This window comes from Streptomyces sp. CLV115, from assembly GCF_038448545.1.
Classification (GTDB): Bacteria; Actinomycetota; Actinomycetes; order Streptomycetales; family Streptomycetaceae; genus Streptomyces; species Streptomyces sanglieri.
Genome location: NZ_JBCEWQ010000061.1, coordinates 1 through 47,095, shown reverse-complemented (window position 1 = coordinate 47,095; position 47,095 = coordinate 1). Strand labels below are relative to the sequence as shown.

Here is a 47,095-nt window from a genome sequence, read left to right as displayed (position 1 = left end):
GTCACGAAGGGCAGGGCGGGCGGGTACCGCCGGGCCGTCGGCACGGTCGGAATGCAGACCGACGCCGTCAATGCTGCCGCGACCGCCACCGGGAGGAACGGCACGAGCCGCGCCGGCCAAGTGCGGCGCCGCCCGCGCCACATCGCGAGGACCGCCCCGACTCCGAGGGTCGTCAGCCATGCCGCGAGCCCCGAGCCCGCCCCGTCCGTGAGGGCGATCAGTGCGAGAAAGACGACGATCAGCGTCGCGACGGCGGCCAGGGTCAGCAGTAGGCGTCCGATGAAGCGGACGAGGCGTATGGCGGACGTGGGCACGGCGGACCTCCAGCAGTTTCAGAACGCTGTTTCAAAACGACGTTATCAAAGAAGGTAGGCTGCTGGTCATGGGTAGGCCGAGAACGAACGACGAGGCCGTCAAAGAGCGGCTTGTTGAGTGCGCGACCGAGATGCTCGCCACCCGTCCGCGGGAGTCGCTCACGGTCCGCGCCGTGGCCACTGCTGCCGAGGCGTCGACCACGGCGGTGTATTCCTTGTTCGGCGGTAAGGACGGGCTGATCGGTGCGGCGCGCGACAGAGCCGTCACCGGCCTGTTCCAGGACCTGTCGGCGACGCAGACCTCCGCGGACCCTCTCGCCGACCTCTACGCGCTGGCCGTCGCCTACCGCCGTTGGGGGCGCGGACACAGCCACCTGTACACGGTGCTGTTCGGTGGTGTGCAGTCCTTCGACCCGTCAGGGGAGGTCGGTGCCAGTGACCCGATCCTTCCGCTCCTCGCAGCGATCAATCGCGCGTTGGCGGCGTCCGTCCTGGTCGGCGAAGCAACGTCGATCGCCCTGTCGATCTGGGCCACCCTGCACGGACTGGTGACTCTCGAACTGGCTGGGGCCCTCGACGACGCCACCGCCGAAACCGCATTCCGGTCGGCGATTCACGCCACGTTGCGCGGGTGGACGACCCCGGCGGTGTTCCGCAGCCTTCGCCGAGCCGAACTCGCTCATTGACAGGATCAGGGCCGGTTGTCCGGGCCCTCCCGGTCCCTGCCGGGGCGAGGGTGCGTGGTCGGTGAAGACTGGCATGCCAGGTCCACCAGTTGCGGCCGGTCATCGGTCGGAGATCGATCGAGGCTGTTGAGCTCGGCCGTCACAGCGCCGAAGCCGACCTGGCGGGGGCCCGTTTGGAGAACGAGCCAGGCGCAGGGCCGGCCGGTCGCGGCCGACGGTGGCGCGCGGACCCGCCCACGCGGTGAGCCGGGCGCCGATCGCGGAGAGGACGGTGTCGCCGACCGCGTGTCCCAGGGTGTCGTTCACCGCCTTGAAGTGGTTTCTCCGGCCCAACGAGATCACTGTCAGTGGCGCGAAACTCAGCGGCCTGTCGACGTCGCCCCGACTACGCTGCTGGCATGTCTGACCGGGGAAGCTATCGCCGCACATCCGCTCGTGTTCTGTTGATCGATGAGCTGGACCGCCTGCTCTTGCTGAAGTTCCATGTCGACCCAGAGGCTCCCGAGAGCGGTCACGGATGGTGCACGCCCGGCGGTGGCGTCGAGGACGGGGAGACCCTGGCAGAGGCGGCAGCCCGCGAGCTTCGCGAAGAGACGGGCCTGTCCGTGGAGCCGGCCGCCCTGGGATCAGCAGTCGCGGAGACCTCCGGATACGCAGATGTCGGATGGGCCGAAGGCATCTTCCAGGACGTCTTCTTTCAGCTTCGCGTCACGAGCCACCAGGTTGATGCAACTGGCCAGGAGGCGCATGAGCGCAAGTACCATGCCGGGTATCGCTGGTGGCCCATCGTCGACCTGGCAGCCACTGATGAGACGGTCTATCCCTTCGGCCTGGCCAAGCTGGTGACCGAGCTGGTGGCTGGGCATGTCCCCGCTGATCCGATTCAGCTGCCCTGGCATCACTGAGAGCCGTCCGAAGCGCATACCCCTCGGTCGGGGCGGAGTGTCGGTGGAGACGGGCATGCCGAGGTCGATCAGTTGGGTTGGCCGTCGGCCGGGGGCCCGGCTGGGGCTGTTGAGATCGGCCGGGGCGGCGTCGAGGCCGACCAGCAGGTGCAGGTGCAGGTGCAGGCGTAGGGCTCGGGGCCGGTGTCGTCTCGGGTGGCGGTGACGGTGGCCCGGGTGCCGTTGTGGCGTCCGTGACAGGCACCGATCCAGAGCGGGTCGAACGGCGAGTCGAACAGCGAGTCGGGCAGCGGGTCGGGCAGCGGGTCGGGCGGCGGGGCGGACATGGGGTGCCGGTAAGAACGCTGTCACCAGCCGCAAACGGCGAGGGTCACGTCCGGCGGCGTGCGGCGGGATGAGGCGAGGCAGGAGCCTGGCGGTGCCGGACTGCCGGTGAATCCACTCGGTCGCCCCGCCCTTGGCGGTGATCCTGCCCCTTTTGTCCTGCGGGGGCAGGTCTTCCACGTTGAGGCACAGCACCTCATCGGCCCGCGCTGTCGACTCGTAGAGCATCCTCCACTGCGTCTTCTACCACTATGCGCTGCTCGGCACGTCGACCACAGAGGGCAACTTGTCACTTGGTTCGCCGCTCGTTACCGCATCCCAGGGGGGCCGGGGAAGAGCAGGTCAGGGGAACGCGACGTTGGCACCACGCATCTTTACAACTGCACCAAGAGGTGTGAGCCATGCAGTCTTGGACAGAGAAGTGAGCACCACCATGAGCGCGTCCCCTGTCATCGCCTCAGTGCCCGATACGAGCGGAAGAGCCTGGGCCTACGCAACGGCGTCGGCATTCGCCGGAGGACTCCTTCTCGGCGTCCTGACCAATCTGCTCCAGGGCTGGCTTCCGGGTGCGTGGAATCAGATCGCCAACTCCGGTGGGGTCTGGTCCGTCGCCGCGTTCGTCGCAGGCGCGCTGCTGGCCCGGAAGGTCGGCTTGCCCGCGGCCGCCGTTGCGGGCCTGTTCGCCGAGTCCGGACTCGTCGTCGGCTACTACGGCTATGCGGAGGTCGCGCGCGACGGCATGGGCTCTCTGTTCGCTCCCCTCGTCTGGCTCGGCATGGCGTTCATCGCCGGCCCCCTCTTCGGGGTGGCGGGCTTTTGGTGGCGAGGCAGCAGCCCGCGCCGTCGCGTCATCGGCCTTGCCGCCCTGGCGGGCGTTTTCGGCACGGAAGCCATTCACTACGCCTGGGTTCTGCACTACGCCCCCCAGGCATGGACCTGCCTCGCCGTTCTGGTTCTCGTGCCCCTGCTCATGGGCCGCACCCACAGAGAACGCGGGCTGACCCTCCTGACCGCCATTCCCTTTTCAATACTGGCCTACCTCGTCTTCTACGAACTGGTCCTGACGACACTCCTCGGCTGAGAGTGCATGGGCGACGAGGAGTGGCAGCAGCGCGGGCGCCCGAAGCCGTAGGGGTACGGGACACAGTCGTCGACCGGCATCTCGGGGCTTCACCCCGCGCGGCTGTACGGCCCCGGTGTCACCCACACAGGTGACACCCCTGCAAGATCACCACCATTTGCGGCTGGTGACAGAGTTCTTACCGGCACTCCGACGCCCACGCCGGCGGACCCGGGGATCGGCGACGACTTCGAGGAGGGAACCAGGCGGGCCCGAGAACAGGAGGGGCAGAGCCGCACCGTCGGCGGTGCGCCCCAGTACTCGAACGCCTACAGCGCCCAGGGTCACTCGCGGCCGGGAAGCTGTCCGGCTCTACGCCCGGTCCACGCCCAGCTCGGCAAGCGCTGCCGGCTGCTCCCGTGACGAACCGGTCCCCGGCCCCCCAGACCCACCAATGGGGACCGGGGGCAGCCCCCGCCAACCGGTACAACGCCCCCGACCGACCCACGCCTTCCCGCCGCGCCCCGATCCTGGAGCCCCGCTCCTCAGGCCCCGTCCGGGAGGCAACCCGCCGAGTGTTTTTGCCGACCGTTCAATTCTGGACACGCACGACTATTTGCTCACCCTGGCTGCAAGCACGGCGTCGTGGCAGGCGGGCAGTGCCGTCGACTGCCCAGTTCCGAAGCCGGGTGTAGACGCCCTTCCATGAGCCGTACTCAGCCGGTAGGTGCACCCACTGCGATCCTGTCTGAAATTTCCACGCGATCGCGTCGATCACCTGCCGGTGATCGTGCCACCGCCCACCCCGCTTCGGTGTCCGGTCCGGCAACAACGGCTCTGTCCGCGCCCATTGCGCGTCAGTCAACGGCACAGCCGGGCTACCGATCGTATGACCAGAACGGCACGGCCGCGGGGATCAGCCCATCCCTGAAGGCCGGTCAAGGTCGAGGGCCGGGGCTGGTCCCAGTTCGAACTCACAGATCTCCATTCCGGCGAACGAAGCATGGTCCCGGTCGAACTGAAGCCACACGCGGGGCGCATCGTCGTCGAGATGGATCCAGGCGCTGTCGGCACAGCCAGTCGGAGCCGTTCGAAGGTAAGTGCAGGCCGGACTGCACCCGCACCACCCGTGGAACCGCAGGCCCACTACGACCTGGGCCAGGGCGAACTCTCCCTCAGACACCAGTGCCGCATCGAGGAACGACACCAGCGCGGGATAGACATCCGCAAGCAGCAGCGGTTCAGCCTCGCTCACATGCTCAGACCAGCTGTCCCCAGCGCGGCCCCAGTGTCGTCAGCTCTAGATCCATAAGAAAGGGCCCGGGGCGTGTCTCCTTGAGAGGCTATGGGCGCCATTCCTGGCGATAGGCGGGGTGCTCGGCGTATGACTGGGCAAGGACTCGAATCGCGTATCCCAGGCCGGCCGAGCGGGAGTCCGAGGGATCCATGGCCTTGTAGTCGTGCGCCAGTTGCTCGGTCAGGTCGAGCATTGGGAGATGACTGTCGAGTAGAGCCTCGCCGCCCAGGGTGTCGACCACGTACGCATAGGCGTGGTTGTCGTCCATGATGCGTGCGATGAGGAACTTCACGAGATCGTCCATGTGGCCATCTTCGCGGGCATACTTCGGCGGTCAATCGGCTGTCCAGATGAGGATGGCGGCGAGGTGGAGTGCGGCCCGGTAGGCGATGGCGAGCCTGTCCGTTCGCATGGCCAGGCCGCGCCGCCTCGGGAGCGTCCGAGGGCCTGGTCGTCAGGTTCGGCCCGGTCTGGCGCCCGTTTTTTCTGGCTCCGGCGGCGTGCTGGTGGGCTCGGCAGACGGTCGAGTCCACCGAGACGGTCCAGCCGATGTCGGCATCAGCGTCGGCCGCCCCCAGAACTGCGGCGAGGATGCCTTCCCAGGTGCCGTCCAAAGCCCACCTGATCAGGCGTTTGTGAGCGGTCCGGAACGAGCCGAGCCCGTCCGGCAGGTCCCGCCACGGCGAGCAGGTGCGGTACTTCCACGCGATGGCTTCCAAGGTTCGGCGTTGATCGGCCCACCGCCGACCGCGGACCGGATAGGCCGGCATCAGCGGCTCGATCCGGTTCCACATCGCATCAGTGATCACTAATCGGACGGACACACCCGATCAACTGACCAACCGATCAAGGAGACACGCTCCAGCCCCCTACCCTGCGAGCGTGTCCAGGACGTCCACTACCGGGGTGGGATCCAGAGGGCCGACGTGTGACGCCCCGGGGAAATCGTGCACACGAAAGCGGTTGCCGGGTGTGGACGCGTCGGCTTCCGCGATCATTCTGTCCTGGAGCGCGGTGGCGATCGTACGGTCCCTGCCGAAACGCAGGTAAGTGCGGGGTATGCGTCCCCAGTTGCCGGCCCGGCCGACCGCTCGGCCCGCATAGGCGGCGACGGGCTCGTCGGTCTGCATGCCGGCCAGTATCCGGCGGAAGTCGGCGTCGGGGTAGTCCGCGCAGATCATCTCCTTCAGGAGGGCCAACTCACTGCTGACATTCGTACGGAAGTTCAGCCGCAATACCCCGAGCCGGTCCGGGTCACCCACCGTCAGCTCCACCGGGCTGACGGCGTTCGCGTTCTCGGGTGCCGCCGTGCAGGCGTCCGCCGTGGGCAGGACGCGGCTGGGACAGAAGGCCGCCATGTAGCAGATGTGGTGAAGCAGGTGCGGGACGGCTTCGCCGACACGGCTGACCGACACGCCACCCAGGCTGTGCCCGACCAGCACCACCGGGCCGTTCCGTGCGGCCTGCCGCACGATGTCCGTGACGCGCGCCTCGTAGTCGTCCAGCCCGAGGCCCTTCAGCGGGGAGGGCTCGACCGCCATCGCTGTGAGGTCCTGCCGCTGGTACGACTCCGCCACGAAAGCCTCCGCGCCGTGCCGCGGCTGGTCCACCATGACGACGCGGTGGCCGCGCAGCACCAGTTCCCGCGCAATCGGCATCCAGAACGCGCCGGCGCTGTGGGTACCGTGCACCAGCACGTAAGTTCCGATCCCGCGACGCGGGGCCGCCGCGGCCGGCGAGATTCCGAGCCCGGTGGCCAGCGCCATGCCCCCCGCTGCGAGTCCCAGCCCACGCAGCGCCGTCCGCCGGGTGGCGCCTTTTCGTTCTTCGTTCGTGTCATCCATCATGAACACAACGCTATGAACGGCCCGTTCGGCCCACCAGCGGTCCAGCACCCCCACCGGGGTGGGCCCAGAGCCACCCTGTCGTGCGGCTCGCAGGGTCCGACCCGCGCGCCGTGAGCGACCGGACTGCCCGAACCGCCCGGACTGCCCGAACCGCCCCCGCGCGTTCCCGCCGCAGCCGCAGACATCTGCGAAGACGCCGGATCAAGCACACGATCCCGGAGCCGAGGGACCAGCAGTGCCTGGGCGGAGCGGTCGGGGGCGATCGCGTTGTCCGCGAGGGTACCCAGGAAGTCGTACAGTCCCACCAGGTCGGCGGCCGCGTCGGTGCCGAGCAGGGGAGCGAGCGAGTCGCCGAAGGCCGCCGGGGTGAGCGCCTCGTCGGCGGCCAGGACACCCCCCGCTAGTGCGATGCGCCAGAAATTGTGCGGTCCTCGCTCCCGCCGCGCCGGGCAGGCCCGCAGGTCGAGGTACTCGTGGGGCTGGTCGGCGTCCGGGGCCGGCTGCCACCGCCCATGCCGGTCACCCTGCTCCTGCGTCCCGCCTGCGGGCGTTGTCGACCCACGAGCCGATGTGGCGCGCTTCGTTCGCGGGAGTGCCGTTCCCGCCGGGCAGTCGGTGAACGCAACCGACCCGGTGACAGGCCGACGTCATGGGCAGTGGCGTGTCCGAAGCCGGTCGGGGTCAGATGTTGAGGGCGTGTCCGGTCGTTGCGTCGACGTGGTCCGGGATCTCGTCGTGGCGATCGCCCACGGTCGGTGTCCCGGTGGGCTCGAACATGAGAATTGCGGCGCCGGACGGAGCGTGCGGCTTGTGCTCTGTGCCTCGGGGGACGGTGAAGACCGCCCCCTGCGGAAGCAGGACCGTGCGCTCCCCGTCGGGCTCGCGCAGGGAGATGTGCAGTTCGCCGTCGAGTACGAGGAAGAACTCGTCGGTGTCGTCGTGGACGTGCCAGACGTGTTCGCCCTCGACCTTGGCGATGCGGACGTCATAGTCATTGACGCGCGTGACGATGCGGGGGCTCCACAGGACATCGAAGGAGGCCAGAGCCTTGCTGAGGGGGATGGGTTCGCTGTTCATGGACTCATCCTGGACCGTTTCGCACGGTCGCCGTGAGTGCTAGAAATTGCATATGGCGAAAGAATCCTCGCACGCCGCTCATGCGGCGGGCGTACACCGGGTCGTCGTGATCGTGGACGAGAACTCGAACCCCTTCGAGCTCGGCTGCGCGACCGAGGTCTTCGGTCTGCGCAGACCGGAGATCGGCCGTGATCTCTACGACTTCAGGCTCTGTTCCCCCGAGCCCCGCACCCTGATGCGAGACGGATTCTTCACGCTCACGGGAGTCGCCGGCCTGGAAGCGGCCGACGCGGCGGACACCTTGATCGTCCCCAACCGCCCGGACATCGAAGTGCCCCGGCGTCCCGCGGTGCTCGATGCCATCCGCCGGGCACACTTCCGCGGTGCGCGCCTGGTCGGCTTCTGCAGCGGCGCCTTCACACTGGCCGAGGCCGGAGTCCTCGACGGGCGCCGGGCCACCGCGCACTGGCAGTGGGCGGATTCCTTCCGGGCCCGCTTCCCCTCTGTCCAGCTCGAAACAGACGTGCTGTTCGTGGATGACGGTGACATCCTCACCGCTGCAGGGAGTGCAGCGGCTCTCGATCTCGGGTTGCATGTGGTTCGCCGCGACTACGGCGCGGAGGTCGCCAACTCTGTGAGCCGGCGGCTGGTCTTCGCGGCGCACCGGGACGGTGGGCAGCGGCAGTTCGTGGAGCGTCCCATGCCCGACCTGCCGGACGAGTCTCTGGCGCCAGTCCTGGCCTGGGCTCAGGAACGGTTGGACTCACCGCTCACGGTGCCGGACCTTGCCGCGCGTGCGGCGGTCAGTCCGGCGACTCTGCATCGCCGCTTTCAGGCGCAACTGGGCACGACGCCGCTGGCGTGGCTGACGGGGGAACGGCTTGCTCTGGCGTGCCGGCTGATCGAGCGAGGTGAGTCCCGGTTCGAGATGGTCGCGCGGCGCAGCGGGCTTGGCACCGCTGCCAATCTGCGCATGCTGATGCGCCGCGAGACCGGCATCACACCATCGACGTACAAGCGCCGGTTCGGGCCGGAAGCGAACTGACGGCGGGCGAACTGGCAGCGGGCGAACTGACAGTGGGCGAACTGACGGCGGGCATCCCTTGCGGCGAACCATCTGTGCTTCATCGTCTGCTGTCACCGGGGGCGAAAGACCGGTCGACTCCGGCATCGCATCGGGGGAGGGCTTGAAGCAGCGGCGGACGTTCCTTCAGGTGCAAGGCACGCTTCACCCGCCGTCCGCCCGAAGGACGCACCTGGGGCCGACGGGGCCGCATGACGGACGGCGGACAGCATTCTGTACGCCTGTCGGTGGACGGGGCGGATCGCCACGCGGCCCTGCTCCCGCACCCGGCTGTGCCACCGCCTGCGCTGCCGCCCCGCGGGCAGAGGCAAACGACGCAGCACGGGCGAGCGCGCATTCATCACCCTGATCGGGGGAGTGCGCACCAGTTGGTCAGGGCGCCGATCGTGCTGGTGTGGGGAGGGCCGGACACTCACGTTTCCCACGCCATGTGGGAAGGGCCGAACACCCTTGTTTCCCACGCCGTGTGGGAAGGGCCGAACACCCTTGTTTCCCACGCCATGCGTGAGCTGATCAGCCGGCGCGAGTAGCCGACGGTGTTCCTGCCGCCCGCCTACTCGTCCGCCTGACCGCCGCAGGGACCGTGCTCGTCACGCCACCGCTTGGTGGCGATGCCCGCCATGACCACCGACACGACGTCTTCGGCAAGTTCTGGCGTGATGGGCAGGTGCCCGAAGAGCACGCGGTAGTACGTGGTCGACGCCAGCATGTCCAGCAGAAGATCGATGTCCGCATCGGGCCGGATGTCACCCCGGTCGATGCCGCGACGTAGTGCTTCGGCAGTGGTGGCGCGGCGCGGATGGAAGAAGGTGTCCTTGAACTCCTTTTCCAGTCGGGGGTCGTCGGCGAGGTCCGCGACGAGCCCCGGCAGTGCTCTTCGGCCCACGGTGCTGGTGAACGCCTCGCTGAGGGTGCCGATACCGGCGATGAGGTCGCAGTGCGTGCAGCCGGTGTCGGGGGTCGGCGTAGTGCCGATGGTCCGGGCCAGAGCCGACACGACCAGGTGCTGACGGGAGCGCCAACGGCGACGCAGCGCGGGTTTGCTCGTACCGGCGCGGGCGGCCACCGCCTCCAGCGTGAGGCTGCCGTAGCCGACCTCGTTGAGGATCTCCATCACCGCTTCGGGCACGGCCTCGTCGATTCGGGTGTCCCGCGGCCTGCCGGAGGTTTTGCGGGCACCGGCTCTGCCTCCGTCGCTGCTGGTGTTGACCATGCGGCAAGTATAGGTAGCATTCAATTATGTTCCGTTGTGGAACGGAATGAAATCTCTCCTGGAGTCCACGCCATGTCCCACACTTCCGCCGACGCGACGGACAGCGACCCCGCGCACGCCCCTGACGAAGCCCCACCCTCCGCCCCCGCAGAGAACGGAGCCGGTAAGGAGAGCGTCTTCTCGGGCACGTACCGCGCGCTCACCCTCGGCGTCCTGCTGTCGGTCGGCATGGTCGCGTTCGAGTCCCTCGGGGTGGCGACCGTGCTGCCCGGCATCGCGGAGGACCTCGACGGCCTGGGCGCTTACGGGTGGGGCCTGTCGGCACTGATGCTCGCCAACATCATCGGCACCGTGCTCGCCGGGCGCGCCGCCGACCGCCGGGGCCCCTGGCGCCCGATGGCCCTGGGCATGCTCGTCTTCGCGGCGGGCTGCGTGGTGGCCGGCGCCGCACCCTCCTGGCCGCTCTTCCTTGTCGGCCGCTTCGGACAGGGCCTGGGCGTAGGAGCCATCATGTCCATGGCCTACACCATGATCGGACTTGCCTACCCCGAGCGCCTGCGGGCCCGGATGTACGCCCTGGTGTCCTCGGCCTGGACGATCCCTTCCCTCGTCGGCCCCGCTGTCACAGGCATCCTGGCCGACCTCATCACGTGGCGCTCGGTCTTCCTGCTCATGCTGCCGATTGCCGCGGTGGCCGCGCTGCTCACCCTGCCCGGCCTGCGCCGCCTGCACCGCGCGGAAGCAGCCGCCACCGCCCCGGCCCCGGCCGCTCTGTGGTGGAGGCGTCCGCTGCCCAGCGCGATTCTGCTCACCGTGGGCACCGACGTACTGCTCCAGGCGCTGCTGCTGAAGAACCTCGCCCTGCTGATCGTGCTGGCCGTGGCCGGTGTCGCCATTGCTGTGCCCGCCCTGCGCCGGGTGACCCCGGAAGGCACCCTCAGCGCCCGGGCCGGCCTCGGTGCGGGTGTCGTCGTCCGTGGCCTGCTGTGCGGTGTCTATTTCGGCAGCGAAGCCTTCCTGCCCCTCGGGCTGCAGCAGCTGCGGGGCATGGGCACCACGCTGGCCGGTCTGGGCCTGTCCGCCGGAGCTCTCACCTGGGTTGTCGGCTCAGGCATGCAGGCCAAGCGGGACAACGGGAGTCACGGCACGCGCGCGGCTTCCACCGTGCTGGGCTTCGCCATCCTGCTGGCGGGCGTCGCGCTGATTGCGCTGACGATCCTGACCAGCGCAATCCCCTCCTGGACCGCCCTGGTCGGATGGGCCATCGGCGGCCTCGGCATGGGTATCGGCTTCAACGCCTCCACCACCGACACCCTGGAGCAGGCCCCGCCGGAGCAGCAGGGTGAAGCCAGCGGCGCGCTGCAGCTCGCCCAGACCCTGGCGACCGGCGTGATCGCCGGGCTCGGCGGCGCGGCCATCGCATTCGCCCAGAACCACGGCGGCTCCACCCGCACCGCACTGCTGGGCGTCTTCGTCCTCACCGGCCTGCTCTCCATCGCGGGCATGCTGATCGCCCGCCGGCTGCGCCCCAGGGCGGCACGGCAGGGCTGACCCCCGCAGCGCCGCGTCGGACCACGTCACCGCAGGCCCGACGGGGCGCTGCCGTACATGCGCCAGAGCCCTGGGCCCTGTCGTCGAACTCCCGCTGGAAAAGGGACGACCATGGACGAAGTACGTATGCTCGGCCTGTTCGCCGGCGCGACCACCGACCCCTTCGGGGAACTTCTGCTGCGCGCACTCGCCGGGCCAGGGCCCAGTGGCGTACGCATCGACCTGTGCCAGGTGCCCGAGGATCTGCCCGCGCACGCCGACCCCGGCACCTCTTCCCTCCCGCCGCAGGTGCGGAAGCTGCGGGCGCTGGTGGCGGACGCGCACGCGCTGCTGATCGTGCTGCCCGAAGCCGACGGGCCACTGCCATGGCCTTGGTCCACGGCCCTGAACTGGCTCGGCCGGCCGCCCACGGGCTCTCCGCTGCCGGCCCTGCCGACCGCCGTACTGACCACGGAGGCCGCCGTCACACCACTGCCCTCTCCGTTCACCTCCGCCGAGGAACTGCTCACCGGCGCGCGCTGCAACCTCGTCGGCCCGCGCACCATCGTTCCCTGCGCAGCCAGGACACTGCACCCGCAGCCCGACGGGCGCGTACTGGTCACCGACCCCGGAGTCATGCTGCGGCTGCTGACGCACATCCACCGAACCGCAGCGGCAGCCCGCTCCGCCGCCAGGGACTCCGGGCCACAGCAGTGAACACAACTGTGTCCCGCCACTGTCCGACAGTGGCCGGACGACTCGGGCGGGAACTCCCGTCCGAGTGAAGGAGGCAGTTCAGTCAGTCGGTGTCAGGATCGCGGCCGAGACGGCCGGAGTGTCCGTACGCACGGCCTTGTGTTGGCTCGCGAGGGCCCGTCAGGGCCAGACGGAACCGGCCTGCCGACGTGGAGGGTTCCTGCTGGACGACACGCTGTGGGCCCGGCTCGAAGAGCTGGACGGGAACGTCTCGCGCTGCTCAAGGCGTTCCAGGCCCCGGGTGTGCCGGTCATCGACGATGTCCAGCACATCGCCGCCCCGGAGCTGGCCTACCTGCCGTAACTGGGCCCGCCTCACCGCCCACACCCTCACCCTTACTGCCCTGAACCGCACCGGCCGCCCCCACGTCGACCAAGGAGTCCTCCGCTGGGCCTTCAGCCGTCTCGGATTCGGAAGGCCTTTTGAGTGGTTTCCGTTTTGCGGGCGAGCTCGGGCCGTCCCGGTGCCGGGGCAGCTTGTACGTGCCGCCGTGGATCCGGCACTGCGCGAGTCAGGGGAGGCGGCGGCCGGCCCGAGGCTGTCGCCGGGTTGGTCCGGGAACTCTCTGTGCTCGATTCTCGCGACCGGCTCAGACCCACGCTTGGCAGGACAGGCACAGGAGTTGGCGATCTCCCGGACGGGGCCGGTTTTCTGTCGGGGAAGCAGTGCCCGGCTCCCTATGCGGGTGGGCAGCCGCAGCTTTGGCGCAGGACCAGCGAGGCGTGTGCCGAGGGCTGGGGGGAGGAGCCGTTGAGGAGGAGGGCGACGGCCTGTTGGGCCATGGTGTGCAGGGGTTGTTCGGTGGCGGTGAGGGCAGGGGCGGTGTAGGCGCTGTCAGGGGTGCCGTCGAGGCTGATGACGGCCAGCCGGTCGGGGACGGGCAGCCCAGAGGCTCGGGCTCCGGCGAGGACTCCGATGGCCTGTTCGTCGGTGGCGGTGATGAGCGCGGCGGGCATGGCGTCCTCGCTGATCAGACGCCTGGTCAGGGCGGCTGCCGCGGCGCGGGCGTACTCGCAGCGCAGCAGGGGGGCGTCGGCGTGGGCGGAGGCCGTTTCCCAGACGGCGCGGCGTCGGCCGACGGGGCCTGCGTCGTGGGGTCCGGCAAGGAAGGCGATGCGGGTGTGCCCGTGGCTGCGCAGGTGGGCAACGGCCTTCTGGACGGCGGCTTCGTTGTCGGCGGGCACGGCCGGGACCTGCCCGTCTTCGGGCTGGTTGTGGACATACACGGCCGGAACGCCGGCTCGCTCGGCATGGGTGGCGACGTCGGCGCCGCCGTCGGCGGAGACGATGATGAGCCCGTCGACCTGGGCGGCGAGGAACTTGTCGGCGAGGTGCTTCTGCCGGTCGGGGGAGTAGCCGGCGTTTCCGATCAGGGTGAGTTTTCCGTGCTTGTCCAGCGTCTGCTCGATGTGGTGGGCCAGCGCCCCGAAGTAGGGGTTGGAGGCATCGGCCAGGATCAGGCCGACCACGCCGGTGGTGCGGGAGCGCAGGGCCCGGGCGATGCGGTTGGGACGGTAGTCCAGCTCGGCCGCGGCGGCCAGTACCCGCTCGCGGGTCTCGGCCGCGACCGGTCGGGGTCCGTTGTTCATTACGTAGCTGACCACCGCTGTCGAGGTCCCGGCCGCGCGGGCCACGTCCCTCAGTGTCGGCGCCTTGCCTTCTCGGTTCGTCATAGCCCTTGCATCCTCTCATCTAAACGATTAGACATGAAATATGAACAGACGCTCTGCAGGCCGCGTGATGGCCGTCGGCTCGGTCAACCTCGACCGGATCCTGCGCTGTCCCGCCCTTCCCACCCCGGGCGAGACGGTGCTGGTGACCTCCTTCACGGAGGGATTCGGCGGGAAGGGCGCCAATCAGGCCGTGGCCGCCGCCACGATGGGAGCCGCCACCCACTTGGTGGCCAAGGTCGGCGGCGACGCCAACGGGCTCAAGGCGCTCGCCAACCTGCGCGGCGCCTCGGTCGGCGTCGACACAGTGATCACCGAGACGTCCGCGCCGACTGGCCAGGCGCTGGTCATGGTGGACCCGGACGGCGAGAACAGCATCGCCGTGATCAGCGGCGCCAACGCACTGCTGTCGGCCCAGGACGTCACCGACGCCCTGACGGTGCTCCAACCGCAGGCCGCGGACGTGATCCTCACCAGTGGTGAGGTCCCCCTGCCCTGTCTCCAGGCTGTCGCCGGCAGTCTGCCGCCGGGTACGCGGTGGGTGCACAACGCGGCCCCGGCCGGGATTCTGCCCGCATGGCCCGAGGAGCACCGGCCGCTGCTGGTGGTCAACGAGGTCGAAGCCCGGCAGCTCACCGGAGCCGCTGACGCCCGCGCCGCCGCCCGAACCCTGGCAGAGGAGGCCTCCGGCGCAGTGGTCACTCTGGGCGGTGACGGGGTGCTGGTTGCCGAGGAGGGGCGCTGTGAACACCTTCCTGCCCCCACCGTGACAGTCGTCGACACCACCGGCGCCGGGGACGTCTTCTGCGGCACGCTCGCCGCCGAACTCGCCCACGGCAGCCCCCTCACCCGCGCGGCAGCCGCCGCCGCAACCGCGGGCGCCTTCGCCGTCACCGCGCTCGGCGCCCGGGGCGCCCTGCCCCGCCCGCGTGACCTCGTCCGCATGCAGGCCCGCTGACCGGGCACGGACCCGCACTCTCCTACCCGCCCCACCCGCACGACTCAAACGAACGGAGCACACCCGTGCCTGCCCTTCCCTTGATCATTGACACCGACACCGGATCCGACGACGCGGTCGCTCTTCTGCTCGCCGCCGCCAGCGGACTGGGCGACATCCGGGCGGTGACCACGGTGGCGGGCAACGTGCCCGTGGAGACCGGGACCCGCAACGCGCTGATCTCCCTTGAGACCGCGGGCCGCACCGACATTCCCGTCCACCCCGGCTGCGCCCGTCCGATGACGCGGACCCTTTCCAGCGCCCAGCACGTGCACGGCGAGGACGGCATGGGCGACATCGGACTGCCCGACCCGGCCGCCGTCTGCGAGAGCACTCATGCGGTCGATGCCCTGCTGTCCTACCCTCGCGAGCACCCCGGAGAGCTGACGCTGGTCACGCTCGCCCCGCTCACCAACATCGCCGCCGCCCTGGTGCGTGACCCCGAACTGTTCACCCGCTACCGGCATGTGTACTGCATGGCCGGCGCCGCCGATCTGCGCGGCAACATCTCGCCCAGCGCCGAGTTCAATGTCTGGGCCGATCCCGAGGCCGCCCGGATCGTCACGCAGGCCGCCACCCCGGAGAAGGTCACGTGGATCGGCTGGGACGTCTCACGCAAGGACGCCGTCATGACCGAAGCCGACCAACGGTGCCTGGAACAGGCCGGCACTCCCATGGCGACGTTCGCGCACCGCATCAACCGCACCGTGGCCGACTGGGCCCGCGACGTCACCGGGCTGGCCGGCTACGACCTGCCCGACCCCGTCGCCATGGCCGTGGCGCTCAAGCCCGACCTGATCACCCAACAGGAACAGGCCCACGTCGAGATCTCCGTCACCGACGACACACGCGGACAGATGATCATCGACCGGCGCGTGTCCGCTCCCGCCCCCAACCTCACCCTGGTCCGCCGGGTCGACGAGAGCGGCTTCAAGAAGCTCCTCTTCGACACCGTCACCACACCCGTGCCCGACGGCCTGCCGCTTGCCGACGCAGTTCCTTCCACCCTCTGACCCCCTGGACCGACTTCATGAGCACCCCCACAGCGCGGATCCCGCGCTACGAACTGCACTGCCACCTCGACGGCTCCGTCCGCCCGGACACCGTCGGCGACCTCGCCCGGGAACAGGGCATCGCCCTCGACCGGCCGGTCGAGGATCTGGTTGTGGCCCCGGTCCACTGCGGCAGCCTGACCACCTTCCTGACCTACATCGACCTCCCCCTGCAGGTTTTGCAGACTCCCGACGCCCTCACCCGGACCGCCCGGGAACTGGTCGAGGACTGGAAGGCCGACGGCGTCGTCTACGGCGAGGTTCGCTTCGCCCCGCAACTGCACGGCCGCCACGGCATGACCCCCGACGAAGCCGTCCGAGCGGTGGCCGAAGGACTGGCCCAGGGCCGGGCCACCACCGGCGTGGGCACCGAAATGCTGCTGTGCTGCCTGCGTCACCAGAGCCCGGACGAAAGCCTCGCCGTCGCCGAGACCGCCCTGCGACACCGGAACGTCGTCGCCGGCCTCGACCTCGCCGGCGACGAAACCCTGTACACCGCCCAGCCCCACCGGGCCGCCTTCGACCTCGCCCACAGCGCCGGCCTGCCCTGCACCGTCCACGCCGGAGAAGCCGCGGGCCCGAAGAGCATGTGGGAAGCGATTGACGTCCTCGGCGCCCGCCGCATCGGCCACGGCGTCCGCTGCACATCCGACACAGCACTCCTGAACCGGCTCCGCACCGACAGAATCGCCCTGGAGATGTGCCCCACCAGCAACGTGCAGACAGGTGCCGTCCCCAGCCTCACCAACCACCCCGCCATCCCACTGCTCGCCGATGGACTGCCGGTCACCATCAGCACCGACACCCGAACCACCTCCGCCACCACCCTGCAACGGGAGTTCGAGTCGCTGCGCCAGGCAACCGGATGGACCAGCCGGCACGAAGCCCTCGCCCAGGAAAACGCCGCACAGGCGTCCTTCGGCCCCCGAAACGAGCAGTAGGGGCAGGCACAAACGGCTACGCGACGCGCCCTCTTCCGTCACCTGGGGCCCGTCAGGGGCTCTGTCGCAGTACACACCGGATCTACTGGGCCTTTTCCAACCTCGCTTTGATGCGTGGTGAAGGACGAGGACGGCTTTCACAAGGCCGGTGATGCAGTTCGTGCTGCAGCGGAGCTTCCGCAGGAGCCGTCGGCCCTTCAAGTGGCCATGGCTTGCTCGCCGACGGCACGGATGCGGGCGGCCTTGATGTCGTGCACGGCGCCGGGCAGCGCAGGTGAGGCCTACAGCAGGCGGCCGAACGGGGCGGTGAGGACTTGGACGTTCATGCCATGTCACTTGTGCTTGCCGGAGTGAAAGGGGCGGTCGGCGGCGATTCGGTCGATGGGCGGCAGGGTGCCGTCCAGGATGACGAATGCCTTGGCCGCCCCGCGCCCGACGGCCTGCTGGAGGGTGGGAGCCAGGGCGGCCAGGAGATTCACGGCCTCTTGGACGCAGCGGAAGACCGTGGCTGGGCCGATGCCGAAGGAGGAGGCGAGGCAGGCGTAGATGTCGCCGCAGCGCAGGTGGGCCGGAACGAGCAGGGCCTGACGATGAGAGGGCAGGCGCCGCCGGCGGGTGCCGACCTGACGGCGCCGCCCGGCCCGCTGCCGGGTCAGGGAACGCAGGTGCGAGCTGGACAGGTCGATCGCGGACGGGCAGACAAGCACGACGCAGCTCCTGGTCAAACAGATGATCTTGGTCGTGAGCTCGTCCACCAGGAGCTTCGCCACGTCACGCGACCGGGCGTCGCTCAACTCGCCGCTCCCAGCGCCGAGGGAAGGGGCTCCGTCCCCCGCTGCTGCCGGGCTCCAAGGGCCGGGGCGGTCAATCCTGCCCCGGCCGCCACAACCAACGGAGTGCATCCGGCAGTAGGACGCCTCCGTGGTTGGGGCTGTGCCCGCCGTCGCCCAGGACAAGGCGGAAGTCGTAGCCCGCTTCAGCGAGAGCAGCTGCTACGCGCAGGTTTTCAGCGAGCCAGTTCCGTCCGGGCTCATTCCAGTGCAGGTCGCGGTGGCCGGCTTGCATGAAGATACGCAGCGGCTGGCGGGGAACGCGGGAGATGAGGGCCGGGTACGGATTGCCGTTCGGCATCTGGGCGAAGCTGGACAGGTATCCGATGACGCGGCGGAACTTGTCCGGACGCAGCCATGCCGCGGTGAAGGCGCAGTTGCCGCCGCTGCTCCCGCCGCAGATGCCCCACCGTTCGGGCGCTTGGGCGATGGCGTAGCGCTCGGTGACCTGCGGGATGATCTCGCGGAGAAGGAAGGTGGCGTAGCGGTCGTTGAAGGCGTCGTACTCATTGTTACGGTTCTTGGGGTTCTCCGCGTCCGGGAAGACGCCGGGGTCGACGAACACGCTGATGGTGACGGGGATGTCGCCATGGTGAACGAGGTTGTCCAGGACAGTCGCGCCGCGGACCTGCCCTTCGGGATCCAGGTACCACCATCCGTCCTGGAACACCATCAAGGATGCCGGTTCCGCAGCGTCGTACCGCGCAGGCACATGGACCCAGAACTTCCGGAAGGTTCCCGGGTAGACAGCGCTGCCGCTCCAGTCGAACGCGACCGTCTCACCTGCAGGTACGCCCGGCTGTACAACGGAGTCGGGTCCGTGGACGTAGCGCACGTCCGACTGGTCGATCGGAAGCGGCTGGTACGGCATCTCGAAGACCATGAAGAGCACCGTAAGGCGATCATCACGGGGAATCGCAATGGATTTTCGCCGACGCGCTCCACCTCTGCACCTCAGTGTGAGGTTGGAAGAGGCTCACCGCGACAGGGCCGCTGCGATGAACATCGCGACCTGCGGTGGGAGCTTCCGGCCGCCGGGGCGATGTGTACGCATTTACTGAGGCAGAGCCGGAGGGGCCGGACAGGTATGGCGATTGAACCAGTGACCGAACTCGCGAGCGGGAGCGCGCTTCGGTTGCCGCACGCCCGGGTGGTGGCTTCGTTCGCTTCAAGCGACAGCGATTGTCGATGACTTGCGACGGTATTCGGCGATCGACAGCTGAGGAGATGCCGACGACTTCTGACGGCACCGCCGACGGCTGCGGCTGTCCGAACTCTGGAGAGCCCGGGAGGGACATGGGACACTCGATCATGCCTGTGACCAACCCGTGGCTGGCCGGCCCGTCCCCGAAGAAGCGGCTCGAACCCGAGCGCTTGGAAGAGCGCATACTCAACCTGCTGTCGTCGCAGAACATGTGCGTGATCGCGACGGCCGGACCGGAGGGGCCGCTCGCGACTCCTGTCCGGTACTACCATCTCGACTTCGCGCTGATGTTCTCCGCAGCAGCAGGTTCGCCGAAGATGAGAAACCTCGCCGCGGACCCCCGGGTGTCAGCGGGAGTCTTCGCTCCGCTGGTCGGTCAGGCAAGCAGCCGAGGCGCTCAGCTCTTCGGACAGGCTCGCGTGCTATCCGAAGAAGACCCCGATTTCGAGCACTATTGGCCGGCTTTCCGCTGGCAGTCCGACCATGTGGAGCGGTCGCGTTCCCTCGACGAACCCCCGCTGGGGCCGCTCGTCGTGATCGAGGCCGAGCGGATCGTTTATACCGAACACTGGCTGCGGCGCGAGGGGTTCGCGCCGCGTCAGTTCTGGACCAGATCGGGCAGGTAGCCGCGCACCCCTGGCCGGCCACCGGGGCGGTCAGCCGGTCAGGAAGGGGGCGGCGGCCTCTTCGCCGGACCGCGCCCAGGCAAGGGCCGCGTATCCAGATCCGCGCGCAGGATCTCGTCGATCACCGGCTTGTACGGGTCGAGTGTGGTGGACCGGGGCGGCAGCTTCCTGCGAGGCTGTGGCCAGGACGAGTTCAGCACCGTCCGCCATGTGACGCCGTGCTTGCGCCCAAGCTCCCGCATCGACATGCCGCCGCGATGGCCACGACGGATCGCCGCGTACGGCTCGACCTTCGACATCTGGGGAATGACCAGCACCTTTCGCCAGGAGCATCCCGATGCTGTCCCGGCAAGAGCCCTCGTGCCTCCCGTACTCATCCACATCACCCGACCCCCGCAACCCAGCCGGCCCGCACCACCCGGACACGCCGACGACTCCGCCGCCCCACTCCTGAAGCCGCGGCGGGACCGGGAGCCGCAGATCTCGCCGGTGCCCGCCCTTGGCGGTGCGGCCCGCCGTTCGTAAGCTGATCCACGGGTGATCGCGGCAGTCCGGGACCTCGGACGACGCCGCGCGCCACGGAACTGGGGGCAGACATGCGGAAGAGGCGCCCCCTCGGGGCGATCAGCTACTTCCTGATGGGCGGCGCGTGCCTGCTGCTCGCCGTCATAATGGCGGCGGGCGTGAGCCGTGTGGTCCACGTGATCCCGGTCGTCATCCTCGGCGTGCCGGGTGCGGTGCTGACGTTCCGCTCACCGGTGTTCGGCGTCCGCTACGGGCCGGACGGACTGCGATACTCCGGGCTGCTCAACGCACGCTCCCACGCGTGGGCGGACATCCGGGAGGTTCGGGTGGCCGTCCTGGCGAGCACGGTCTACTCGTCCGACGTCCCGGAGCTGGTGCTGGTCTCCGGCGGGACGGACCAGCTGCACATGCTGTCGGGCCACAGTTTTGGCCGAGCCCGGAACAAGCGGGTTGTGCGGCTGGTGGCCGAACTGGAGGCGGCGCGCGCGGCCGCGTCCTGACGGCGATGGAGTCCCGCCGCACCGGGAGCTTCCGGTGCGACGTGCCGCCAGCCCGTCAAGTCGACTGTTCGTGCTGGTGGTGGACCTGCTTCTGGAGATAGTCCCAGGCGGGGTGTGGTGACAGCGGACGCATGCCGGCCCGACACCGGTCGCCTTTGCCGCCTCGCGACGCCGCCGAGTACCTGGTCGACGACGCCGTACGGCACGCCCGCGCGAAGTCGAGGAGGCCCTCGCCACACACCCGGCCGTCGCCGCCGACGCTGTCTACGGCACACCCGACCCGTACTGGGGCGAAGCCGTCACCGCCACCGTGGTCCTGCGCCCCGGACAGCGGGCCACCCCAGCCGAACTGACGGACCACGTCCGTGCCCGCAAGGGCGCACTCCGGGATCTGGACAGGCGATCCTCCGGAACGGTCGTTTCATCAGGGTCGTGGTGTTCCGGTCGCGGGTGACTGCTCGGTTCCGCAGTACCGGCATTTCTTAGCAGCGGCCGGCAGGTCCTCGGACAGGCAGGCCGGACAAGTCTTGACCGGTCCCGGCTCTTCGAAGGCGGCCACGCCGCGTCGTGCCGAATAGTGCTTGTACGGCACGACGATGAGGAAGTAGACGACGGCCATGAAGATGATGAAGTAGATGACTGCCGAGATGAAGGAACCAATATCGAGGTATGTTGCCTTGTTCCCGGCTTGGCCGAGCTGCCACCCCAATCCGACTGAATGGCCACCCTGGGCACGCGCGATGAGGGGATTGACCACAGCGTCGGTGAACGCTTTGATCAGGGTACTGAAGGCCAATGCGACGATGAGGCCCACGGCTACGACGACGACATCGCCGCGCATCAGGAAGTTCTTGAATCCGTTGAGCATTTCCGGCTCCTTGTAACTGGACCCGCGGTCGGGCCGGGCAGCACGCTACATTCTTCGGTGCGCGCTGAGCCTTACGGCGCGTACGCGGAAAGCACTCTTCCTTCGGCTGCCGAACCCCACCGGTGACCAGTAGACCGACTGGGTGAATTGTCGTATCCGAGAAGCGAACAGTTCGCGGAATTCCGGAGGCGGCCACTTGATATCGAACTCGGGTGAAAACATCCGTGCGGGCCTGGCGAGCGGCCGGCAGACACCCTCCTGAGCGCTCTTCCCGAGCGGGTGCGCCAGGGGCCTGGGCGAGGTTTGAGTTGAGAAGCCGTTGCCATACCGATCATGGAGTCTGTCGATCGAACGGGAGTCTCGAATCAGGTGATCGTGGGCCCTGCCCGGCATGAGAGCAGGGCCTGGCGGTATACGGGGAAAATCCAGGGGAGCGGACGGCCGCGCGCTGCTACGGTCGGGCGCCATGAGCTGGCTTCCCGATGACTTCGTCCACCCCGTCCTGGTACCGCTGCCGGGCGGTGGCCATCACCTGCGGCCGATCCGGGAGGCGGACACCCCGCTCGACTATCCGGCTGTGATGGGTTCGCGCGAGCGGCTGTGGACCATCTTCGGCCCGGCCTGGGGCTGGCCCGCGGCCACCATGACCTACGAGGCCGACCAGGCCGACCTGTTGCGGCACGAGAAGGAGATCGCCGCACACCAGTCCTTCAACTACGCGCTGTTCGACGCGGCGGAGACAGCTCTGCTCGGCTGTGTCTACATCGACCCACCGGAGAGGGCCGGCGCGGACGGCGAGATCTCCTGGTGGGTGGTCGACGAGCTGGTGGGCAGCAAGGTCGAGCAGGCCTTCGACGCGCTGGTGCCGCAGTGGATCGCCGCCGACTGGCCGTTCGAGCAGCCGCGCTTCCTCGGCCGCGAGATCTCCTGGTCGGACTGGCTCGCCCTGCCGGAGCATCCCGACACGTGAGTGGTTGTTGCCCGTACCGATCTCGAAGGCTGTCGATCGAACGGGAGTCTCGATCGGGTGACTGCGGCGGTTTCCGCGCGTGAAAGCAGGGCCTCCAGGTAGCTCGGGGGTGCGATCCCATTCCGAGTGGTTCCCGGAGGCCCTGTTGTCCTTGAGCCCTTTCCAACCTCATGCTGGTGCGTGAGGTTGGACGAGAGCTGCCTGGACAATCGTGAAGATGCGGCGCAGCCCCGGTCGGCTGCCCGCATTTTCGCTCTTCGCCCGCGCCCCTTGGCCAGGCGGTGGCGCCACCAGCCACCCAGCGCCCGTTCCAGATTTCTGGGACGGGCGCCGCAGGCAGGTGCATGGCCCCTTCCCTGACACGCCTTGAGATAATGCTTCCTGCACGCACGTGCCGATTAGGGGTGGGTTCGTTGGTCTGGTGGGCGGAAAGGTTCCTGTGGGACGGGGAGCGTCCTGAGTGGACATGGGTCCCATTGAAGTCGGTGGGGCCCATGCGGTTTGGTCAGAGCAAGGACGAAGTCTCAGCTGCTCTGGGCGAGCCGATCACGGGATGGGGCGAGATGTACGCGCGGTGGTATCCCTTCGACGGGGTTGGCATCGACACCTACTACGACCAGCAGACCGGGGCCCTGGCGGCAGTAGCTGTCGACGCCTGCCGGGGCCCACAAGTCATCCTTGATGGCACTCCTTTGGTTGGCCGGCTGCCCTCGGAACTCGAACCTTGGATAGAGGAGACCGCGTCAACACTTGAGGATCCGACTCTGCCCGAGTACGTCGATGGCCTGCGCTTCGGGCCCCGCGGGGAGCCGTATCTCCTCAGTCTGGGGTTGGTCCTGCGCTGCCAGCAGAACGGTGATCACGCTCGCTGTCGCCCAGTGTTCCTTGCGCCTCAGTGGGCCATGCGAGGCCAGGAATGGATCGATGACTTGATCCCCGACAGGGAGTGGCTGACGTATTGAGCGATGTCCGACCTCACGTTGATACGTGGAGAAGGACGAGGACAGCCTTCACCACGTCGGTGATTCGGGTGGTGGAGCATCGGAGCTTGCGCAGGAGCCGCCAGGACTTGAGGGTGGCCATGGCCTGTTCGACGAGTGCGCGAATCTTCGCGTGGGACCGGTTCACCGCTTGCTGACCGGCGGAAAGAGCGTGCCAGCGCCCCCAGTACGGGGTGCGGACCGTGCCGCCGGTGCCGCGGTAGCCCTTGTCGGCCCAGCAGGTAGCGCCGACTCGGGTGAGAGCGTCGATGATGCCGTGCTCACGGGCCGCGCGGACATCGTGGACAGCCCCGGGCAGGGCCGGTGAGGCCCACAGTAGTCTTCCGAACGGATCGGCGAGAATCTGCACGTTCATATCGTGTTTCTGGTGCTTGCCCGAGTAGAAGGGGCGGTCCGCGGCGATGCGGTCGATCGGCAGGAGAGTGCCGTCCAGCAGCACGAACGCTTTCGTCGACGCGGTGCGGGCGGCTTCGGCCAGTGTGGGGGCGAGGTCGGCCAGGAGGTCAACTGCCTCGGCAACGTAGCGGTGGGCGGTCGTGGTTCCGACCGCGAAGCCGGCGGCGAGCTGGGCGTAGGTGTGTCCTACGCGGAGGTGAGCGAGCGCGAGGAGGGCTTGGCGGCCGGCGCTCAGCCGCCGCCACCGGGACCCGATCGCGCGGCGGTGCCCTCGCAATTGGTGTGCGAGGAAGCGCAGGGTGGAGCTGGACACGTCGATGCCGGACGGGTAGACAAGCATGCGAAGCCTCTGGTTGAGACGATTCTCCTGGTCGAAAACCCATCTACCAGGGGCTTCACCCTGTTGTCAGCTCAACTGCACGATGACCACACCAGGTTGGGAAGAGCTCCTTGTCGTACGTGCCAGGGCACGTTGACTTCAACTCGCCCGCCGTGTCGTGCGATTGCCTCGCGCATGTGTACGGCAACGCGGCCGACCATCCGGACCGGGTGCGCCGCTGTCCGTCGGACATGACGGACGCGGAGTGGGTGGCCGTCCGGCCGTTGCTGCCGGTGCCGGCCTGGTGCCAGGGGCGGGGTGGACGGCCCGAGGGCTACTGCCACCGGCAGCTGTTGGACGCGATCCGCTACCTGGTCGCGGGCGGGATCTCGTGGCGGGCGGTGCCCCCGGACTTCCCCGCATGGGCCCGGATCTACGCCTTCTTCTGCCGCAGGCGCGAGCACGGGCCGATCGCCGAGTTCCACGACCGGATGCGCGGGACGGTCCGTGAGCGCGAGGGCCGCGAGACCGAGCCCACGGCGGGGATCATCGACGCGCAGTCGGTGAAGGCCGTGGCCCCGGTGCCTGCCGCCTCACGCGGCTACGACGGCGGGAAGAAGGTGCCGGGCCGCAAGCGGCACATCGTGACCGACACCCCTGGCCTGCTCCTGGCCGTCGCGGTCACGGCTGCGTTGGTGTCGTTGTGACCACGCACAGGTTTCAGGCGATTCCCTCCAGGAAGTCCGAGAGCGCAGTGTGCAGAATCTCGGGCTGCTCCAGGTGCAGGTCGTGGCCGGTGCCGGGAATGCTCATGGCCATGGTGGCAGGTCGCTGCCAGAGCATCTCATCGGCCTCCTGCGCGGGGATGAAGCTGGATTGGGCCAGGACGACCAGGGTCGGGCACGCGACCTGACCCCACTCGTGATGGAAAGAACGCCGGGCATTCTCCACCAGCGAGCGGACCATGACGTCCCGGTCGAAGCGAGGCCACCATCCGCCCTCGCGTTCCCCCAGCCCGGCCGCCCAGCCTGCGCCGACCGGTCCGCCGCCGAAGAACGCGACTGCCGCTTCACGTGAGGGGAACGGCGTAGGCCAAGAGTCGAGCCATCCGCCGATTTCCGCAGGTACGTCAGGGTTTGCACCGCCGGGGCCGGCCTCGACGAGCACGAGCGCGTGGACGAGTCCGGGATGTGCCGCGGCGGTGAGCATGGCCGTGTGCCCGCCCAGCGACTGGCCGACCAGGACGGGCCGCGGCAGCGCCAGCTGATCGACAACGGCGATCACGTCGGCGACGTAGGCGGCGCGGGAGACGTCCCGCGGGTGGCGCTCGCTGGCGCCGTGCCCGCGCTGGTCGACCGCGACGACCCGATACCGGGAACTCAAGTTCCCTGCCAGCATGTCCCATTCACCCGCGTGACCGGCCAAGCCGTGCAGCAGCACGATGGGCTGTCCTGACCCGCCCCAGTCCCGGCAGACAAGCCGGACGCCGTCTCGCGCCACCACGTGTTCAGACCATGCCACGTCGGCTCCCAGGTAATCGGCTGGCCTCAATCATGCCGCGACCACGTCTTTGCGAACGCCGCCCTCTCGCCGACACCCTCGGCCGACTCCTGGACGACGACAGCGGCCATGTCGCTTCTCTGCTGCAACCACTGGTCACCTTGCTGCTGAAGATGAACCGACCCAAGAGCCCGACTCATCTGGCTCCGCAACCCCAACGCCAGCCGTCTCCTGAGCGGGCTGGCCACCGGCAGCATCCCGCTCACCCATGATGGGCTGTATCGGGAAGCGCCCTGGCGAACCGTTGCCCACCTGCGCGACCTGATGACGGGCAGTGGCGTTCGCCCCTCCCTGAACTCGTCGCCGAACTGATGCGGGCCTACGTCCAAGCCGCACCTCACCTCAGCAGACCTCTGTCGGCGCCATATCGCAGCCGCATCGGAGAGCGACGACACACACGCTGAGTGACGGAACTCCTTCACAGGCGTCGAATACGCGACACCTCGGCATGCGAGCCCACCAGTCCGCGTCGGATTCCCAGAAACTTCGTGTGAACCAGTCCGTGGGTCGAAGGCCTTACCGGAGTGAAGACAGACACGACAGGCTGAGGGAGCGGGCATGGTGGTTCAGATGATCCGAGCGGCGCTGTCGCTTGCAGGCAGTACCCGGACAGGAAGGGAAGGCGGCATGTGGCACACGATCCAGAGCTGGGTCGAGGGCAAGAACGCGGCAACGTTTGAACGGGAGCGGCGTACGACTCTGCTCACGGCGCCACTGGCAATTCAGCAAGGCGGCAGGATCTACGACCAGCGGGCCGACGGAAGCATCCTGGACATCACAGTGCCGTCGGCGGAGCGGCTGGACGTCATCGTAGGTGAGTCCGTCCGCTGCGATCGCGCTGTATCGGCGCCCTCAGAACTACGCCCTGCCCGTGACAACGCCCTCACCACGGCCGAGGAGAAGTGATCAATGTCCCTGCCCACCTCTCCTCCGCCGGCGCGGCCACTGACGGCTCGGCGCGCTGAACTGCCAGAAAACACCTGGCTGTACAGGGTCCACCGCAAGCGCATCTCTTCAACAGCATTCAACCCCTGCCCAGCGCACATCTTCGGCGGTGGGCGTTTCGACGGCACACCGGAGGATCCGTATCCCCACCTCTATGCTGCTCAGACTGCCAAGGCGGCCGTCGCAGACACGCTGCTGAGGGCAACGACGTTCAACCCTGATGGGGAGCGACTGGTTCCACCGGCGGCGGTTGTGGACCGCCAACTCACCCAAGTGCGGACAACTGCCCCTCTTCTGCTCATTGATCTGACAACGGCGGAGTCCCTCCACGTCGTCGGGGCTTCCTCCGAACTCGTTCTCTCCGAAGACTTCGTTCGCGCACGGGCCTGGTCCTCGGTACTACGCCGGCACAATCCCTGGGCCCAGGGGCTCCTGTGGCCCTCGCGCTTCCACCGCGGAGACAATCTGGTGGTGCTCTTCGGGGATCGCTGCGCCCCCCACATCCTCTCCGAGCACACCACCTGGCCCCTGGAGGCGCGTGCCAACGCTCTTCTGGCCAGTTTGAGAGCTGCGGTCCCGTTCCCTCGCTCACCGGCCAGGAACTTCGACGACTTCTTCAAGGCCCATTTCCTACAGGTCTGCCGCATCCTCAACGCTCGGCAGAACGACTGGGAGCTTACGCAGGAGGCAGCCGGCCGGGCCTTCGAGATCGCCTACCGCAAGTGGCCGGAAGTGAGTGAACATCCCAATCCCGTCGCGTGGGTAGCTTTCACGGGCCGGCGCATCCTGAATCGGGCGTATCAGAAGCTCGCAGCCCGCCCCGAGCGCCCCTTGAGCGACTCGGATACGGGTATGCCGTGCGACGGCCTCGATTTTGCATCAACGACGGTGGACAAGATCGCGTTGTACACCGCGCTTGGGAACCTGACGCGAGACAAGCGCGAGTGCCTTGTCATGCACTACGTGTACGGGTACTCCGTCAACGAGATCGCCGAGCTGCTGAATATCCCTCCTGGCACAGTTAAGAGCAGGCTCAGCGCGGCCCGCAAGGACCTCAAGGAATCACTCGGCTACGACTTCCGTGAGGGAGGAACGCGATGAAGCACGGCACCGAACTCCACATTGACGGGTTCGACCAGACCTTGTCCGACGAAGAGGTACTCAGCCACCTGGCCGAGCTCCGGCACCGCGTCACCTCGCGCACGACGATCCTCGACGATGACGACTACGAGGCGGCCATCGAGGATGCGGCTGACGAGATCACCGGTCTCTTCAGCTGAGTACGACGGCCTTGACCATGTAAGCGGAATCCGTCGAGGTCGAGGATGTCGCAGGCGGCGGCCGGGTCGCGGAGCCGCTCGCGGGCCGTCGTCGGCTCCGGCAGTTGCTTGCTCAGGTCGACCGCCGCTGCGATGACCGCACTACCCTGACGGCCGACGGCAGACGATTATGCGAGCCCACCGGTAGATCCTCCCCAAGGCCGGACACCGCGCAGCCCCGACCGCATACCCGCCGGAACAACGAAGCCGGGCCCTTTCGTACCCTGCCTGTCAGGGACACGGACCGACAGGGCACGGCGCCCGGGAGCCGGTCGAGCGTGGCCACGACGCTGAGGACAGCAATGGCCGCGCCGATACCCGAGAAGGCTGTGGCCGCCGCCCGCGCGAAGCGGGACAGGAGCCATGGCCTTCTCGGGTATCGGTGTGTCCGGCCGGCAGCGTGTGCGACGCAGACGGTCAGAGCGCTGTGCGCGGCGCTTCACGCGGCCTTGGACAAGGTGGACCGGTCCTTGCCGGGTGCGTGCCGGGTGAGTGTCGCGGGTGCGGTCGTCACCCCTCGTCCGTCGTGGCGCGGCCACAGGAGGAGGGCACCTGTCGCTCCCGCTCCGGCGAGGATCGCGAGGACGGACCAGGCGAGGGTGAAGCCGGCGCTCGTACCGAGCCATCCCGCGATGGGGTAGGTGATCAGCCAGGCCAGGTGCGACAGGGAGAACTGGGCCGCGAACACCTCGGGGATCGCGTTCCGGCCGACGGAGGCGCGCAGGATCTTGCCTGTCGGGGTGATGATCAGCGCCATGCCGATGCCGATCACGGTCCAGACGATCGCCGTACCGGTCCATGCGGTGAGTCCGCCCGCGATGAGCGTCACCGCGGCGGTCGTGCCGCCGACGAGGACTCCGGCGCCGGTCATCATGACGGTGCGGGCGGCGATCCGGTCGAGAACGCGGGGCAGGACGAGGGCGGCCAGGAGGGTTCCGGTGCCGGAGGCGGCGAGCATCCAGGCGACGTCCGACTGCGAACCGCCGAGCACGTCGCGGATGTAATTGACGGTGTTGACGACGACGATCGAGCCGGCGGCCGCGACCGTGAGGTTGAGCGCGATGACGCCGCGCAGTCGCGGGGTCCGGAGGAAGGTTCTGATGCCTGCTGCCGCCTTGTCCCACGCCTTGGTGTGGGAGCTGGGGCGGGCGTCGGGGATGCGCGTCGACAGGACGAGCAGCGCGGAGACGAGGAATCCGGCGGACGTTCCCAGGAACAGCCGGTCGAAGGCCATGAACGTCAGGGCGACGGCGGCCAGCACGGGGCTGAGCAGACTCTCCATGGTGGAGGCGACCTGGGAGGCGGACAGCGCACGCGTGTAGTCGGACTCGTCGGTGACGATGTCGGGGATGACGGCCTGGAACGTCGGAGTGAATGCCGCGGAGGCGGCTTGGAGCAGTCCGATCAGGACGTAGATGTGCCAGACCTCGGTGACCAGCGGCAGTGCCAGGACCACCGCACCGCGGATCACGTCGAGGAGGACCAGGAGAGTTCTTCTGGGAACCCGGTCGACGTATGCGGCAGTCAGCGGGGCTATGACCACGTACATGACCATCTTGATGGTCAGGGCGGTGCCGAGGACCATGCCGGCGCGCGATTCGGCGAGGTCGTAGGCGAGCAGTCCGAGGGCCACTGTGGTCAGTCCGGTACCGAACAGGGCGATGACCTGGGCGCTGAACAGGTGGCGGTAGTCGCGGATGGCGAACAGGCGCATGGCGGGTTCCTTCCGTGTCCATACGGCGGGGCGCGGCCCCGGGATGGCGGCCATGTCCCGCGTGTACAGGCGGGGTTGTCTTTACTCACGGGTGTCGCTCCCCGGTGTGAGGCCGGCGAGGAGGTTGAAGGCGCCGGTGAGGACGTTGAGTGCGACGACGCCGACGACATCGGCTGTCGCGCGGTCGCTGTAGCCGTGCTCGCGCAGCGCGGTGACCTGTTCGTCGGTGATCGACGTCGGCTCGCGATAGATCTGGAGTGCGAGAGCGATGATCGCCGCGATCGCGGGATCGGCCGAGGTACCCGCGTGGGCTCGCTCGATCTCTTCCTCGTCCACTCCGATGGAGCGGGCGGCACTGACGTGCGCGTCGAGGCACAGCCTGCAGCCTTGCAGGACCTGGACGGCGATCGAGATCCGTTCGCTGATCCTGCGGTCGAGCTTGGCTCGCCCCATGGCCCGGCTGAGCTGGAGGTAGCCGCCCAGTACGGCCGGCGAGTGCGCCATCGTGGAGACCATGTCACCGATCCGGCCATGGCGTGAGACCAGATCGGCGAGGAGGTCACGCGAGGCGCCGACCGCCGTGTCGGGCGTGAGCCGGTTCAGGCATGGCATGACGCTCCTTCCGATGCCGGGGATGTGCCGGGACGGCGGGGCGCGACGGGCCGAGCGTCCCTTGGCCGCGCCATGTGCCGCGGCAGCTGATCGGTGGCGTTCATCCGGTCAGTGGTGTGCATGGTGGCCGTGGTGGTGGCTCCCGTGCTCGGGGGCGGCCAGGGGTGCCGCGTCCGGACGGGAAGTGGCCGCGGTGGCCCGTACGGTGAACTCGGCTGTCCGGACGACATCGTTGTGCTGAAAGTCCAGGTACAGGCGGTAGGTGCCGGCCGAAGGCGCGACGGCCATGAAAGCGATCTCAGGGCCCGGCGCGGTGGTGCCGTCACCGGGTTCGCCCTCCGGATGGACATGGAGGTAGCCCAGGTCGCCGACCCGCAGGGCCACCAGGTGTCCGTACGCGGCCAGGTAGGGTTGCAGGTCGGTGACACGGCGGTTGTTCCGGCTGACGGTGAGGGTCAGTTCGCTCGCCTCGCCAGGCAGGAGTTCGCCGTCGAGCACGACGGTGTACTCGCCGATCCGCGCGATCCCTGTGGCCTCGGGAAGCGGCCGCGGGTCGTACGGTCCGGCGACCGCGACGTCGATGCCCAGCGTCATGGTCCCGTCGTGGCCGACCGGGTGGATGTCCGTGAAAAACCTCCAGTCCCCCGGTTCCAGGGCCAGTTCGACGCTCCAGGCGCCCTTCCCGTCCATCACGGGGTGCACGTGCTGGAACCCGGCCGTGTCGCGCCGGACGGCGATGAAGTGCAGTTTCTTCTCGTGTTCCGGTATGAACTGGGTCACCGCCCGCCCGTCCGGGCCGATCACCCGGAAGCTGATCGGCTGCACGCCGCCGGTGAGAATCGTCGAGTCGAGTTCGAGGGTGTACCCGTTCTCGGAGACCGACAGCCCACCGGGCCGGGCTCCGCCGTGGCCGTGGTTGGTCTGGTCGTGGCCGGAGTGATTCCTCATGACGTCTCCATTGGTGTGATGCGCCTTCTGGCGTCGTTCGTTCAGGACAACGATCACAACCATATACCCCCCGGGGGTATTTCGCAGTCTTGGCGGTTGAAATCTTGCGAGAGGGCTTACCGAAGTGGATCCACCGGGTGGAGTCACTCGCCTGCCGGCACCGTGGCGCTGGTGCCGGCATGGCTGTCCCGGCGGTGGCTGCCGCGGCCGGACGGCGCGAAGGAGTCGGCCCATCTATCGATGTGCGGCAGGGGAACTGGCGCCGCCTGGGCGTACGAGGGCACATGCATCCGTACAGGACGGGCGAGGGCTGTTCTGCTGTGAGAGGTGGGACGCCAGAGCCTGCAATGCGGCGGAGGCTGTCATCCTGACGAGGGGATGGCCGACTATCCGGTATACCGTGCTGGTCCATGACGGTGTGACCATGGAAGACCTCCTCGTGGGGCACCGGCTGGATTTTCTGGTGGTGGCGGGCGCTGGGGGGCCCGCCGGATCTGGGAATCGCGTCCGGAGGGCCGCCCGGCTGCAGCGTCCTGGATCCACGCCGCGGCCGGTTCGAGCCGAACGGGGGGGCAAGCGGCTCGACTTCGCCCCGACGGTCGTGATGGCCGCGGAACAGGCTGGACTTGATGGCGCCCAGCGTCTTGCGGGCCGGCGGATGACTCGGCGGCGGCGTTCACGTCGCTGCGGACGGGCGAGGTCGCCGGCCTCGATGGCGGCGTCGGTGCCGGTGCCCATGGCAAGGCCGAGGCCGGCCTGAGCGAGTGCGGCGGTGCCATTGACACCGTTGCCGGCTGCGGCGAGCGAACGGCCTTCGCCCTACGGCCTCTCCGTGATTCGGTCCACGGAGGTGCTCAGCAACGTGCTCACCGAGGCCTCTCCTTCTCGCGGGGCGTCCGGCTGCTGCGGCCCGATTCCCTTGCTCGGTCTGGGAGTTCACGTCGTGCTGTATATGCGCCACGGCGCGGGCACGGCATGCCGCGCATACGTCGGCCCGCTGAACACGGGGCCGGAACGCTGTCGGTGTGGCCGATCGTCCCGGCTCCGCCGATCAACCGCTGGACGAGGCCCTTGACCGGCCTTCCCGCCCCTGTCTCGCGGTCAGGGGCGCCAGTCGAAGGGGAAGTGCTTGCTGGATCCCCCGCGGTATTCATGGGAGAAGTCGAACCCTTCCGCGCGGTCGCTCTCAACGACGCCCCAGGTGGCGATCTGGCCGGGGCCGACCTCGGCGCCCGGAGCATTGACCAGCTGGACGCGACGGGAAGGGTCGGCGGTGGGGCCGGTGAGGGCGGTCGCGCCGACGGATACCTTGTCGGCGACACGTGCCCGCCAGTACGAGAGGTCCTCGGCGGCATCGAAGTGGACCGGAGCGTACCGTACCTCGCGCAGTTCGCTGATGAGCGAGCCGAACTGGCCCGGCCAGCCGCCGACATGTCCGGCGAAGATCTGCTCCAGTGCGCCACGCTGGGCCTGGTTGCCCTTGGCGTCGATGTAGAGCATCACCTTCATCGTGGCGTCCGGGTCGCCAACCCACATGTTTCCGGCGAACTCTCCCAGTGCCACCACGCCCAGGTTGTCCAGGCGCACGTCTCCGAAGTGCCCTTCGTGAACCTGCCAGACGAGCGTGAAGAGGCAGTCCCCGTGGGTCGGAGTCTGGGCGAACGTGCAGGGGCAGGGCAGTGCGCAGCTGCACACGTCGAACCACTCGCCCCGTAGGTACCAGTCGGGCAGTGTGCCGTCATCCGTGCCGGCTCGGACGACGGCGGGGGAGCTTTGCGATGTGGCGGAAGTGGTGCACACGGTGGCCTCCCAGATCAATTATACCCCTAGGGGGTATCTAGCGGACAAGGGAAAGGGTAAGACTCGACGCACCCGCACGTCAACTACCCCCTGGGGGTATCTTGGTTGATTGAGTTGCCTGGGTGTTCGCAGCCAGGGACGCTTCGTCACCATTGCCTGCCACCCACTCGACGCCCAGGTGGATAACAAGTTCGAGGGCCATGTCGACGTCACATGAGGTCGTCCGGTGCGAGGTCGGGGCGCAGCCGGTGCCAGGAGGGATGCCGTAGCAGTCCTGCCCGGGTCCTGGTTGTGTAGCGGACTTCGCCCACCAGATGTGGCAGCACCCAGCGTGCTCTGGCCACGCCCGGAGCCTTGTCGAAGGGGCGGTCGTCGATCGCGGCGACGTGGAGGAGGCTGGCGAGGGTGGTGCGTTCGGTGTCACTCCATCCGGTGCCGACGCTGCCCATGTACCGCAGACCGCCTTGATGCGCCTTGCCCACGGTTTCGCTGCACAGTCTCACCCTGCGCTTCATGCCGACTGCACTTACGAGCTGGTGCGTGATTACGTTGGAGACGCAAGGGGTCTGGGCTGGGGTTTGTGTCAGCCGGTGGTGTTGCGGTCGGGGACGAGGCCGGCGATGGCTCGGTAGGTGACGGGCAGGGTCTCCCGGCGGTGGGTCCAGCGGACCAGTTGCTTCCAGCGTTTGTGATCGGCGAGGGCGTGTTCGACGCTGATGCGTTTCGAGGGGTGCCGGTGGCGGGCCTGTAGGCGGGCTTCGAGGACCTCGGGAGGGCTGATCTTGTTTCCCTTCCTGGGCGGGGTCACCGCCTGGCCGGGATGGTCGCGGCGGAGCGCGGGGTAGCCGTCGTCCAGGAGGGCCTCCACGTCGCGAGAGTGCCGGAAACGGGGACCGATGCCTTCGTTGCGTGCGGCGGTCGTGTCATGCATCCGCCCTGGCCGTAGGGCGTCGGTCCAGAGCGTGCGGCCCTGATGGTCGGCGACGACGGTGGCCTTCATCGTGTTCTGTTTCTTCTTGCCGGAGACGAACGTACGGCGCCCGCCGCGGCCGGCCGGGGGTCGGCGGACCTGGACCTCGGTGGCGTCCAGCCGCAGCTCGATGCCCTCGGCCTGGGCGTATGCGAATACATCCGCCAGGGTCCGCAGTCGCAGGCCGGGCCGGTCCGGGACCGCGCATCCCCGCTCGGCCGGCAGCCCTCGTATCTCGCCGATCGCACGGGTGATGGTGGAGCGGTCGACGCCGAACAACAACCCCAACGCCGCATGCGGCACATCGTGCCGCAGGTGAATCAGCGTGGCCATGAGCCGGTCGACGAACACCAGCCGATGCCGGGCACCGGCTCCCGCCCCGCGCTTCCTGGCCCCGCCGCGAGCTTCGTGACGACGCCCTTCGACCACGGCCTGCCACGATCCCGCCAACTCCTCAACCAGGGCGGCGAGATGCCCCCGGGAGACCCCCGTGAACACCTGCGCGAGAACCGTCCGACTGAGCATGATCGCCACATCCGGATCATGCCACCCACCAGCAAGAACACATCACCCGCAATCACGCACCAGCTCGTTAGGGTGAGCTCTGCGACTGGGCGGGCAGCTGCATCCCGTGGAGCAGCCGCACCGGCGGAAACCTGTGCGGCATCCGTATCCCAGCCTCTCACCGAGACAATCTGACCGGGCATCAAATAGGCCATGCCCCACACGCCGTTTGCACCTGATGAGACGGACCGCCAGGCAAGGGCCGGCCGCGCGGGACCGGCAGCCGATGCGGAACCGGGTCAGCTCCAGAACTCCCGCAGGGCGGCGTTGACGACGGCGGGTTCCTGGGTGTGCGGGTAGTAGCCGGGCACCCGCAGGAGGCGGGCCCCGAGGGAGTCCGTGAGGGACTCGGCCACGGCCATGAGCGGGAGCCCCACGTGCTCGCGGTACGCGGCCGGCGCGTGCTCCCAGGTTCCGCAGATCACCAGAACCGGCAGGGCGGCGCCCCGGATCACCTCCAGCGGGATTTCCGCCTCCCAGATGGGCCGCTCTCTCATGGAGGTGGCAACGGCACGGAGTCGGCGCGACGTGGGCTCGGGCATAGCCATCCCCAACCCCTCGGTGGACGCACGCAGATACTGCTCCGGCGTGACGCCGTCCGGGATGCCCGGGGCACCGTCGCGCACCCGGTCGAGGAGGTCGGCAACGAGTGGATGGTGCGCGGCGGCGGTGAAGGCGGAGGGCTGGATGAGGGCAAGGGAGCGGACGAGGTCGGGTCGGCGTGCGGCGGCGATGAGCGCGGCGACGGCGCCGTTCCCGTGCCCCACGAGGTGGGCGCCGCCGAGCCTCACGGCGGAGGCCTCGTCGCTGAGAACCTCCACGACGTCCTCGGCGTCGACGTCGAATTCGCTGCGCGCGGTGTCCGGGCTGTCGCCGTAACCCCGGCGATCCATCAGGAGGAGCCGCCGGCTGTCCGCGAGGGGCCGCTGCCCGGCAAACCCGTAGTCGGAGTCGCTGCCCCAGGTGAAGATGTTGTGGATGAAGAGGGCGGGGGCAGCAGCGGCCGCCGGGGTCACTGGGACCGTCGAAGCTGTCGGGGCCCGGCCTCCTCCGACCCGATCGCGGTCATCCCACACAGTCACGTGCACGGCCACAGAGCACCCTCCCGAAGTTGAGGTACACCAACTCCCGTGAGAGTAACGAGCTGGTGCCTGATCGTGTCGGAGATGCAGGTGGTCTGGGCTGAGGTTTGTGTCAGCCGGTGGTGTTGCGTTCGACCACGGCCTGCCACGATCCTGCCAACTCCTCAACCAGGGAAGCGAAATGCCTCCGGGAGACCCCCGTGAACACCTGATGCGTAAGAACCGTCCGACTGAGCATGACCGCCACATCCGGATCATGCCACCCACCAGCAAGAACACATCACCCGCTATCACGCACCAGCTCGTTAAAGGTCCTGACAGAAGTCACTGATGGCGGGAACGACTTCCACCTCTACCGCCCCCGCTACAGGCCGGAGACTATGGCGAAGCCGGCCAAGGACGACTTCCTCGACGACCTCCACGGCACAAGAGCCCGGCGCGCCACCGCTCCGATGAGGCCCTGGGACGCTCGCGGGGTGGGCTCGCAAGCAAGATCCACCTTGCGGTAGAGGGCAGGATCCGCCCGCTCGGGTTTGTCATCACGCCCGGCCAGTGGGGCGACGCACCACAGATGATTTCCGTCCTGGAGGAGATCCGCGTGCCCCGGCAGGCTGGTGGACGACCGCGCACTCGGCCCGGTCACGTCGGGGGAGACAAGGCGTACTCATCACGTAGTAACCGGCGCCACCTGCGCAGACGCCGGATCAGATACACCATCCCCGAACCGGGGGACCAGCGGGCCGACCGCCGGCGGCGCGGCAGCCAAGGCGGCCGACCCGCAGCGTTCGACAAGACGATCTACCGCCGACGCAGCGAAGTCGAGCGGATCATCAACCGGCTCAAGAATTTCCGAGCCGTCGCCACACGCTACGACAAGCTCTTTCACGGGACGGTTGCCGTGGCCGCTATCCGCCTATGGCTCCGTCCGCACTGAAACGCCCCGTTCAGAGCTCACCGGCACCCGGGTAGTGGTGGCACAGTTCGCTGAGCACGCGCTCGTCGACAGCCCTGACGTCCCAAGAGCAGCTGCCGAACTCGGCCTACCAGGGTGGGCGGGTGTCGCGGCGTGCTTCCGGGGTCTGTTCGGGCAGGGTCGTGTCCTGGCCGGTGCGCAGCAGCATGCCGGGGTCGGGTTCGAAGTCCTCATTGGGCGGTGCAGGCTGGTGGAATCGCTCGGTACGCGCAATGGTGACTTCCACCAGCCGGTCCTCCTGGAACATCCATAGCCCGAAGCAGTCGTCGTCCTGGTCGCGAAGCAAAACTTGCACCGTATGCGGATGCGGCCACGGCAGCGATTCCAGGTGCTTGAGCAGGCCCTTGCGGGCACGCATTTTCTCGAACTCCAGGGCCCACCCGAACTCGTAGCCCCATTGCCCCGCTATCGGGACGAAGCGGCCTCGCCACATACGTTCCGGATCTTCCTGGGTCAGCGGTTCCATGACCTCGTCCGACCAGCGGGCGAGCACGATGACCTCGGCATCTCTACTCATGCCGGAGTATCACCGCATCCGCCTGATCCACCGCAACCAAATTCCTCAGCCGGCCGACGCAGGAAACGGTGGGCGGACTGGCGACGGGCTCTCAGTGCCGGCGAGCCCGACGACGGCGCCTTCGGAGAAGCTCATCTGCGCCTGAGCCACGGCCCTGATCAGCTCACACGACTCATCGGACAGCCCCTGACTTGATCTTTAACCTGTGCGGCGGGGGCGTGGAGTCGTGGTCTTCTTCGTGTGTCACTTCGTGGGGTCGGGTTTGCGGACGGTGTGCACGTCATAGCGTGCAGTGGGCTGGTTGTTCCTGCGACCGGGTGGCCGTCCCGGGCCCGGCCGAGCGGATTTCGGTGCTCCGGTTGGGCAGGCGGCCTTCGGCCGGAGGTGCCGGAAGCCGCGACGGACTCGTGCGGGGGTGAGTCTGCCGAGCGGGACCGGCTTCTCCCACGGCCGCCGGAGGTCTGCCGCCGGCCGTGGGGGAGCCGGAGCCGGGCGAAGGCGGCAAGGATCAGCCGGGTCCAGCGGTCGGCGGCTTCGGGGGGTGCGGATCTTCGGGCAGGTCCAGCCCAGGATCCGCTGCGGTGAGGTGTGCGCGCCGGGCCGCGGCCAGCAGGTGATGTCGGCGGCCAGGACCAGCCGGCCGTCCGCCGATCGCGGCAATGACACCGCTGCCAGGGCCCGCCGAAGCCGGGCCACATCGCTCTGGCCCGCGGCCAGAGCGTCGTAGAGTCCGCCGTGCCCGCGACGATGCTCACCCACCAGCGACAGTTCCACCAACGACCGGACCGGACCATCGGCGCACAACACGGCGCCCGCGAGCTCGAACAACGCATCCGCACGCCTGGTCAAACAGGAATAGAACTCGCCCTGGAACCGAGACAGTTCCGCAAACGGATCCTGCCGGACAGCATGATGCAACAGACTCATCCCAACGGCCTTCGTGCTGAGCATTGTGTGTTCCTTGGTCGGATCACATGCTCAGCCGAAGGCCGCCCGCACGTATGGCAGTTACCAGTCCGAGTGGTCAAGTGCGAGGACTCGTTCGGGCCCCGAGGTCAGAGGTCAAGCCAAGGGCTGTCCCGGTATTGAGGGGCCCGGTGGGACGCCTGGTGCCAGTTGGTACGGTTGTTCGCATTTGGGTGGCCTGGGCGTTCGGCTGGGCTCCGATCTCATGGAGGCCGGGCGGTGCAGTTTGTCTGCCGGAACTTTGGACTGTCGGACCTGCCCCGGCGCGGCCTCGCTCCGCAGGAGGCACCTCTTGCGGTGCTGCTCCTCGACATCGACGCAGAGCTTTCCATCTGGGAGCAGGGGCGGGAGGTGTGGTCCGAGGAGGCGTTCCCGGTGGCTGAGCTGGCGTACCACCTGGCGCTATGGCTCCAGAGTCCGGCCGCCGGCCACGAGGACTTCGAGCTCGATTCGATGCAGGCAGAGGAGGGACTGATCCGCATCGCAGGATCCGATGAGGGCCGGGGGATCGGTTCCATCCTCACGCCGGAGGTCATCGACGCCGACACCCGGCTCGTCGTCGTGGTCGGCCAGCCTCGTCGGAGAACGCCCCGCGCCGGATCTCCGGCCACAACGAAGGACACGACAACTACGGATGGGACGTACCGGAGAACTCCCACCGCTCACTCTGCCGCCTGGACCGCTACACACCTTCCACACTGAGCTGCACGCGCTGCGCGCGCTGCACCGACGCTTCGGCGACCGATCTCTACGCCGTGCATCCATGGCGGTCAACCGCAGTGGCGTGTCACGTACCACCGTCCGGAAGGTGTTCGGCGGGGACGGCCTGCCACCTTACGAGCCGGCCATGCCGTCGTGGACTACATGCTTCGAGAGGTCCGCCGGGGACAGGCGGCGGCCTCGACGAAGTACTCGACGACGGGTCACGCCAGTTCGAGGAGCTTGGGCAGACTGCGCGGATGGCACAGAAGTCCCCGAGGCAGACCGAAGACGTCGTTGCCGACCCATCGAGGCCTTGAGCGAACGCGCCGCGAGGACAACGACACTAGGATGCCGCGGAGTTGACCAACGGAGGAGATCACCGTGCGAGCGACGCACCGGTACGTCATGCATCTGGCCCTCGTGGCCGTGCTGACCGGTTTGGCGGGCTGTTCCGACGGCGTGTCCGGGACGGACGCGGACGCCGGGGCCCCGGATGCGGCCTCCGGCGCCAAACCTCCGGCCGCGGCGAAGGCGAAGGCGTTCGATCCTCCGGCGAAGTTCGGCAAGGAGATCGCGCTGCCCGTGGACGAGGACATCAAGGACTGGGGGTTCGCCCTGCTCGGGCCCACGCTGTACCACCGGACCTCCGAGGCCCTCGACGCCTACGACACCCACTCCGGACGCAAGCTCTGGTCGTCCGTCCTCGGCCGCAAGGACTGGTACACCGGCAAGGAGGGCGTGCCGAGCGACGACCAGACCATCCCTCCGGTCTTCGCCCGGCAGGACGGGCACACGGGCGTCCTCTTCGCGTACGCCGACTACACGAAGGGCTCGGGTACCGAGCGCGACCGGACCGACGTCTACCTGCGTTCCGTCGACGCGGACAGCGGCAAGGTGTCCTGGACGGTCCGGCTGCCCGCGCCGAAGGGGGCGACCGTCGGCGATCTGGAGCCCGCGGTGATCGGTGCCGAGGACGGAACCGCAGCTGTCAGGGTCCTCACCAGCACGGACGATTCCGGCAGTGGCGGCGGCCAGAGTGCCACCACCTACGGAGTCGACCTCAAGACCCATCAAGTGACCTGGCAGAAGGACGGCTTCGCGGGTGAGACGCTCGACAGCGGCGTCGTCATCGGCGCCCAGCTCGGCGACGAGGCGACCTTCCAGGCAATCGACGGCTGGCACACCAACGACGACGATCTCGCTCTCGCGGGGCTGGCACTCACGGACGGCGCCCCGCGCTGGAAGCAGGAGGGCCGCACCGCCGTGGAGGTCGAGCAGGTGGGCGGCGGCTTCTTCGTCGCCGGATCGCTGCGCGACAGCCGTACCGGCGAGCCCGTCCCCGGCGAACCGAGCGGCAGCTTCCTCCACTGCTTCAACGACCAGCGGTCCGTGATCGTGTGCGACACCAAGGAGACCGCACGGGGCATCGACGCCCGGAGCCGCAAGGTGCTCTGGACCATCTCCGGGAACGACCCCTCACGGAAGAAGCCCGAGGTCGGAAACGCCTTCCACGGGGCCGTCTACGCCTCGGCGGGCGCCGACGGCGTGATCCTCGACGCCCGGACGGGCAAGGACCGCAGCCTTTACGACAACGCGAGCACGTACGTGATCAACGAGTACGCCGCGGTGGGCATCGACATGAACGTGTACCCCGCGACCGGATGAGCCGGGGCTTCGGTCGATCTGCGGCCGGTGCGCCGATGCGGCCGGCCGCAACCCGGACCGCCGCAACTGCCTGGCCTTCCTTGGGGTCGCCGGCGCTCTCTGTTGCTGCAAGCGCCTCTCTCCACCAGAGTGTGTCGGAGCGCGCCACCGCTGCGATGGCCCTGCGCGCCGTTCACCGGCCACCACCTGCCGGGCTCATCAGCACGCAGCCGGCGCCCGCAAGACCGCCCCGGCCAATGGAGCAAAAGCAGGGGCACTCCCTGCCCGACACCGCGCTGACGAGGGTCTCGGGCGCTCGCGTGGCGGCTTGACCACCAAGATTCACCTGGCGGGCGAAGGCGGACGTCGGCCCCTCGGCCTGCTCGTCACGCCTGGCCAGAGTCACGGTGGCAGCATGTTCGAGCAGGTCATGGCCGAGGTCCGCGTTCCACGCGAAGGCGGTGGCCGTCCGCGTACGCGCCCGGAGGCGGTGAGCGCCGACAAGGCGTACCGTTGCCGCCGTATACGCGTCCATCTGCGCAAACGTCAGATCCCGCACAGCATCCCGGAGAAGAAGGATCAGATCGGCCACCGCTTGTCTCGCGGCACAGCCGGCCATCGCCCCCCAGCCTTCGATCGCGGCGCCTGCAGGCGCCGCGACGAGGTCGAGAGGGTGATCAACAGACTCAAGGGCTTGCGGGCGGTGGCGACGCGCTACGACAAACGCGCCTGCGTCTTCCACGGGACGGTCACCGTAGCGACGAACCGACTGTGGCTCCGCTCCTGACCGTTTCCTCAGTGTGCGGGTTCGGCCAGGACCAGGGCGTTGAGGGTTGCGTAGTCGAATCCGCCCTCCAACGATGTCGTCGTGCCCTTCTCCAGCAGTTCACGGGCTGCTTGACGGACCAGTTCGTACGCCGCCTCGGCGATGGAAGATCCTGCGCTGATCCGGGCAACTCCCGCGGAGGCAAGATCGGAAACGGGCAGTGCGCCGGGGCCGGCCAGGAGGTTCACCGGCAGGTGCTGAGAGCCCACGAGCGTCCTGGCCTCCTCGGTGTCGAGTGTGCCAAGAACGAAGATGCCGTCCGCGCCGGCCGCCGCGTACGCGCGGGCGCGTGCCAGCGTCTCGTTCAGCCAGGCCGTACGGTCACCGGGCGGCAGGCGGTGCGTGTCGATGCGGGCGTTGATGAACAACGGGATGCCCGTCTCGTCCGCGGCCCTGCGTGCGGCTGCGATCCGTTCGGCCTGCTCGGCGACGGGACGCAGGGTGTCCTCCAGGTTGATGCCCACGGCTCCGGCCGCCAGGACGCCGCGTACGGTCTCGGCCACGCCTGCCGGGTCGGCCGCGTAGCCCCGCTCGATGTCGGCGGTGACCGGCACATCGACGACGGCCGTGATCCGTGTGATCGCGTCCAGCGCCTGGCCGCGGGTCAGATGATCGCCGTCGCCGTGGCCCAGGGACCACGCGACCCCGGCGCTGGTGGTCGCGATCGCGGAAGCACCAGCGTGCGCCACTATCCGGGCGGACGCCGCGTCCCAAGCGTTGGGCAGGACCAGCGGTGTGCCCGGTACGTGCAGAGAACGGAACATCTGGGCTTTTTCGAGAAGTGTTGCCATGTGCAGCATTGCACCATGAGCGCTCAATGAACGATCAGCATTTTGTCGCGCGGGTTCGGGGAGCTGGGACTCCACCGCATCCGCGCGACCTGTGACCCGCGCAATCTCGCGTCTTCTCGGGTGCTGGGCAAGCTCGGCATGACTTACGAGGGGCGGCACCGGCACACCGCGTTGATCCGGGACGGCTGGCGGGACTCCGAGATGTTCAGCATCCTCGAAGGGGAATGGTGCCCGAGCCCCAGCGACAGTTTGTGATTTTGGTGGTGGGGCCGGCGCGGACATGGATGCGGCCACCGTTGATCATCGGTGTGTGAAGACAAAGGATCACGCGGTGGCCGGAGGCCATAGCGTAGACCCTGCCCACTGGCGGGAAGCATTCGAGGGCCTGATGGATGGGATCGCAGGCCGGTTCGCCCGGGTCGAACCCCGCCGCCGGACACGGCGGCTGGTGCTCGGGCTGCTCGCGGACCTGCCGCGGAAGAACTGCTGGACCATCGCCTGCCCAACACCGCCCCCGGCCACCGCCACCTGTTGATCCGACGCAACCGCACCACGGGCGAACTCGCCTGCTACCGCTGCTGCTTGCCCCATCCGGTGCCCCTGGCAACCCTGGTGCGGGTCGCAGGATCAAGGTGGCGGGTCGAGGAGACGTTCCAGTCCGGAAAGGGCCTGGCCGGACTGGACGAGCACCAGGTTCGCCGCTACGCGTCGTGGTCGCGCTGGGTCACCCTCGCCCATGCCTGCCCACGCCTTCCTCGCCGTCGTCCGCGCTGACGAACACGCCCGCCGGCCCGCACCGGACAACCTGATCCCGCTCACCTGCCACGAGAGCGCGCGCCTGTTCATCACCCTCATCGCCCAGCGCGTCCACGACACGGCACACCGGCTCCGCCGGTCCCACTGGCGACGCCGTCACCAGGCTCGATCCCGAGCAAGCCACTACCACCGCCAGGCCACAGCCCAGCGTGATCACGATCTGCCGCTGGAGTACTCGGGGACATGAGGGTGGGGCAAATCGCCCAGTGTGCCGAACTGCCGACCGCCCTGTCCCGGAGCTTCAAGATGCCCGACGAAGCCCCTCGGGACCGTTGACACCGTGAAACAGCCCGAGTAGCGTCACTGATCACCAGCTGATAATACGTATTATCAGCGATGGCTTCAGAAGCCTCTGGAGGAGTTTCCCGTGCCAAGGATCACGCAGCGTGACATTGCCCGCCTTGCCGGCGTGAGCCAGGCGGTGGTCTCGCTCGTGCTGAACAACAGGACCGACGCGACGACCCGCATCGCCCCCGAGACCCGGCAGCGCGTCCTCGACGTGATCCGGGAGACCGGGTACGCGGCCGACCCGGTGGCCCGCCGAATGGTGCGTCAGCACAACCAGATCCTCGGCGTGTTCACCTACGAATCGGTGTTCCCGAGCACCAGTGCCGACTTCTACTACCCGTTCCTGCGTGGCATCGAGGAGTGTGCCGAGCAGCTCAGGTGCGACCTGCTGCTGTTCACCAGCGCCCCGGTCACCGACGGGCGGCGCAAGGTGTTCCACGAGAACAACCGGCTACGGATCGCCGACGGGTGCCTCCTGCTCGGCCGGGACATACCGCACGACGAGCTGGCCCGGCTGAATGGCGAGAACTACCCATTCGTGGCGGTCGGCCGACGCGACGACGCGGGAGGGCCGGTGCCCTGCGTGGGTGCGGACTATGCCGCCGCCACCCGGGAGCTGGTCGAGCGGGCCCGGCAGCTCGGGCACCGGGAGTTCGCCTACGTCGGAGCGGGGGAGGGAGCGGAGTCCGCCGACGACCGGATGAACGGGTTCCGCGCCGGTACCCAAGGCAGCGGCCGGCACGAGCGGACAGCCGGCCGGTCCGCGGGGGAGACCCTGGACGCGCTGCTCGCCGCCGGGGTGACCACCGCCGTGGTCGAGGGCTACGACGACGGGGTCGCACTGATCCACGCGGCCCGGGAGCGCGGCATCGACGTGCCCGGTGACCTGTCGGTCGTGGTGACCGGCGTACCGGCCGAGTCGGCGGACGCCGACATCACGTGCACCGGCTTTCGCATTCCGCGTCGGGAGATGGGCTGGCAGTCGGTGGAACTCCTCGCCGCCCTGCTGGAGGACGAGCCGACCACCACGCTTCAGCGGCTTCTGCCGTGTCACTTCGTCGAGGGGCAGACCCTCGGCGAACCGAGAAAGGACCGTTCTTGACTGAGATACGCAGCGATGTGCTGGTGGTCGGCGGAGGTCTGGGCGGCGTCGCCGCGGCGCTCGCCGCAGCCCGCGCCGGCCGGACCGTGGTGCTGACCGAGGAGTTCGACTGGCTCGGCGGGCAGCTCACCAGCCAGGCAGTGCCGCCGGACGAGCATTCCTGGGTGGAGCAGTTCGGCGTCACGGCCGGCTACCGGGCCCTGCGCGACGGCATTCGCGACTACTACCGCCGGCACTACCCGCTCACCGAACGGGCCAGGGCCCGCCTCGACCTGAACCCTGGCGGTGGCTGGGTGAGCAAGCTCTGCCACGAACCGCAGGTTGCGGTGGCGGTCATCTCGGCGATGCTCGCACCGTACCGCGCCAGCGGGCGGCTCACCGTCCTCCAGCCGTACCGGCCGACCGCCGCCGACACCGAAGGCGACCGGGTGACCGCAGTGACCCTGACTCACCGCGACACCGGCGAGAGGGTCCACGCCACCGCCCCCTACGTGCTGGACGCAACCGAGACCGGCGAACTGCTGCCGCTCACCGGCACCGAGTACGTCACCGGCTTCGAGTCCGCCGCCGATACCGGCGAGCCGAGCGCCCCGCAGGTCGCCCAGCCGCTGAACATGCAGGCCGTATCGGTGTGTTTCGCCATGGACCACGTCGACGGCGACCACACCATCGACAAGCCCGCGGACTACGACTTCTGGCGGTCCTACCAGCCCGACGTCTGGGGCGGACGGCTGTTGTCCTGGGGATACCCGCACCCCAGGACGCTGGAGCGCGTCGAGCACGACTTCAGCCCCAACCCCGGCGACGACCCGCTGGCGGTCATCGCCGACCAGCGGGTCAATCCCGGCAACGCCAACCTGTGGACATTCCGTCGGATCGCCGCCCGAGGCACCTTCACCGACGGCGCCTACCCCAGCGACATCACCCTGGTCAACTGGCCGATGATCGACTACCTGGAGGGCCCGGTCCTCGACGTCCCGGACGCCGCCGACCACCTGCGCCGGGCCAGGGAGCTGAGCCTCTCCTTCCTGTACTGGATGCAGACCGAGGCGCCCCGCCCGGACGGCGGCACCGGATTCCCGGGGCTGCGCCTGCGCGGCGACATCACCGGCGGCACCGACGGCCTGGCCCAGGCCCCGTACATCCGCGAGGCGCGCCGGATCAGGGCCGACTACACCGTCGTCGAGCAGGACCTCTCGCTCGCCGTCCGCGGGGAGCGGGGCGCCGTGCGGTACCCGGACACCGTCGGCCTCGGCATGTACCGGATCGACCTGCACCCCTCGACGGGCGGGGACAACTACATCGACGTCGGCTGCAGCCCGTTCGAGATCCCGCTGGGCGCGCTTCTCCCGCAGAGGGTCGAGAACCTCCTGCCCGCCGGCAAGAACATCGGCACCACCCACATCACCAACGGCGCCTACCGGGTCCACCCGGTCGAGTGGAACATCGGGGAGGCCGCCGGCGCGCTCGCCGCCTTCTGCCTCACTCACGGCACCCGCCCCCGCGCGGTCCGGGAGACCCCTGAGCTGCTCTCGGCCTTCCAGGACCAGCTCACCGCAGCCGGCGTCGAGCTGCGCTGGCCCGACATCACGGGCTACTAGGCCTCCATGCACCACCGAGGGAGAACACCATGTTGATACGAAGAGGGCTGGCCACGGTCGCCGCTGCGATGTCCGCAACGCTTGTACTGGCCGCGTGCAGTGGAGACGGCTCGGGGGACGACAGCGGTCCGGTGACCCTGCGGATGACGGTCTGGACATCCAACAAGCCGCACCTGAAGCTCTTCAACGAGATCGCCGCCGCGTACAAGAAGAACCACCCCGAGATCAAGGACATCAAGTTCGACCCGCTGCCGTTCGAGACCTACAGCACGGCGCTCACCACCCAGATGACCGGCGGCAACGCCCCCGACCTCGCATGGGTCTTCGAGACGGACGCGGCCGACTTCGTCAGCTCCGGGGCCCTGGTGCCGCTCGACGACACCCTGAAGCAGACCGGCGGATACCAGTACGACGACCTGCTCCCGAGCACCACCAAGCTCTGGAAGAGCGACGACAAGCTGTACGCGTACCCGTTCTCCACCTCGCCGTTCGGTGTCTTCGTCAACCGCGACCTGCTGAAGAAGGCCGGCCAGAAGACACCGGACCAGCTCATCGAGGCGGGTAAGTGGGACTGGCCGACCGTGCTCGCCCAGGGCTCCGAGGTGCACCGCTCCACCGGCAAGGCCGGCATGGTGATCCGTGACTTCGAATACAAGGACTGGGGCAACCTGGCCACCTTCTGGGGCGGCTGGAAGGCCGAGCCATGGAGTGCCGACGGCAAGACCTGCACCTTCAACAGCAAGCCGATGGTCGATGCGATGACCGCCCTGCACAAGGGGATCTTCGAGGACAAGGCGATGCCGGGCCCCGGCGAGTCCGCCGACTTCTTCACCGGCGACACGGCGATGACCGTCACCCAGATCAGCCGGGCGTCGCTGCTGGAGGGCGCCAAGTTCAAATGGGACCTGGTGCCGCTGCCGGCCGGGCCGAGCGGCGACTACTCGGTGATCGGCCAGGCCGGCATCGGCGTGGTCAAGCAGGGCGGCCACACCAAGGAGGCCAAGGACTTCCTCGCCTACTTCACCAACCCGCAGAACTCCGCCAAGCTCGCCGCCTACTTCCCGCCGCCCCGGGCTTCCCAGCTCACCGCGGAGAACCTGGCCAAGACCAATCCGCTGCTGAAGAACGACCAGCTCGACAGCGTGGTCGTCGGCGGCGTCAAGAACGGTGTGGTCAAGCCGGGCCACGCCGGACAGGCCGAACTCGCCCAGCGGGTCCGCGCCGGACTGGACCCGCTGTGGAAGCCGAACGCCGACGTCAAGGGCGTTCTCGGCGACCTGTGCGGCAGCATCTCCCAGCTGCTGGAGAAGTGACCATGTCCGTCTCCCCGCGAACAGCGGTGGCGGACCCGCTCTTGGGCGGG

General features: G+C 68.6%; 46 protein-coding genes and 11 pseudogenes. 29 read left to right on the top strand and 28 right to left on the bottom strand.

All coding sequences use genetic code 11. The features are described from left to right. A pseudogene (locus tag AADR41_RS21675) lies at positions 1 to 314 on the bottom strand (alpha/beta hydrolase); the annotation flags it as partial. Between the two features lie 68 nt (positions 315 to 382). Between AADR41_RS21675 and AADR41_RS21670 the strand changes: the two are divergent. After that, a complete protein-coding gene (locus AADR41_RS21670; RefSeq protein WP_342283043.1) occupies positions 383 to 1,000 on the top strand; it encodes a TetR/AcrR family transcriptional regulator in 618 nt (205 codons plus the stop codon). Positions 1,001 to 1,099: 99 nt separating this feature from the next. Here AADR41_RS21670 and AADR41_RS42950 read toward each other — a convergent pair whose 3' ends face one another. Continuing rightward, positions 1,100 to 1,429: a diguanylate cyclase domain-containing protein gene (locus tag AADR41_RS42950; RefSeq protein WP_446751088.1), complete on the bottom strand. Its 330-nt coding sequence runs from the start codon at positions 1,427 to 1,429 to the stop codon at positions 1,100 to 1,102. On the opposite strand from AADR41_RS42950, the gene AADR41_RS21660 reads away from it, so the two are divergent. Further along, positions 1,399 to 1,905 carry an NUDIX hydrolase gene (locus AADR41_RS21660; protein ID WP_342283042.1) on the top strand — a complete coding sequence of 169 codons (507 nt, stop codon included), beginning with the start codon at positions 1,399 to 1,401 and terminating at the stop codon, positions 1,903 to 1,905. The genes AADR41_RS42950 and AADR41_RS21660 overlap by 31 nt on opposite strands. A gap of 68 nt (positions 1,906 to 1,973) precedes the next feature. Here the strand turns inward: AADR41_RS21660 and AADR41_RS21655 are convergent, their stop codons facing one another. Continuing rightward, complete coding sequence (locus AADR41_RS21655; RefSeq protein ID WP_342283041.1) at positions 1,974 to 2,231, bottom strand: hypothetical protein; 258 nt, start codon at positions 2,229 to 2,231, stop codon at positions 1,974 to 1,976. 419 nt (positions 2,232 to 2,650) lie between these two features. Here AADR41_RS21655 and AADR41_RS21650 point away from each other — a divergent pair, with 419 nt between their 5' ends. Beyond that, on the top strand, positions 2,651 to 3,310 hold the full coding sequence (locus tag AADR41_RS21650) for a DUF6518 family protein (protein WP_342283040.1): 660 nt from the start codon (positions 2,651 to 2,653) through the stop codon (positions 3,308 to 3,310). Positions 3,311 to 3,881: 571 nt separating this feature from the next. On the opposite strand, the gene AADR41_RS42945 is transcribed toward AADR41_RS21650, so the two are convergent. From AADR41_RS42945 to AADR41_RS21625, 6 genes and pseudogenes are all read right to left on the bottom strand, one after another. Next, positions 3,882 to 4,160: a transposase gene (locus tag AADR41_RS42945; RefSeq protein ID WP_446751087.1), complete on the bottom strand. Its 279-nt coding sequence runs from the start codon at positions 4,158 to 4,160 to the stop codon at positions 3,882 to 3,884. A 45-nt stretch (positions 4,161 to 4,205) separates the two neighbouring features. Further along, positions 4,206 to 4,544 carry a hypothetical protein gene (locus AADR41_RS21645; RefSeq protein WP_342283039.1) on the bottom strand — a complete coding sequence of 113 codons (339 nt, stop codon included), beginning with the start codon at positions 4,542 to 4,544 and terminating at the stop codon, positions 4,206 to 4,208. 88 nt (positions 4,545 to 4,632) lie between these two features. Next, a complete protein-coding gene (locus tag AADR41_RS21640) occupies positions 4,633 to 4,890 on the bottom strand; it encodes a DUF6221 family protein (protein WP_342283038.1) in 258 nt (85 codons plus the stop codon). 119 nt (positions 4,891 to 5,009) lie between these two features. Continuing rightward, positions 5,010 to 5,410, bottom strand: a pseudogene (locus tag AADR41_RS21635) (IS5 family transposase); the annotation flags it as partial. 45 nt (positions 5,411 to 5,455) lie between these two features. Next, a complete protein-coding gene (locus tag AADR41_RS21630) occupies positions 5,456 to 6,352 on the bottom strand; it encodes an alpha/beta hydrolase (RefSeq protein WP_342283046.1) in 897 nt (298 codons plus the stop codon). Positions 6,353 to 7,114: 762 nt separating this feature from the next. Further along, positions 7,115 to 7,510, bottom strand: a complete 396-nt coding sequence (locus AADR41_RS21625) for a cupin domain-containing protein (protein ID WP_342283037.1) — start codon at positions 7,508 to 7,510, stop codon at positions 7,115 to 7,117. A gap of 52 nt (positions 7,511 to 7,562) precedes the next feature. Here AADR41_RS21625 and AADR41_RS21620 point away from each other — a divergent pair, with 52 nt between their 5' ends. After that, complete coding sequence (locus tag AADR41_RS21620) at positions 7,563 to 8,555, top strand: GlxA family transcriptional regulator (RefSeq protein WP_342283036.1); 993 nt, start codon at positions 7,563 to 7,565, stop codon at positions 8,553 to 8,555. A gap of 592 nt (positions 8,556 to 9,147) precedes the next feature. Here AADR41_RS21620 and AADR41_RS21615 read toward each other — a convergent pair. Further along, the gene (locus AADR41_RS21615; RefSeq protein WP_342283035.1) at positions 9,148 to 9,807 is read right to left on the bottom strand and encodes a TetR/AcrR family transcriptional regulator; all 660 of its coding nucleotides are present in this window, start codon (positions 9,805 to 9,807) and stop codon (positions 9,148 to 9,150) included. Positions 9,808 to 9,879: 72 nt separating this feature from the next. On the opposite strand from AADR41_RS21615, the gene AADR41_RS21610 reads away from it, so the two are divergent. From AADR41_RS21610 to AADR41_RS21600, 3 genes are all read left to right on the top strand, one after another. Continuing rightward, positions 9,880 to 11,358, top strand: a complete 1,479-nt coding sequence (locus tag AADR41_RS21610; RefSeq protein WP_342283034.1) for an MFS transporter — start codon at positions 9,880 to 9,882, stop codon at positions 11,356 to 11,358. Between the two features lie 111 nt (positions 11,359 to 11,469). Next, on the top strand, positions 11,470 to 12,054 hold the full coding sequence (locus AADR41_RS21605; RefSeq protein WP_342283033.1) for an NAD(P)H-dependent oxidoreductase: 585 nt from the start codon (positions 11,470 to 11,472) through the stop codon (positions 12,052 to 12,054). Positions 12,055 to 12,270: 216 nt separating this feature from the next. Further along, positions 12,271 to 12,396 (top strand): hypothetical protein, encoded by a 126-nt coding sequence (locus tag AADR41_RS21600; RefSeq protein ID WP_342283032.1) that lies wholly within the window; start codon positions 12,271 to 12,273, stop codon positions 12,394 to 12,396. A gap of 374 nt (positions 12,397 to 12,770) precedes the next feature. On the opposite strand, the gene AADR41_RS21595 is transcribed toward AADR41_RS21600, so the two are convergent. Next, positions 12,771 to 13,766, bottom strand: coding sequence for a LacI family DNA-binding transcriptional regulator (locus AADR41_RS21595; protein WP_342283031.1), 996 nt, complete (start codon positions 13,764 to 13,766; stop codon positions 12,771 to 12,773). Between the two features lie 40 nt (positions 13,767 to 13,806). Here AADR41_RS21595 and AADR41_RS21590 point away from each other — a divergent pair, with 40 nt between their 5' ends. The 3 genes from AADR41_RS21590 to add all read left to right on the top strand — a co-directional run bounded on the left by AADR41_RS21590 (position 13,807) and on the right by add (position 16,753). Beyond that, a complete protein-coding gene (locus AADR41_RS21590; RefSeq protein ID WP_342283030.1) occupies positions 13,807 to 14,721 on the top strand; it encodes a ribokinase in 915 nt (304 codons plus the stop codon). Between the two features lie 65 nt (positions 14,722 to 14,786). Next, positions 14,787 to 15,773, top strand: a complete 987-nt coding sequence (locus AADR41_RS21585; RefSeq protein WP_342283029.1) for a nucleoside hydrolase — start codon at positions 14,787 to 14,789, stop codon at positions 15,771 to 15,773. Between the two features lie 17 nt (positions 15,774 to 15,790). Then, positions 15,791 to 16,753, top strand: coding sequence for an adenosine deaminase (gene add, locus AADR41_RS21580; RefSeq protein ID WP_342283028.1), 963 nt, complete (start codon positions 15,791 to 15,793; stop codon positions 16,751 to 16,753). A gap of 108 nt (positions 16,754 to 16,861) precedes the next feature. Here add and AADR41_RS21575 read toward each other — a convergent pair. Together AADR41_RS21575 and AADR41_RS21570 are read right to left on the bottom strand one after the other, a co-directional pair. Beyond that, a pseudogene (locus tag AADR41_RS21575) lies at positions 16,862 to 17,460 on the bottom strand (transposase family protein); the annotation flags it as partial. Between the two features lie 157 nt (positions 17,461 to 17,617). Continuing rightward, on the bottom strand, positions 17,618 to 18,466 hold the full coding sequence (locus tag AADR41_RS21570) for an alpha/beta hydrolase (protein WP_342283027.1): 849 nt from the start codon (positions 18,464 to 18,466) through the stop codon (positions 17,618 to 17,620). Positions 18,467 to 18,894: 428 nt separating this feature from the next. Here AADR41_RS21570 and AADR41_RS21565 point away from each other — a divergent pair, with 428 nt between their 5' ends. Next, entirely contained in the window at positions 18,895 to 19,413 is a 519-nt protein-coding gene (locus AADR41_RS21565; protein ID WP_342283026.1) for a pyridoxamine 5'-phosphate oxidase family protein, read from the top strand. A 38-nt stretch (positions 19,414 to 19,451) separates the two neighbouring features. Here the strand turns inward: AADR41_RS21565 and AADR41_RS21560 are convergent, their stop codons facing one another. Next, positions 19,452 to 19,712 carry a hypothetical protein gene (locus AADR41_RS21560; protein ID WP_342283025.1) on the bottom strand — a complete coding sequence of 87 codons (261 nt, stop codon included), beginning with the start codon at positions 19,710 to 19,712 and terminating at the stop codon, positions 19,452 to 19,454. Positions 19,713 to 20,009: 297 nt separating this feature from the next. Here AADR41_RS21560 and AADR41_RS21555 point away from each other — a divergent pair, with 297 nt between their 5' ends. After that, positions 20,010 to 20,438, top strand: a complete 429-nt coding sequence (locus AADR41_RS21555) for a hypothetical protein (protein ID WP_342283024.1) — start codon at positions 20,010 to 20,012, stop codon at positions 20,436 to 20,438. A 226-nt stretch (positions 20,439 to 20,664) separates the two neighbouring features. Next, positions 20,665 to 20,892: pseudogene (locus AADR41_RS42940) on the top strand (AMP-binding enzyme); the annotation flags it as partial. Here the strand turns inward: AADR41_RS42940 and AADR41_RS21545 are convergent. Further along, positions 20,863 to 21,306, bottom strand: coding sequence for an MscL family protein (locus AADR41_RS21545; RefSeq protein ID WP_342283023.1), 444 nt, complete (start codon positions 21,304 to 21,306; stop codon positions 20,863 to 20,865). The pseudogene AADR41_RS42940 and the gene AADR41_RS21545 sit on opposite strands and share 30 nt — an antisense overlap. 466 nt (positions 21,307 to 21,772) lie before the next feature. Here AADR41_RS21545 and AADR41_RS21540 point away from each other — a divergent pair, with 466 nt between their 5' ends. Further along, complete coding sequence (locus AADR41_RS21540; RefSeq protein WP_342283022.1) at positions 21,773 to 22,276, top strand: N-acetyltransferase; 504 nt, start codon at positions 21,773 to 21,775, stop codon at positions 22,274 to 22,276. Between the two features lie 494 nt (positions 22,277 to 22,770). Beyond that, positions 22,771 to 23,238, top strand: a complete 468-nt coding sequence (locus AADR41_RS21535; RefSeq protein WP_342283021.1) for a hypothetical protein — start codon at positions 22,771 to 22,773, stop codon at positions 23,236 to 23,238. Between the two features lie 13 nt (positions 23,239 to 23,251). On the opposite strand, the gene AADR41_RS21530 is transcribed toward AADR41_RS21535, so the two are convergent. Further along, positions 23,252 to 24,013, bottom strand: coding sequence for a transposase family protein (locus AADR41_RS21530; protein WP_342283020.1), 762 nt, complete (start codon positions 24,011 to 24,013; stop codon positions 23,252 to 23,254). A 230-nt stretch (positions 24,014 to 24,243) separates the two neighbouring features. Between AADR41_RS21530 and AADR41_RS21525 the strand changes: the two are divergent. Continuing rightward, a pseudogene (locus AADR41_RS21525) lies at positions 24,244 to 24,684 on the top strand (transposase); the annotation flags it as partial. A 28-nt stretch (positions 24,685 to 24,712) separates the two neighbouring features. Here AADR41_RS21525 and AADR41_RS21520 read toward each other — a convergent pair. Then, entirely contained in the window at positions 24,713 to 25,432 is a 720-nt protein-coding gene (locus AADR41_RS21520) for an alpha/beta fold hydrolase (RefSeq protein WP_342283018.1), read from the bottom strand. Positions 25,433 to 26,110: 678 nt separating this feature from the next. Between AADR41_RS21520 and AADR41_RS21515 the strand changes: the two genes are divergently transcribed. From AADR41_RS21515 to AADR41_RS21505, 3 genes are read left to right on the top strand one after another with little or no spacing between them, the layout of a single operon-like run. Next, positions 26,111 to 26,458 (top strand): hypothetical protein, encoded by a 348-nt coding sequence (locus AADR41_RS21515; RefSeq protein WP_342283017.1) that lies wholly within the window; start codon positions 26,111 to 26,113, stop codon positions 26,456 to 26,458. Between the two features lie 3 nt (positions 26,459 to 26,461). Then, positions 26,462 to 27,598 carry a sigma-70 family RNA polymerase sigma factor gene (locus AADR41_RS21510; protein ID WP_342283016.1) on the top strand — a complete coding sequence of 379 codons (1,137 nt, stop codon included), beginning with the start codon at positions 26,462 to 26,464 and terminating at the stop codon, positions 27,596 to 27,598. Continuing rightward, on the top strand, positions 27,595 to 27,777 hold the full coding sequence (locus AADR41_RS21505) for a hypothetical protein (RefSeq protein WP_342283015.1): 183 nt from the start codon (positions 27,595 to 27,597) through the stop codon (positions 27,775 to 27,777). The genes AADR41_RS21510 and AADR41_RS21505 overlap by 4 nt, the downstream gene beginning before the upstream one ends. Positions 27,778 to 28,255: 478 nt before the next feature. On the opposite strand, the gene AADR41_RS21500 is transcribed toward AADR41_RS21505, so the two are convergent. From AADR41_RS21500 to AADR41_RS21465, 8 genes and pseudogenes are all read right to left on the bottom strand, one after another. Beyond that, complete coding sequence (locus tag AADR41_RS21500; protein ID WP_342283014.1) at positions 28,256 to 29,530, bottom strand: MFS transporter; 1,275 nt, start codon at positions 29,528 to 29,530, stop codon at positions 28,256 to 28,258. 81 nt (positions 29,531 to 29,611) lie between these two features. Further along, positions 29,612 to 30,142, bottom strand: coding sequence for a carboxymuconolactone decarboxylase family protein (locus AADR41_RS21495; RefSeq protein ID WP_342283013.1), 531 nt, complete (start codon positions 30,140 to 30,142; stop codon positions 29,612 to 29,614). A gap of 108 nt (positions 30,143 to 30,250) precedes the next feature. After that, a complete protein-coding gene (locus AADR41_RS21490; RefSeq protein WP_342283012.1) occupies positions 30,251 to 31,090 on the bottom strand; it encodes a hypothetical protein in 840 nt (279 codons plus the stop codon). A 613-nt stretch (positions 31,091 to 31,703) separates the two neighbouring features. Beyond that, positions 31,704 to 31,909 (bottom strand): annotated as a pseudogene (locus AADR41_RS21485) (hypothetical protein); the annotation flags it as partial. 282 nt (positions 31,910 to 32,191) lie between these two features. After that, entirely contained in the window at positions 32,192 to 32,821 is a 630-nt protein-coding gene (locus AADR41_RS21480) for a DUF1326 domain-containing protein (RefSeq protein WP_342283045.1), read from the bottom strand. A 278-nt stretch (positions 32,822 to 33,099) separates the two neighbouring features. Next, positions 33,100 to 33,372 (bottom strand): annotated as a pseudogene (locus AADR41_RS21475) (ATP dependent DNA ligase); the annotation flags it as partial. Positions 33,373 to 33,473: 101 nt separating this feature from the next. Next, positions 33,474 to 34,385, bottom strand: coding sequence for a transposase family protein (locus AADR41_RS21470; RefSeq protein ID WP_342283011.1), 912 nt, complete (start codon positions 34,383 to 34,385; stop codon positions 33,474 to 33,476). Between the two features lie 278 nt (positions 34,386 to 34,663). Next, positions 34,664 to 35,518, bottom strand: coding sequence for an alpha/beta fold hydrolase (locus AADR41_RS21465; protein ID WP_342283010.1), 855 nt, complete (start codon positions 35,516 to 35,518; stop codon positions 34,664 to 34,666). 421 nt (positions 35,519 to 35,939) lie between these two features. Here AADR41_RS21465 and AADR41_RS21455 point away from each other — a divergent pair. Next, positions 35,940 to 36,440: pseudogene (locus tag AADR41_RS21455) on the top strand (IS5 family transposase); the annotation flags it as partial. Positions 36,441 to 36,546: 106 nt separating this feature from the next. Here AADR41_RS21455 and AADR41_RS21450 read toward each other — a convergent pair. Then, positions 36,547 to 36,996, bottom strand: a complete 450-nt coding sequence (locus AADR41_RS21450; RefSeq protein ID WP_342283009.1) for a hypothetical protein — start codon at positions 36,994 to 36,996, stop codon at positions 36,547 to 36,549. 243 nt (positions 36,997 to 37,239) lie between these two features. Beyond that, positions 37,240 to 37,923: pseudogene (locus tag AADR41_RS21445) on the bottom strand (transposase). A gap of 336 nt (positions 37,924 to 38,259) precedes the next feature. Between AADR41_RS21445 and AADR41_RS21440 the strand changes: the two are divergent. From AADR41_RS21440 to AADR41_RS21430, 3 genes and pseudogenes are all read left to right on the top strand, one after another. Then, on the top strand, positions 38,260 to 38,664 hold the full coding sequence (locus AADR41_RS21440; protein ID WP_342283008.1) for a DUF7878 domain-containing protein: 405 nt from the start codon (positions 38,260 to 38,262) through the stop codon (positions 38,662 to 38,664). Between the two features lie 381 nt (positions 38,665 to 39,045). After that, positions 39,046 to 40,329 carry a hypothetical protein gene (locus tag AADR41_RS21435; protein WP_342283007.1) on the top strand — a complete coding sequence of 428 codons (1,284 nt, stop codon included), beginning with the start codon at positions 39,046 to 39,048 and terminating at the stop codon, positions 40,327 to 40,329. Between the two features lie 178 nt (positions 40,330 to 40,507). Further along, a pseudogene (locus AADR41_RS21430) lies at positions 40,508 to 41,095 on the top strand (IS5 family transposase); the annotation flags it as partial. Between the two features lie 8 nt (positions 41,096 to 41,103). Here AADR41_RS21430 and AADR41_RS21425 read toward each other — a convergent pair. Further along, the gene (locus AADR41_RS21425) at positions 41,104 to 41,898 is read right to left on the bottom strand and encodes an isocitrate lyase/PEP mutase family protein (protein ID WP_342283006.1); all 795 of its coding nucleotides are present in this window, start codon (positions 41,896 to 41,898) and stop codon (positions 41,104 to 41,106) included. Between the two features lie 69 nt (positions 41,899 to 41,967). Between AADR41_RS21425 and AADR41_RS21420 the strand changes: the two genes are divergently transcribed. The 6 genes and pseudogenes from AADR41_RS21420 to AADR41_RS21395 all read left to right on the top strand — a co-directional run bounded on the left by AADR41_RS21420 (position 41,968) and on the right by AADR41_RS21395 (position 47,045). Beyond that, entirely contained in the window at positions 41,968 to 42,180 is a 213-nt protein-coding gene (locus AADR41_RS21420) for a GNAT family N-acetyltransferase (RefSeq protein ID WP_342283005.1), read from the top strand. A 133-nt stretch (positions 42,181 to 42,313) separates the two neighbouring features. Then, entirely contained in the window at positions 42,314 to 42,460 is a 147-nt protein-coding gene (locus AADR41_RS21415; protein WP_342283004.1) for a hypothetical protein, read from the top strand. Then, a pseudogene (locus AADR41_RS21410) lies at positions 42,424 to 42,928 on the top strand (IS701 family transposase); the annotation flags it as partial. The gene AADR41_RS21415 and the pseudogene AADR41_RS21410, both read left to right, overlap by 37 nt. A 180-nt stretch (positions 42,929 to 43,108) precedes the next feature. After that, a complete protein-coding gene (locus AADR41_RS21405; RefSeq protein WP_342283003.1) occupies positions 43,109 to 44,131 on the top strand; it encodes a LacI family DNA-binding transcriptional regulator in 1,023 nt (340 codons plus the stop codon). A 5-nt stretch (positions 44,132 to 44,136) separates the two neighbouring features. Beyond that, entirely contained in the window at positions 44,137 to 45,732 is a 1,596-nt protein-coding gene (locus AADR41_RS21400; protein WP_342283044.1) for an FAD-dependent oxidoreductase, read from the top strand. A gap of 29 nt (positions 45,733 to 45,761) precedes the next feature. Continuing rightward, complete coding sequence (locus tag AADR41_RS21395) at positions 45,762 to 47,045, top strand: ABC transporter substrate-binding protein (protein WP_342283002.1); 1,284 nt, start codon at positions 45,762 to 45,764, stop codon at positions 47,043 to 47,045. Positions 47,046 to 47,095: the final 50 nt, after the last annotated feature.

What these genes read in the sequence shown, in the direction of transcription:
- AADR41_RS21670 (WP_342283043.1), top strand. Translation starts at nt 383, where the DNA reads ATGGGTAGGCCGAGAACGAACGACGAGGCCGTCAAAGAGCGGCTTGTT.
- AADR41_RS21660 (WP_342283042.1), top strand. Translation starts at nt 1,399, where the DNA reads ATGTCTGACCGGGGAAGCTATCGCCGCACATCCGCTCGTGTTCTGTTG.
- AADR41_RS42950 (WP_446751088.1), bottom strand. Translation starts at nt 1,429, where the DNA reads ATGTGCGGCGATAGCTTCCCCGGTCAGACATGCCAGCAGCGTAGTCGG.
- AADR41_RS21655 (WP_342283041.1), bottom strand. Translation starts at nt 2,231, where the DNA reads ATGTCCGCCCCGCCGCCCGACCCGCTGCCCGACCCGCTGCCCGACTCG.
- AADR41_RS21640 (WP_342283038.1), bottom strand. Translation starts at nt 4,890, where the DNA reads ATGGACGATCTCGTGAAGTTCCTCATCGCACGCATCATGGACGACAAC.
- AADR41_RS21630 (WP_342283046.1), bottom strand. Translation starts at nt 6,352, where the DNA reads ATGGCGCTGGCCACCGGGCTCGGAATCTCGCCGGCCGCGGCGGCCCCG.
- AADR41_RS21625 (WP_342283037.1), bottom strand. Translation starts at nt 7,510, where the DNA reads ATGAACAGCGAACCCATCCCCCTCAGCAAGGCTCTGGCCTCCTTCGAT.
- AADR41_RS21620 (WP_342283036.1), top strand. Translation starts at nt 7,563, where the DNA reads ATGGCGAAAGAATCCTCGCACGCCGCTCATGCGGCGGGCGTACACCGG.
- AADR41_RS21615 (WP_342283035.1), bottom strand. Translation starts at nt 9,807, where the DNA reads ATGGTCAACACCAGCAGCGACGGAGGCAGAGCCGGTGCCCGCAAAACC.
- AADR41_RS21610 (WP_342283034.1), top strand. Translation starts at nt 9,880, where the DNA reads ATGTCCCACACTTCCGCCGACGCGACGGACAGCGACCCCGCGCACGCC.
- AADR41_RS21605 (WP_342283033.1), top strand. Translation starts at nt 11,470, where the DNA reads ATGGACGAAGTACGTATGCTCGGCCTGTTCGCCGGCGCGACCACCGAC.
- AADR41_RS21595 (WP_342283031.1), bottom strand. Translation starts at nt 13,766, where the DNA reads ATGACGAACCGAGAAGGCAAGGCGCCGACACTGAGGGACGTGGCCCGC.
- AADR41_RS21590 (WP_342283030.1), top strand. Translation starts at nt 13,807, where the DNA reads ATGAACAGACGCTCTGCAGGCCGCGTGATGGCCGTCGGCTCGGTCAAC.
- add (WP_342283028.1), top strand. Translation starts at nt 15,791, where the DNA reads ATGAGCACCCCCACAGCGCGGATCCCGCGCTACGAACTGCACTGCCAC.
- AADR41_RS21570 (WP_342283027.1), bottom strand. Translation starts at nt 18,466, where the DNA reads ATGGTCTTCGAGATGCCGTACCAGCCGCTTCCGATCGACCAGTCGGAC.
- AADR41_RS21565 (WP_342283026.1), top strand. Translation starts at nt 18,895, where the DNA reads ATGCCTGTGACCAACCCGTGGCTGGCCGGCCCGTCCCCGAAGAAGCGG.
- AADR41_RS21560 (WP_342283025.1), bottom strand. Translation starts at nt 19,712, where the DNA reads ATGTCGAAGGTCGAGCCGTACGCGGCGATCCGTCGTGGCCATCGCGGC.
- AADR41_RS21555 (WP_342283024.1), top strand. Translation starts at nt 20,010, where the DNA reads ATGCGGAAGAGGCGCCCCCTCGGGGCGATCAGCTACTTCCTGATGGGC.
- AADR41_RS21545 (WP_342283023.1), bottom strand. Translation starts at nt 21,306, where the DNA reads ATGCTCAACGGATTCAAGAACTTCCTGATGCGCGGCGATGTCGTCGTC.
- AADR41_RS21540 (WP_342283022.1), top strand. Translation starts at nt 21,773, where the DNA reads ATGAGCTGGCTTCCCGATGACTTCGTCCACCCCGTCCTGGTACCGCTG.
- AADR41_RS21535 (WP_342283021.1), top strand. Translation starts at nt 22,771, where the DNA reads ATGCGGTTTGGTCAGAGCAAGGACGAAGTCTCAGCTGCTCTGGGCGAG.
- AADR41_RS21530 (WP_342283020.1), bottom strand. Translation starts at nt 24,013, where the DNA reads ATGCTTGTCTACCCGTCCGGCATCGACGTGTCCAGCTCCACCCTGCGC.
- AADR41_RS21515 (WP_342283017.1), top strand. Translation starts at nt 26,111, where the DNA reads ATGGTGGTTCAGATGATCCGAGCGGCGCTGTCGCTTGCAGGCAGTACC.
- AADR41_RS21510 (WP_342283016.1), top strand. Translation starts at nt 26,462, where the DNA reads ATGTCCCTGCCCACCTCTCCTCCGCCGGCGCGGCCACTGACGGCTCGG.
- AADR41_RS21505 (WP_342283015.1), top strand. Translation starts at nt 27,595, where the DNA reads ATGAAGCACGGCACCGAACTCCACATTGACGGGTTCGACCAGACCTTG.
- AADR41_RS21500 (WP_342283014.1), bottom strand. Translation starts at nt 29,530, where the DNA reads ATGCGCCTGTTCGCCATCCGCGACTACCGCCACCTGTTCAGCGCCCAG.
- AADR41_RS21495 (WP_342283013.1), bottom strand. Translation starts at nt 30,142, where the DNA reads ATGCCATGCCTGAACCGGCTCACGCCCGACACGGCGGTCGGCGCCTCG.
- AADR41_RS21490 (WP_342283012.1), bottom strand. Translation starts at nt 31,090, where the DNA reads ATGAGGAATCACTCCGGCCACGACCAGACCAACCACGGCCACGGCGGA.
- AADR41_RS21470 (WP_342283011.1), bottom strand. Translation starts at nt 34,385, where the DNA reads ATGCTCAGTCGGACGGTTCTCGCGCAGGTGTTCACGGGGGTCTCCCGG.
- AADR41_RS21450 (WP_342283009.1), bottom strand. Translation starts at nt 36,996, where the DNA reads ATGAGTAGAGATGCCGAGGTCATCGTGCTCGCCCGCTGGTCGGACGAG.
- AADR41_RS21425 (WP_342283006.1), bottom strand. Translation starts at nt 41,898, where the DNA reads ATGTTCCGTTCTCTGCACGTACCGGGCACACCGCTGGTCCTGCCCAAC.
- AADR41_RS21415 (WP_342283004.1), top strand. Translation starts at nt 42,314, where the DNA reads ATGGATGGGATCGCAGGCCGGTTCGCCCGGGTCGAACCCCGCCGCCGG.
- AADR41_RS21395 (WP_342283002.1), top strand. Translation starts at nt 45,762, where the DNA reads ATGTTGATACGAAGAGGGCTGGCCACGGTCGCCGCTGCGATGTCCGCA.